Consider the following 57,671-nt stretch of genomic DNA (forward strand, 5'->3'; position numbering starts at 1 on the left):
GTTCCGGCACATCATGGTCGACGAGTACCAGGACACCAACCACGCCCAGTACGTGCTCATCCGCGAACTGGTCGGCGGCGAGACGGCCACCCAGCCCCGGCCGGCCAAGCCCGGCGAGCCGGAGCGGCCGCAGATCCCGATGGCCGAGCTCACCGTGGTGGGTGACGCCGACCAGTCGATCTACGCCTTCCGCGGCGCCTCGATCCGCAACATCATCGAGTTCGAGCTCGACTACCCGCAGGCCCGCACCATCATGCTGGAGCAGAACTACCGCTCCACCCAGACCATCCTGTCCGCGGCCAACGCGGTGATCGAGAACAACCCCGACCGCAAACCGAAGAAACTGTGGACGGCCGGGGCCGCCGGGGCGCAGATCACCGGTTACGTGGCCGACGACGAGCACGACGAGGCCGCCTTCGTGGCCGAGGAGATCGAGCGGCTGGGCAAGAGCGACAAGGTCCGCCCGGGCGACGTGGCGGTGTTCTACCGCACCAACGCACAGTCCCGGGCCTTGGAAGAGGTGCTGGTCCGGGCCGGTCTGCCCTACAAGGTGGTCGGCGGCACCCGGTTCTACGAGCGCCGCGAGATCAAGGACGCCCTGGCCTACCTGCGGGTGCTGGTGAACCCGTCCGACACGGTCAACCTGCGGCGCATCATCAACGTGCCCAAGCGCGGCATCGGCGACCGGGCCGAGGGCGCCCTGGTGGCGCTGGCCGACCGGGAGCGGATCTCGTTCGGCGACGCGCTGTTCCGCGCGCAGGAGGCGCCGGGCCTGGCCACCCGCTCGCTCACCGCCGTGAAGAAGTTCGCGCTCCTGCTCGACGAGCTGCGCACCCTGCTCGAGGGCGGCGCCGACCCGGCCATCGTGCTGCAGGCGGTGCTGGAGCAGACCGGCTACCTGGAAGAGCTGCAGAACAGCCACGACCCGCAGGACGAGACCCGGGTGGAGAACCTGGCCGAGCTGGTGGCCGTCACCCAGGAGTACGCCCGCACCACGCCCGACGGCAGCCTGCAGGACTTCCTCGAGCAGGTCTCGCTGGTGGCCGACGCCGACGAGATCCCCGACGAGGACGAGGACGAGGCCAAGCGCCGGGCCGACGAGGGGGTCATCACGCTGATGACCCTGCACACCGCCAAGGGCCTGGAGTTCCCGGTCGTCTTCCTCACCGGCATGGAGGACGGCGCGTTCCCGCACATGCGCTCGCTGCAGGAACCGAAGGAGCTCGCCGAGGAACGCCGCCTGGCCTACGTCGGCCTGACCCGGGCCGAAGAGCGGCTGTACATCACCCGCGCGGCCATCCGCAGCGCCTGGGGCCAGCCCAGCTACAACCCGCCCAGCCGGTTCCTCAACGAGGTCCCGCCCGGCCTCATCACCTGGCGGCGCAGCGAGTCCACCCAGATGCGGTCGCAGGCGAGCCCGGCCGTGGCCCGGCTCGCCGCCCGCCCGGGCGGCCGGGGGCCCGGCAACCGGCCGCTGATCAGCCTTTCCACCGGAGACCGGGTCACCCACGACGCGTTCGGCATGGGCAAGGTGGTCGAGGTGGTCGGCGAGGGTGACAAGACGGTGGCGCACATCGACTTCGGTGGTGAGGTGAAACGCCTGCTGCTGCGCTACGCCCCGGTCACCAAGCTCTAGTTCTAGGAGTCGCAGGTCATCAGGCCGGCCTGCAACTTCAGGGTCAGCACCCGGGTCGCGGAGGCCTCCACCTTGGCGGCGAACTCCTCGTCCTTGGCCGCCTTCGACGACAACGCCGTCATCATCGGGCGGGCCAGGTCCGCCTCCACGGTGAGCACCAGGTCACCCCCGGCCTCGACGAAGCGCACCGCGCGCTGGCCGGGGGCGACGTCGGCAACGGCCTTGGCCGCGCCCACGTCGTCGGTCATCACCACGCCCGAGAAGCCCATCTGCTCACGCAGCAGATCGGTGATCACCGCCGACGAGAACACCGCCCGGTTGTCCGGGTCGATCTGCTCGTAGGTGGCCGAGGACATCATCACCGCACCCGCCCCGGCGTTGATCCCGGCCCGGAAGGCCCCCAGGTACGGGTCGTCCACCGTGGTCTTCGTGTCCACCACGTCGCCGGAGAGGTCGGTGTTCAGCGGTACCCGCCCCAGCCCGGGGAAGTGCTTCACGGTTGCGACCACCCCCTGCGAGCGCAGGGCCTCGGTGACCGTCGCCACCGCCTTGGCGACCGTTGCGCTGTCGGTGCCGTACTCACGTCCGTACTTACCGATCGGGGGGTTGCGGTTCTCGGTGCCGCTGGGCACCACGTCGGCCACCGGCGCCAGGTTCATCGAGATCCCGGCCTGGGCAAGGTCTTCGGCCCAGCTCTCGGTCTCCTCGGTCAGACGGGCCGAGTCCCACTCGCCCTGCGCGCGGGCCCGGGGCAGGTCGCCCCACCGGGAACCGCGCAGCGACTGCACGGCCCCGCCCTCCTGGTCGATCGAGACCAGCGGCTCGATCTTCGCCCCGCCGGCCTCCATCGCCGGGATCCGGCCGATCTCCTTGAGCAGCCCGCCCGCGGAACGACCGCTGCGCCCGTGCAGGAACACCGAGCCCAGGTGATTGCGATTCACCACCGGCACCACTGCGTCCGCATCGGTCAGCGGGGTGCCGGCCATCACCAGCTGCCCGGCCTGCTCGGCGACGCTCATGGCCGACACCGCCGACTGCACGCAGGCGGTACCCGGATCGACGGTGGCCGTCGGCTGCGGGGATGCGGTGGGAGTGCTCGAAGCGGCGGGAAGGTCGCGGCTGTCGGCGGTGGGTGAGACACCGGGCTGCGCCTGCGGATCCTCCTCGCCGGCCGAGCAGCCGGACAGCACCAGACCGGTCGCCACCAGGCCGGCCAGTGCGCCTGCGCGCAGGAGAGGGTGCCGTCGTGGATGCCGGTAAGCCTCAGTCACCCCTGCAGCCTGTCATGTCCCTGGCCCCCCACTCCCGGTGAGGCGCCCCGCCACGGTGCCCACCCTCGTCCTCAAATTTCTGAACCATCACCGACGTGACGCGCTACACGGCCGCTTGGTCCGGCACACCAACCTGTCCGGACTAGGCTCGACGACACAACCGTCCCCGTCGTTGAGGACCCCACCCGTGGATCTTTACGAATACCAGGCTCGCGACCTGTTCGCGGCCCACGGCGTACCGGTGCTGGACGCCCTCGTGGCCGACACACCGGAACAGGCCGCCGAGGCCGCCAGCAAGCTTGAAGGCTCCGTAGTCGTCGTCAAGGCGCAGGTGAAGGCCGGTGGCCGGGGTAAGGCGGGCGGCGTCAAGCTCGCCAAGTCCCCCGAAGAGGCCGCCGAGCGCGCCAAGGACATTCTCGCGCTGACCATCAAGGACCTGCCGGTCCGCCGGGTCATGATCACCCAGGGCGCCGACATCGCCGAGGAGTACTACTTCTCGGTGCTGCTCGACCGGGCCAACCGTACCTACCTCGCCATGGCCTCCCGTGAGGGCGGCATGGAGATCGAGGAGCTTGCGGTCGAGCGCCCGGAGGCCCTGGCCCGCATCCCCGTCGACGCCATCACCGGCATCGACGCCGCGAAGGCTCAGGAGATCGTCGACGCCGCCGGGTTCGACGAGGCCGTCAAGCCGCAGATCGTCGAGGTCATCCAGAAGCTCTGGACCGTGTTCAAGTCCGAGGACGCGACCCTCGTCGAGGTCAACCCGCTGATCAAGAGCGGTGACGGCAAGATCGTCGCGCTCGACGGCAAGGTCTCGCTGGACGAGAACGCCGGCTTCCGCCACCCCGAGCACGAGGCCCTGGCCGACCAGGCCGCCGCCGACCCGCTCGAGGCGAAGGCCAAGGAGAAGAACCTCAACTACGTGAAGCTCGACGGCAACGTCGGCATCATCGGTAACGGCGCCGGGCTCGTGATGAGCACGCTCGACGTGGTCGCCTACGCCGGTGAGCAGTTCGGTGGCTCGCGTCCGGCCAACTTCCTCGACATCGGCGGTGGCGCCAGCGCCGAGGTGATGGCCAACGGCCTGGAGATCATCCTCTCCGACCCGCAGGTGAAGTCGGTGTTCGTCAACGTTTTCGGCGGCATCACCGCCTGCGACGCGGTGGCGAACGGCATCGTGCAGGCCTTCCAGCTGCTGGAGTCCCGGGGCGAGAGCGTGACCCGCCCGCTGGTCGTCCGCCTCGACGGCAACAACGCCGAGCTGGGCCGGCAGATCCTCACCGACGCCGGGCTCGCGGGCCTGGAGCAGGTGGACACGATGGACGGCGCCGCCTCCCGCGCGGCCGAGCTCGCAGCCAAGGGAGCCTGAGCGATGGCGATCTTCATCGACGAGAACAGCAAGGTCATCGTCCAGGGCCTGACCGGCTCCGAGGGCAAGAAGCACGCCCAGCTGATGCTGAAGTCGGGCACCCAGATCGTCGGCGGCGTGAACCCGCGCAAGGCCGGCACCACGGTCGAGTTCGAGGGTGGCGTGTCCGTGCCGGTGTTCGGCACGGTCGCCGAGGCGATCAAGGAGACCGGCGCCGACGTCAGCGTCATCTTCGTGCCCGCCGCCTTCACCAAGGCCGCGGCGTACGAGGCGATCGACGCGGGCATCCCGCTGGCCGTGGTGATCACCGAGGGCGTGCCGGTGCACGACACCGCCGACTTCTATCAGCACGCGGTCAACTCCGGCACCACCCGGCTGATCGGGCCGAACTGCCCGGGCCTGATCAGCCCCGGCAAGTCGAACGTCGGCATCATCCCGGCCAGCATCACCGGCCCGGGCCCGATCGGGCTGGTCAGCAAGAGCGGCACGCTGACCTACCAGATGATGTACGAGCTGCGGGACATCGGCTTCTCGTCCGGCGTGGGCATCGGTGGTGACCCGGTGATCGGGACCACCCACATCGACGCGCTCGCCGCGTTCGAGGCCGACCCGGAGACCAAGGCGATCGTGATGATCGGCGAGATCGGTGGCGACGCCGAGGAGCGGGCCGCGGCCTACATCAAGGAGCACGTGACCAAGCCGGTCGTCGGCTACGTCGCGGGTTTCACCGCCCCCGAGGGCAAGACGATGGGCCACGCGGGCGCGATCGTGTCCGGCTCGTCGGGCACCGCGCAGGCGAAGAAGGAGGCCCTCGAGGCCGCCGGGGTGAAGGTCGGCAAGACGCCGAGCGAAACCGCCCAGCTGATGCGGGAGATCGTCAGCGCTCTCTGACGCTTGCGGTTTTTGGCCGCAGGGCAGCCGATGGTGGGCTCCCTGCGGCCAAACCTTTTTAGGACGTTTGTGGGCCTGCTCGCGGGGAGCGGCGAGTTCGGGGGTGGCGGCTCGCGGGTCGAGCGGTACGCCCCAAAACTGTGACTCGTCACGGATCTGGCGACACCCCCGTGGAAGTCCCACGTCAGGGGCGTTTCCTCGACCAGCATGACGGGGATGAGCACCGTACGGGAACGCATCGGCCTCCGCCCCGGCACGCCCCCGGCTCCGGTGGTGGCCGGGCCGGGCCGGCGCCCGAACATGGTGCTCTACTCCGCCGTCGTGGCTGTTCAGGCGGCCCTGGCCTCACTCGTGGTGGTGATGGTGCCGGTGGTGCTGGCCTGGGCCACGGCCTCGTACAGCCGGGCCCCCTGGACCGACGTGGTCCAGCTGGGGATCGGCGCCTGGCTGCTCGGGCACCACGTCGGCATCGTGATCCCGGACGGGCACATCGGGCTGGTCCCGATCGGCCTGCTGCTGATCCCGGTGGTCAGCTGCTGGTTCGGCGGGGTTCGGCTGGCCCGGGGACTGGACCCGAACACCGACCAGATCCGCGAGGGAATCGGCCGGGCCCGCCCCCGGGCGCCCCGGCCGAAGGCGATGGCGGTGTTCGCGTTCAGCTATGCGGGCACGGTGACGGCGATGGCCACGCTGGTGACGACCTCGCAGGTCCGCCCCCTGCTGGGCCAGGCGTTCGCCGGCGCGATGGTGATCGTCTGCCTGGCCGGCGCGGCGGGGATGGCCGCCTGGGTGGGCGGGGGAGTGATCCCCGGGCTGCGCCTGCTGGTGGACAAGTCTCGCGCGCCCAAGGTGATCCGCCGCTGCTTCCGGCCAGTTCTGCTGGGGCTCGCGGTGCAGCTCGCCGCGGCTCTGGTGCTCTTCGTCGTGGCCACCGTGCTGGGCTGGGACCGGGTCACGCAGCTGCATTCAGCGCTCGCCCCGGGCGTGGTCGGCGGGATCGTGCTGACCCTGGGGCAGTTGCTCGTGGTGCCGAACCTGACGATCTGGTCCGGCTCCTATGCGGCGGGGGCAGGCTTCTCGGTGGGGGAGGGCACCACTGTGGCCCCCGGCCAGCTCGACGTCGGGGCGTTGCCGGCGCTGCCCGTCCTGGGCGCCCTGCCCTCCGCCCCCGGCCCGGAAACGCTCTGGTTGCTGATGGCGATCCCGGTGCTGGGCGGCCTGGTGACCGGTTACCGCGTGCTGCGGATGCCTCTCGGCCGCAACCTGATCCACATTGACGCCTCGCCCACCCGCCGGATGATCGAGCGGGTGCCCCATCATGTGCGCGTACCCCTGGTCCGCGCGGTCGTTGCCGGTCTGCTCATGGTTCTCGCCTGGACCCTGCTCGGCTGGCTTTCCGGTGGTGCGGCCGGGCCCGGCCGGCTCGACGTGATGGGGCCCGACGTCCCGACACTGGCTCTGTTCATGGCGGCCGAGGCTGGTGGCGCGATCGTGCTTACGGTGGCTGTCGGGCTCGTGGTGCGTCGTCTCATCGGGTCACGTAAGAGCGCTGCTGCTGACGTGCCGATGTCTGGTGGTACCCCGGGCCGCGGTATCCCGCGTCCGGCCCGGACTCCCGCCGAAGGGCTGCTCGTGTCCGGCATCGCTGATGCCCCGGGTGCCTCGGCCACGGCGGCGGGGACGGCCAAGAAGCCGGCCTCGCTGGCCGATGTGGGGGCGGACCCGCTGGCCTGGCTGGACCGGCCCGGGCCGGGCCCGCGCAAACGCACGGACCCGCCCCGCCACGCCTCCTGAGACTCAGCTCCCGGAGCGCTGGTTCAGGTCTTCCAGAATGCTGTCGAACCGGTCGTTCGTCTCGTCCAGGCAGGCCTTCTCGGCGGTGTCGGTGCTGGCCCGGCTCTGGCACTTCTCCAGGTCCGAGATCACCGGGTAGTAGACCGCCTGGGTGAGCAGGATCAGCAGGAGCAACCCGGTCACCCCCAGCCCGAACACGGTGAAGACCACGCCGCGGGCGGGCATTCCGGCGCGCCGCATCTCGGCCAGGCCGATCAGGACCCGGATGCCGACGAACGCCCCGGCCAGCCCGAGCGCGATCCCGGCCAGCCGGAAGGGCAGGGCCAGCGAGGTCACGATCAGCAGGCCGATCACCATGATGATGAACAGCCGGAGCCGGTCGCGGGTGCGCAGCGCCAGGGCCTTCAGTTCGTCGGGGCTCTTGCGCCTGCGGTCGGGCAGGTTCCAGCCCTGCTGCCCCGGTCCGCCCGGTCCGCCGGATTGGCCTGGCCCGCCCGGCTGACCGAACTGGCCGTACGGGCCGGGCTGATGGAACTGGCCCGGCTGGGCGTAGGGGCCGGCCTGGTTGTACGGGCCGGGCTGGCCGAACTGGTTGTAAGGGCCCGGCTGGCCGTACTGGTTGTAGGGACCCGGTTGTCCGTACGGGCCCGCCGGGCCGAACTGGCTTGCTTCGCCGAACTGGCCCGATTGACCGAACTGGCTTGCCTGGCCGGGCTGCCCGTACTGGCCGAGTTGGCCCGTTTGAGCGAACTGGTTCGGCTGGCTGAACTGGCCCGTTTGGTCCGTCGGGCCGAAATGGCCCGGCTGGCCGTACGGGGCGGGCTGGGTGTTCGGCGTGGGCTGACCGTACTGGCCGGGTGAGCCAGGCTGTCCCTGAGGCGTCGAGTCCTGGGACCAGGCCTCGCCGGGCCCCGGATACTGGCCGTAGGGAGCCTGGCCAGGCAGCGTCTGGCCGGATGAGGGGTGGTCGTTCTGCGGCTGCCCGGGAGTCGGCTGGCCGTGAGGAGCCTGAGCAGGGGATACCTGTCCGGGGGTGGCCTGGTTGGCCGGCGGCTGCCCGTAAGTAGCCTGGCTGGGCGGGGTTTGGCCTGCGGTGGTCTCCGTGGCGGTTTGGCTGTCCGAATTCCGCTCCTCGACCGTCTGACCCTGGGCCGCCTTCTCACTCACAGTGCTGCCGTCCGCCTCGCCCGGCCCGGTCTGATCAATGCCGACTTCGATCTTGTCCGGCCCTGGCTCCGTGCTCCGAGCCGGGTGGTCGTGGGTCTCGACCTCGCCACCACGGCCCGCAGCGCCCGTCAGTTCGCCGGTGGCCTTCACCTGGTTGGTCTCAGCCTCGTCGTCCAGGGGGGCCGGGCTCTCGGCGAGCGGCTCCTCCTGCAGCCAGGCGGCCGGGATCTGGCCGGGGGGCAGGGGCGGCCGGCGGGTGGCGCCGGTCTCGTGGGGCGGGATCGGGGACGAGCCCCCTTCTTCGGACGTGGCGCGGGGGCGGGGAGGGCTCAGGTCTTCCGGGCCGGAGCCCTGGGGCTCCGAGGCCTCCGTCTCTGAGCCTTCGGCCTTCGAGTTGGCCGGCTCCGATGGCCGGCCTGGGGCGTGTGGGCTCCCCGCGGGGGCGCCGGCCACCTCGGTGCGGCGGTCGTCGTCCTGCGGCACCGGGCTCTTCTCCGGTGCGTCGGGCCAGCTGTGGCCAGGCCCAGGGTTGGGGGTGCTCGGCACGGCTCCTCATCGTTGGCTCGGGGACCGCCGAGGCGGCCGGTCTTTCGAATGGTCTCAAATGCTGTTGTACCGGCAGTTCGGCCCGGCGCAGGTCTGCTGCGGTCACGGTTGCGGCCACAGTTGCCGGCGGACTTCGCCACCTCCGGCGCCCGGATGCCGTCCGGGCCTGGCTATCGTCTCCGTTCGTGACCGAGGATCCCCAGGTACCCGCAGCGGCCGCAGACGCCGGAACCCAGGGCGGGGCCGCGGCGTTGCCGCGGGTCGCCGTCATCGTGTCCGGCAGCGGCACACTGCTGCAGGCACTTCTGGACAACGCGCAGGGCTACACCATCAGTTCCGTGCTCTCCGACCGCGCCGACGCGCTCGGCCTGGAGCGGGCCCGCCGGGCCGGGGTGCCCACGGCGGTGGTCGAGGTGAAGGACTTCCCCGACCGGGCCGCCTGGGACCGGGGCCTGCTGCGCGCGGTCGAGGCGTTCGCGCCCGACCTGATCGTGCTGGCCGGTTTCATGCGGATCGTCGGCGAGCCCCTGCTGACCAGGTACGGCGGGCGGATCATCAACACCCACCCGGCCCTGCTGCCGGCCTTCCCCGGGGCGCACGGGGTGCGTGACGCGATGGCGCACGGGGTGAAGGTGACCGGCTGCTCGGTGATCCTGGTCGATGCGGGCACCGACACCGGGCCGATCATCGCCCAGCGGGCCACCGACGTCCTGGACGAGGACACCGAGGAGACGCTGCACGAGCGGATCAAGGTGCTGGAGCGGGACCTGCTGGTGGACGTGGTGGAGCGGATGAGCACCAAGGGCTGGAAGGTGGAGGGCCGCAAGGTCCGCCTCGGCTGAGCCGCCCCAGGGGGCCCCGGCGCGTTCTGCCGGGCGGGGCGATCGGGGAGTGCCCGGAGGCGTCCCCGGTAGCCACCCGGTGGTGTCCCGGAAACCGTCCCTGGAACCACCGGTACCGGGCCGCAGCCGGTGCAGAACTGTCACCGGTAACGGATATCGTCTGGTGCCGTGAGTGAAACCACTGCCACCCCCGTTCCCGCCGCTGCGGCCTCCCGGCTCCCGATCCGCCGGGCCCTGGTCTCCGTCTACGACAAGACCGGTCTCGAAGAGCTGGCCCGCGGCCTGCACGAGGCCGGGGTGGCCCTGGTCTCCACCGGTTCCACCGCCGGGCGGATCGCCGCCGCCGGGGTCCCGGTCACCAAGGTCGAAGACCTCACCGGCTTCCCCGAGTGCCTCGACGGCCGGGTGAAGACCCTGCACCCCAAGGTGCACGCCGGGCTGCTGGCCGACCGCCGCCTCGACTCGCACGTGCAGCAGCTGGGCGAGCTCGGCGTCGAGCCGTTCGACCTGCTGATCAGCAACCTCTACCCGTTCACGGCCACCGTGGCCTCCGGCGCCACCCCCGACGAGTGCGTCGAGCAGATCGACATCGGCGGCCCGAGCATGGTGCGCGGCGCCGCGAAGAACCACCCGTCGGTGGCCGTCGTGGTCGACCCGGCCCGCTACTCCGACGTCCTGGCCGCGGTCGCTGCCGGCGGCTTCACCCTGGCCGAGCGGCAGCAGCTGGCCGCCGCCGCGTTCCGCCACACCGCCGACTACGACGTGGCGGTCGCCTCCTGGATGGGCAACGTGCTCGCCCCCGCCGAAGACGGCTCCGGCTTCCCGGTCTGGGCCGGCGCCACCTACGAGCGCGAGACGGTGCTGCGCTACGGCGAGAACCCGCACCAGAAGGCCGCGCTGTACAAGAGCGGCCGGCCCGGCCTGGCGCACGCCGAGCAGCTGCACGGCAAGGAGATGTCGTACAACAACTACGTCGACACCGACGCCGCCTGGCGGGCCGCGCACGACCACGGCACCCTGCCCACGGTCGCCGTGATCAAGCACAACAACCCGTGCGGCATCGCGGTCGAGAGCGGGACCGACGGCGTCGCCGGGGCCCACCTGAAGGCGCACAACTGCGACCCGGTCTCGGCCTACGGCGGCGTGGTGGCCACCAACCAGACGGTCAGCGCGGCGATGGCCGAGCAGCTGTCCGAGATCTTCACCGAGGTGGTGGCCGCTCCCGACTTCGAGCCCGCCGCGCTCGAGGTGCTCACCCGGAAGAAGAACATCCGGCTGCTGAAGGTGCCGGCCGAGACGGCGCCCGCGGCGACCGAGACCCGCCCGATCAGCGGCGGTCTGCTGATCCAGAACGTCGACCGGATCGACGCCGGGGCCGGCGACGAGTCAACCACCGGTGGCGACGAGCCGTCCAAGTGGCGTCTGGTGGCCGGTGAGCCGGCCGACGAGGCCACCCTGGCCGACCTGGAGTTCGCCTGGCGGGCCATCCGCGCGGTGAAGTCCAACGCGATCCTGCTGGCCGACGGCGGGGCCAGCGTCGGTATCGGGATGGGCCAGGTCAACCGGGTCGACTCGTGCCGCCTGGCGGTCGAGCGGGCCGGGGCCGAGCGGGCCAAGGGGGCGGTCGCCGCCTCCGACGCGTTCTTCCCCTTCGCCGACGGGCTGCAGGTGCTGCTCGAGGCCGGGGTCCGGGCCGTGGTCCAGCCGGGCGGGTCGATCCGTGACGAGGAGGTCATCGCCGCCGCGCAGGCCGCCGGCGTCACGATGTACCTCACCGGCACCCGGCACTTCGCCCACTGAGGGCAGCGGGCACCGTGAGCACACCGACCACGAGTCACAGCAGGGGGCTGAGCGGGGTGGAGGGGCCGTCGCTACCGGTTCGCCGGACCGCGTTCTTCGTCGTGCTGCTGCTGGTCGCGGCCTCGCTGCCGCTGACCCTGCTGATCAACTTCCAGGTCGGCGGGTACGTGCTCGCGCTGGCCGCACTGGTCGGGGGCACCGCTCGCGCGGTGCTGCCCGACTACCTCTGCCTGGGGCTGCTCGTGCGGTCCCGGCAGCAGGACGTCCTGACCATGTACGTGCTGGGAGTCGCGGTTGCCCTGTTGGCCTGGAAAGTCCCCGGTGGGTGATCCGCCGGAAGGGTCCCAGCGCTTAGGCTGACCTGAGGGTGGGGGCCTCCCGGGGCGAGCATGCAACGTCGGCCCGGGGCAGAGCGTTGTGCAAGGTGCGGGCCCTCCTCGGCCCGCAGGAAGCCCTGATGCCTCACCGGTGTCCGGGGGGAACTGACGCGAAAGGGATCCGATGAGCGAGCCTACGAGCCCCGGCGGTCAGGCTGCTGCCAGCCGCCCGAGCCCCCTGCAGCCCCCTGCTCCGGCTGTGTCCTCGCTCACCCTGACCGCGCCGGAGCCACCGCCGGCGATCGCCCAGACCCAGGCGCCGGAGCTGGCCCCGGCCATCGACCCGGCGGCGCTGCCCGGGCTGGACGCCAAGGTGGACGACTACATCGGCTCGCTGATGTCGGCCGACCCCAAGTCGCCGGAGTTCGCCAGCCGCACCAACGACGTGCGCACGATGGGCGACACCGACATCCGGGAGGCCGCCGACAGTTCCAACCGGCTGCTCCAGGTGCCGGTGAAGGCGTTGAACGAGGGCGGTCTGGCCAAGGGGTCCAAGGTCGGCGCCACCCTGGTGGAGCTGCGGCGCACGGTCGAGGAGCTGGACCCCAAGGGGGCCACCGGCACCAAGAAGATCCTCGGGATGATCCCGTTCGGCAACAAGGTGCGCGACTACTTCCAGCGCTACCAGAGCGCGCAGGAGCAGCTCAACGCGATCATCCAGGCGCTCTACAACGGCCAGGACGAGCTGCGTCGCGACAACGCCTCGCTGAACCAGGAGAAGCAGCACCTCTGGACCACGATGGCCCGGCTGAACCAGTACATCTACGTGGCCGAGCGGCTGGACTCGCGCCTGTCGGCGCAGATCGCCGAGTTCGAGGCCTCCGACCCGCAGCGGGCCAAGGCCCTGCGCGAGGACGTCCTGTTCTACGTCCGGCAGAAGCACCAGGACCTGCTCACCCAGCTGGCCGTGTCGATCCAGGGCTACCTGGCGATGGACATCATCATCAAGAACAACCTGGAGCTGATCAAGGGCGTCGACCGGGCCACCACCACCACGGTCTCGGCCCTGCGCACCGCGGTGATCGTGGCCCAGGCGCTGTCCAACCAGCAGCTCGTGCTCGACCAGATCACCGCGCTGAACAGCACCACCTCGCGGATGATCGAGAGCACCTCGGAGATGCTGAAGGACAACTCGGCGCGGATCCAGGCCGGCGCCGCGTCGGCCGCGGTCGGCCTGCCCGAGCTGCAGCGGGCCTTCGCCAACATCTACGCCACGATGGACGCGATCGACACGTTCAAGGTGCAGGCGCTGGACACGATGGCGGCCACCATCGGCACGCTGGAGACCGAGACCACCAAGGCCCGCGGCTATCTCGACCGGGTGCACGCCAACGACCAGCGCACCGCGCAGGCCGAGCGGGGCGGTTCGCTCGACCTCGGCATGGGCCGCTGAGCAAGCGACGCTGACACGAGCGGGGAAGCAGAAGAGCTGAAGATGTGCGCAGAACGGGGCCGTCGTGTCCTTCGGTGACTGGCTCGGCCGGGTCTTCGGCCGGGAGCCCGAGCCGGAGCAGCCCCGGCTGGAGCTGCCCAAGGTGAAGACCAGCGCCGAGCTGCTGGACGAGCTGGCCGCCTTCGAGCAGGAGATCGCCGACCGGGTGCCCACGATGGTGCTGTCCCGGGTGGCCCGGGTGGCCTCGATCGTGCGCGACACGATCCCCCGGCTCGACCAGCTCGGGGCGGGCAGCTACCAGGCGCACACGGTGGTCGCCACCGCCACCAGCTACCTGCCCGAGGCGGTCGGCGGCTACCTGCGGCTGCCCCGCTCGTGGGCCGACACCCGGCCGATCGCCAACGGCAAGACGGCCCTGCTCCTGCTCTGCGACCAGCTCGACCTGCTGGCCTACAAGATGGACCAGATCCTCGACGCGGTGGTCCGGGCCGATGCCGCCGCCCTGATCGCCCACGGTCAGTTCCTCGCCGAGAAGTTCGGTGCGGGAACCGGTCTGGAGATCGGTCAGATCAACGCGCCACCGCAACCCGGCCAGGCGCCGCCGCCGTTGTCCGGGGTGCCGCCGCGCACCGCTCCGTCCGCCGACCAGCGCGCACCGAGCATCGAGCTGGAAGACGAGCCCACCGATCCGGGCCGGACCCCGCCGGTACGCCGGCTCGAACCACCGACGGGTGCGGCATGAGCGATCGCCACGAACTCCTTCCGGCCCTGGCGAAGCTTGCCGCCACGGGTGTCGCAGCCGGCCTCGACGAGGCCGAGGTGCGTTCCGAAGGTGCGGCTTTCGCGGCCGCCATCGCCGAGTCGGCCACCGGCGCCGCCCATCAGTGGGCCGCGGCCCAGGGCCGCACCGTGCAGGACTTCTTCGATGCGGCCAGCAGTGCGCGGCGCTGGCGCAACTCGCCCACGGCACTGCTCACCAGGCTGGCCCAGTCCGGCTCCCCCCAGTCCGAAGACTACGCAAAGGCCCTCACCGAGGTGGCTTCCGCGGCCTGCTCGCTGGGCGAACCGTCGATGCGGGTGGTAGCCAACGCCTCGGCCGCCTCCGCCGCTCAACTGGCGGGGGCAAATCTCCGCCCCCTGCCGCCACCCACCGAGCCGGCGCCGCAATCGTCCTATGTTCCAAGCACTCCCGTGATCCCCGCCCTGGCGCCCTTCGGGCCTCTGTCGGTGCAGGATCTGCCTGGGGGCTGGCGTTTCACCGGTGGTCCAGACCCGGCCCAGTCACAGAACACCGATCCCAACCCGGCCGCGGGCCTGACCTCCGCCCAACCGCAGCAGGCCTCACCCACGTCCTCAGTCGAAGCTCCGAAAGAACCCGAGCCGCCGGCCAGGTCGCTGGAAGAACTGCTCGCCGAGCTCGACGAGCTGATCGGCCTGACCACGGTGAAGAACGAGATCCACCGGCAGGCACAGCTTCTGCGGGTCGAGAAGCTGCGGGCCGAGGCCGGTCTGCGCAGCGTCACGATCACCCGGCACCTGGTGTTCAACGGCAACCCGGGCACCGGCAAGACCACCGTGGCCCGCCTGGTGGCGGGCATCTACCGTGCCCTCGGGCTGCTCAGCCAGGGGCACCTGGTCGAGGTCGACCGGTCGGAGCTGGTGGCCGGTTACCTGGGGCAGACCGCCCCGAAGACCGCCGAGGTGGTCAAGAGTGCCCTGGGCGGAGTGCTGTTCATCGACGAGGCCTACTCGCTCGCCGGTGACGACTACGGCACCGAGGCGATCGACACGCTGGTCAAGGAGATGGAGGACCACCGCGACGACCTGGTGGTCATCGTCGCCGGGTACCCGCTGCCGATGGCCGGTTTCATCGCCAGCAACCCGGGCCTGTCCAGCCGGTTCCGCACCACGATCGAGTTCGACGACTACACCGACGACGAGCTCGAGCAGATCTTCTCGATGCACGCCGGCAACGCCGACTACCTGGTGGGCGAGGCCACGCGCGAACGCTTCCGCGAGCTGCTGCCCGACGAGCGGCCGACCGGTTTCGGCAACGGGCGCTGGGCCCGCAACGTGCTCGAGGCCGCGATCGGGCACCAGGCCTGGCGGCTGAGAGACGTCGAGACCCCCACCGTGGAGCAGTTGCGTGAACTGCTGCCGAGCGACCTGGACGGCGAGGACGAAGTAGCCAGCGAGGACGAAGTAGCAAGCAACGAATCCCCCGAAGCAGACGTCAGCACGGATGTGAGCGCTCCGGACACCGACCCCGCTGGGCAGGAGAGTGCGTCATGAGTCAGACGGTTGTGCCCGCGCCCGTGTTCGTCCGGAGTGGTCCCGAGGCGGCGCCACCGCCCAACCGGATCCAGGCGGCCGGGCAGGCACTGCGGGCCTCGTTCGCCGGTAGTCCGGGGCGGCTGCGGCTGATTGCGCTCGGGGCTGTGTTGTCGGTGGTGATCTCTGCGCTGCTGGGTGGGTGGGCGCTGCAGATGCGTTCGTCGGCGCTGTCCCGGGCCGACGCGTCTTCCGAGCACCTGCTGCTGCTGCAGAACGTGCAGACCAAGTTGGTAGAGGCCGACGCGGCGGCCACCAACTCCTTCCTCGGCGACGGTCTGGAACCGCAGGATCAGCGGCTCGCCTACATCCGCGCGCTGAAGGAGGCTTCGCGCGACCTCGCCCTGGCCTCCCGGCACAGTGAGGCTGACGCTAGATCGCTGGGCCAGGCGAACGCTCTGCTCACCCGGTATGCCGGGTACATCTCCTCTGCACGGGCCAACAACCGGCAGGGCGACGCTGTCGGGGCCAGCTACTTGCAGTCGGCCAGCGCCCTGCTCCGGGGCGAAACAAGGGGCGACGAAGAGATCAAGGGCATCGACACGCTGCTGAACGAGCGGGCGGTCGCATCCGTCACGGCCCGGGACGACGCCTTTTCCCAGTCCGAGAACGCCCGCTGGCTGCTCCTTCTGGCCGGCGTGATCGGCGTCGGAGGTCTTGTCTACGCACAGCTCCTGATCACCCGGCACTCGCACCGTTACGTGAACATCCCGGCCGCTGCGTCCACCATCGGACTGGCCGCAGTGCTGGTGGGGGCGACCGTGGTGATGTCCTCGGCGCAGAGCGAGGCCAGCGACGTGCGCTTCGGCCCGCTCGAACGGGCTATCGAGCTCAGCAATTCACGGGTGGCGGCGTTCGACGCCAAAGCCCAGGAGAGCCTGACCCTGATCGACCGGGGCTCGGCCAGCCCGTCCGACGAGGTGTGGAACAACTCCTACACCGACGCTGTCGGCAGTCTCGACGGGCTCGATTACCCAGATGCCAAGGCCTCCCTCGAACAGTACGGCGAGGCTCACAAGAAGGTGAACGAGCTCGACCTGGGCGGCCAGTGGGACACCGCGGTCGACCAGGCGATCAGTTCGGGTGACGGCTCGGGCAACGCGTTCTTCGACCGCTACGACGACCAGACCCGGGCCGACCTGGAACAACAGAAGGAAGTAGCTCTGGATCGGCTCGGTACTGCGAACGACCCGCTGCTGCCGGTCGCCCTGCTCCTGCTCGTCGTCGGCGCGCTGTGTGCAGCCGGCGCCTGGTGGGGCGTCTCACTCCGACTCGACGAGTACCGGTGATGACGATGACGAAATCCACGCGCACCCTGCGGATCCTGGCGGCCACCGCGGCCGGGGCCCTGCTGTTGGCCGGTTGCTCCAGTGCCCGGGCCACGCACCAGGCGACTCCTGAGGCAATCCCGGCCCAGCCGGTGGTGGCTGCTGCCCTCAACGACAAGTGCGACGATGGTCTGCCTGCGGTGGCGTCGATAGATCCTCAGGGTGCCAGCCTGAATCCCTCGGCCTGGCCGGAGAAATCGACCATGGCCGAGGTTCGTGAGAGCGGAAAACTGATAGTCGGTGTGGCCGGGGACGTGACCCTCTGGGGGGCGCGTGAACCTGGCTCCAAGGATCTGCGGGGCTTCGACATCGACGTGGCCAATCACATCGCCGATGCGATCGGCCCCAAGGTCCAGGTCGAGTACGAAGTGATCAACTTCGCCGATCGGCTACCCCGGCTGAAGAACGGTGACGTGCAGTTGGTCGCCCACACAATGACGATGACCTGCGAGCGCTGGTTCGGCAGCAAGGCGAAGCCGGACGAGTTCATCAACTTCTCCACCGAGTACTACCGAGCCGGCCAGAAGGTGCTGGTACGCAGCGACTCCAAGGCTACCAAGCTGGCCGATCTGGAAGGTCAGACGGTCTGCGCGGCAACGGGTTCCACCAGTCTGGCCAGCCTTGAGGGCACTGGGGTCGTGCAGGTGGAGGTCGGGGACGTCGGCGAGTGCCTGGTCCGGTTCCAGGAGGGCGAGGCCACCGCCATCACCGGCGACGACACGGTGCTGGCCGGCTTCGTGGATCAGGACAAGTACGCCAAGGTGGTCGGCGCGCCGCTCACCGACGTGCCCTACGGCCTCGGTATCGCGCCGGACGACTACGACTTCACCCGCTTCGTCAACCTGGTGCTCGAGCAGATGCGGGCCGACGGCACGCTCGACGGTCTTTATGACAAGTGGATGAAGGGCAAGAGCACCAAGCAGCCGGTGCCCAAGGCGGTCTACGGACGCCAGCAGACAGCGCTGGAGAAGCGCGGCTGATGTTCCCCACACCCCCGAGGCAGCGCGAACGGCGGGCATCGTGGTCGAATTGCCCTCGATGACACGACCGGAACACGCCACGGCCCCCACCGCCCCGGGCCGTCTGGGCCAGGCGATCGGCGTGGACGAGTTGCGCACCTACCTCGGCGCGCTGGACACCTGGCGGGCCTCGCGCAAGCGGGAGCTCGACCAGATCGACGCCGCCGCCCTGCGCTCGGACGAGGCCGACAGCTACACCGCCGACCTGACCCTGGCGATGACCATGTGGCAGTCGGTCAGCGACCGCTGGGGCGAGCTCACCCGGATCTGGGACTCCGGCCGGGTCGGCCCGCAGCAGCAGGAGCAGATGTCCCGAGTGATCTGGGGCACCGGTGCGGGCGGTGGCTCAGCCGCGATGACCGGCACGATGATGGGTCTTTCGCTGGTCGAGGCCTGCCGGCTGTCCGACGCGCTCACCGCCACGCTGCGGGCCCGGCTGTCGTTCGATCCGATGGCGGCCGACGTGGCCGCCCGGATCCAGGCCACCCGGGCCACACTGGAACGCTGCGCCGAGCAACTGGCCGACAGCCGGGCCACCCGCCCGGCCTCGCTGCCCGACATCGACGCGCTCACCCGGCGACTCGACGAACTGGCGGCCCGGGCCCGACGCGGGTCGGACGTGAGCGGCCCGTTCGCCGCGATCGAGGCAGCCGCGGCCAAGGCCGAGCGCGACCTGATCGTGGCCGGCGCCGCGCATCGCGACCTGGGCCGCGACTACCGCGCCACCCTGGCCCGCCGTCGTGAACTCGAGGCCGAGGCCGAGGAGCTGTTCCGGCTCGTGGACCGTACCCGCGCAGCGGTGGTACCGACCCCCAAACTGGCGGTGCCGGACGTCTCCAGGCTCGGAAAGGTGCCGCAGACGCGCGAGGCCCTCGACGCGTTCCGGGCCCGGCTGGAACTGGTCGCCGCCGCGATGCGGCAGGTACGCGATACCTACACCCGGGCTCTCGGTGAGCCCGCCGTCCTGCTCGGTCTGCTCCAGGCGTTCGCCGCCAAGGCCAAGGCCAACGGCCGGGCGAACGATCCGCTCGTCGCACTCGTCAAAGAACAGGCAGAGGCCGCGCTCTCGGCCGTGCCCTGCCACATCCAGGACGCTCGCAACACAGTCGAGAACTACCAGCGGCTGATCGTCCCGGTCCCCGGGGGAGGAATCTGAAATGCCTTCGACTCCGCTCGCCTGCACCCAGCCGGGCTGCACCGGCACCATCGAAGACGGCTACTGCAACGTCTGCGGTTCGCCGGCCGGGGTCAGCGCGCCCGCCGCGGCCGGCGGCGGACCGGTGGAGGCCGACTCGGCGCGGGTGATGTCCAGCCGCACCGCGTCCTCCAACCGTCTGGCCAGCGCGCCCCTGGGCTCGGCCCGGGCGATGGGCGGCACCAACAACACCCGTCGGCTGGGCTCCACCTCGTCGCGCACCCGGGGTGCCCGGCTGGGCGCGGGCATCACCACGGTGCCCCCGGCCGCGGTCCCCGACCCGCTGGCCGCAGTCAAGGACGACCCGCAGGTACCGGAGAGCCGGCGCTACTGCCCGAACTGCGGCAACCCGGTGGGCCGCTCCCGGCAGGGGCGCGAGGGCCGGCCGGAGGGCTTCTGCCCGAACTGCCGCGCGCCGTTCTCCTTCACCCCCAAGCTGAAGAAGGGCGATCTGGTCGCCCACCAGTACGAGGTGGTCGGCGCGATCGCGCACGGCGGCCTGGGCTGGATCTACCTGGCCAAAGACAAGAACGTCTCCGACCGCTGGGTGGTGCTCAAGGGCCTGCTGAACTCCGGCGACCCGGACGCGCTGGCCGCGGCGATCGCCGAGCAGCGGTTCCTGGCCCAGGTCGAGCACCCGCTGATCGTCGAGATCTACAACTTCGTGACGCACGACAGCGCCGGTTACATCGTCATGGAGTACGTCGGCGGCAAGTCGCTGAAAGACCTGCTGAAGGACCGGCTCAAGGAGTCCGGCGGCACCTTCAGCCCGTTCCCGGTCGACCAGGCGATCGCCTACATCCTCGAGGTCCTGCCCGCCTTCCAGTACCTGCACGACACCGGCCTGCTCTACTGCGACTTCAAGCCGGACAACATCATTCAGGCCGGCGACTCGATCAAGCTGATCGACCTGGGTGGTGTGCGCCGGATCGACGACATGGACTCGGCGATCTACGGCACCGTCGGCTACCAGGCTCCCGAGGTGCCGGACGTCGGTCCCTCGATCGCCAGCGACATCTACACCGTCGGGCGCAGCCTGGTCTCGCTGGCGATGGAGTTCCGCGGCAACACCACCACCTACGCCACCACCCTGCCGAACGTGGCCGACACGCCGCTGTTCCAGCAGTACGACTCGCTCTACCGGCTGCTGGCCAAGTGCTGCGCGCCCAACCCGGGCGACCGCTTCGCCACCGCCGACGAGCTGCGCACCCAGTTGCTCGGCGTGCTGCGCGAGGTGGTCGCCGCCCACCGTGGTGAGCGGCCGGCCTCGCACTCCACCGCCTCGCTGCTGTTCGAGCCGCCGGTGGTCGAGGGCGACCGGCTGCAGTGGGACAACCTGCCCAAGCTCAAGGTCGACGACACCGACCCGCAGGCCGCCTGGCTGGCCTCGATCGACGTGGACGACCCGGTGGCCAAGCTCGACCTGCTGCTGAACGCGCTGAACCCCTCGATCGAGGTCCGGCTGGCCACCGCCTACACCGCGGTCGAGGCCGGCGACCTGGCCACCGCCGACCGCGTGGTCGGCGAGATCCTCAACGACGACCCCTGGGAGTGGCGGGCGATCTGGCTGGCCGGTCTGGCCGCGCTGGCCCGGCAGGACCCGACCAACGCCCAGGCCGCCTTCAACGCGGTCTACGGCCAGGTCCCCGGTGAGCTCGCGCCCAAGCTGGCGCTGGCGGTGGCCTGTGAAGAGGGCAACCAGCCGGACATCGCCGAGAGCCTGTACCTGACCTGCCTGCGCACCGACGCCAACTTCACCGCCGCGGCGGCGTTCGGCCTGGCCCGGATCCGCTCGCAGCGGCACACCGAGGGGCAGGGCGAGCTGGAGGCGGCGATCGCGGCGCTGGACATGGTCCCGACCACCAGCCGCAGCTTCGTCAGCGCGCGCCGCCAGAAGGCCGCGCTGCTGGTCGGCTCCGGAGCCGGGCTCGACGCACTGTCGGCCGCCCTGGAGAGCGTTTCCGCGGTGCGGCTGGACCCGCGTGACCGGGCCCAGCTACGGGTCGACGTGCTGTCCGCGGCCCTGTCCGACGTCAACTCCGGCGGAGAACGTCCCGATGTCACCGTCGGTGGCGTACCGGCTCAGGCCCCTGGGCTGCAGGACGAACTGGAGACGGCCTACCGGGAACTGGCCCAGCTGACCGAGCAGCGTGACGAGCGGGTACGGCTCGTCGACGAGGCCAATCGAGTCCGCCGCTGGACGTGGCGGTGATCATGGGTGAATCACCTGGCTATGAGGTTGATGTGAACGAGATTCCGCCGACCGGCGCGCATTCCGCGCCGGAATCGGCTGCGGGGCAGCAGATCGTCTGCCCCAACTGCGGCGTGGCCGCCGAGCCCGGCGACCTGTTCTGCGAGAACTGCGGGCAGGACCTGCCCGACGGCGTTTCGCCGATCCCGGCCGACGGGCTGAAACGGCCGGGAGGCATGGTCCACCCCGGGGCCACCACCCCGACCCGGCCCGCCGACATGAACGCGCTCAGCCCGGTGTGCCGCAACTGCGCAGGCACCACCTTCCTGGACGGCTACTGCGAAAATTGTGGGACGCCCGCGGTCAAGATCCGCGATCACTGGCAGGAACGTCCGGCGGCCTGGGTGGCAGCGGTCTCCGACCGCGGCGTCCGGCACCACCGCAACGAGGACGGGATGGCCGTGAGTGCCCGTCCCGAGCATGGTTCCCGCGCGGTCCTGGTGGTCTGCGACGGGGTCTCCTCCTCGGCCGACTCCGACATCGCCAGCCTGGCGGCCGCCCGCGCCGCCCGGGACGTGCTCGACCGCCAGCAGGCCGACCTGCCCTCGGTGGCCGGGCGGATCTCGGCCTGGACCGAGCGCCTGGCCCTGGCCGGTGACGAGGCCAACAAGCACGCGGTCGAGGCCGGCCGCGAGCCCAGCGGCCGGCCCGGTGAGCGCCTGGACAACCCGCCGTCGTGCACCTTCGCGGCCGCCGTCTTCGACTCCGGCGTGATCGTCGCGGGCTGGGTGGGGGACAGCCGGATCTACTGGATCCCGGACTCCGGCGAACCGGAACAGATGTCCAGGGACGACTCGTGGGCCACCGAGCAGATCCTCGCCGGGGTGCCCCGCGAGGAGGCGGAGAACGGGCCGCGCGCGCACGCCATCACCCGCTGGCTCGGCCCGGACAGCCCGGACACCGTCCCCACCCGCGACTCCCGTGTCGTCGACCGCCCGGGCTGGCTGCTGGTCTGCTCCGACGGCCTGTGGAACTACTGCTCCCCGGCGCACGACATGGCCGAGCTGGTGCGGGGTCTCGCGACCGAGGCCCAGGGCGATCCCGCGCTGCTGGCCAACCGCCTGGTCGACTGGGCCAACTCCCGCGGCGGCCAGGACAACATCACCGTGGCCCTGGCCCGCGTCGCACCGGTCCCACCGCAACGGGTTCCCGCGGGAGCCGCCGCGCAGACCTCGCCGCTGCCGCCGACCCAGCCCATGCCCGAGGCCTACCCGCCCGCCGACTACGGAAGCCCGCAGACCTGAACCACGTCCGGACATCCCGGACAAGAGCGCGACCAGCCTGTGAATCGGGCACGATGAACAGGGCCATCCGGCCGGTGGCCCGCGAACGATCGGAGAACCAGATGCCGTCCTTCAGTGCCGAGGTGTTCCAGAACGAGTTCATCTCGGAGGGCAGCACCGACGTACACGCCATCGTGTCGGTGACCTGCTCCGGCGCCGGTGAGGCCGGCCGTGGGGAAGGGGGTGACGCCGCCGAGATCATCATCGTCGACACCTCCGGCTCGATGCTCGACGCCAAGATCGTCGCCGCCCGGCAGGCGGCCGCGGTGGCGGTCGATCAGATCCTCGACGGCACCTGGTTCGCGATCATCTCCGGGACCCACGTGGCCACCCGCGCGTTCCCGTACCCGAACGCGCGGGTCTCGATGGTGCAGATGGAGCCGGGGGCGCGAGCGGCGGCCAAGGAGGCCATCTCCCGGCTGGAGGCCGACGGCGGCACGGCGATGGGGTCGTGGCTGAAGCTCGCGGGGCAGCTGTTCGACACGGTTCCGCAGGCCACCCAGCGCCACGCGATCCTGCTCACCGACGGCCAGAACCAGAGCGAGCAGCCGCACCAGTTCCAGAACGCCATCGACTCGGTCACCGGCCGGTTCCAGTGCGACTGCCGCGGTGTCGGCGCCGACTGGGACGTCGCGGAGCTGCGGCGGGTGTCCACCGCGCTGCTGGGCACGGTCGACCTGATCGCCGACCCGGCCTCGATGGCCGCCGACTTCGAGCAGCTGATGCAGAAGGCGATGGGCCGGGGCGTGGCCGAGGCCACGCTGCGGGTCTGGGCGCCGCAGGGCTCGCAGGTGCTGTGGGTACGCCAGGTCTCGCCCAACGTTGAGGACCTGAGCAGCCGCCGGGTCGACGTGAACCCGCTGACCTCGGCCTTCCCCACCGGCGCCTGGGGCGACGAGTCCCGTGACTACCACGTGGCCGTGCGGGTCCAGCCGCAGGCCGTGGGCCAGGAACGGCTCGCCGCCCGGGTCCAGCTCATGGTCCGCGACCAGGTGGTCTCGCAGGGGCTGGTGAAGGCCAAGTGGTCCGGCGACGACGCGCTCACCACCCGGATCGACCCGGCCGTGGCGCACTACACCGGCCAGGCCGAGCTGGCCTCCGCGATCCAGGAGGGACTGGCCGCCAAGGCCGCGGGCGACGAGGAGGCCGCCACCGCCAAGCTGGGACGTGCGGTCGCACTCGCGGCCGAGACCGGCAACGATGAGGCCACCAGCAAGCTTCGGAAGGTGGTCGACATCGACGATCCGGCGACCGGCACCGTGCGTCTGAAGCGGTCTGTCGACAAGCTCGACGAGATGGCACTCGACACCGCTTCGACGAAGACGACAAGGGTCAACAAGAGATGAGCGCACGCTGCCCGGACGGGCACGTCTCCGAATCGACGGACTACTGCGACGTCTGCGGTCAGCCGATGAATGCGGCGCCCGCACCGGCGCCCACGCCGTCGGTCAACCCCCTCGACCTCGCCCCGGCGCCCTCGTCGGGTGGTGCGTCGGCGTCGGGCGGGCCGAAAGACAAGGAGTGCCCGAACTGCCAGGCCGTCGTGCCGATCGACGACCTGTTCTGCGAGGTCTGCGGCTACGACTTCACCACTGGTGTGATGCCGGAGCCGGTTCCGGCCCCCGGCGACCAGGAGACCGAGGCCCCGGCTGAGGACGCGGTGATGATCAACGCGCCGACCACCCCGCAGCAAGTCACCCCGCCCGCCGCAGCAACCTCGCCCGAGCAGGCAACTCTCACCTGGGTGGCCGAGGTCTGGATCGACCCCGACTGGTACTCCACCCAGGAGAGCGACGAGCCCTGCCCGTCCGCCGGAATGCCCGCCGTAGTTCCGTTGTGGGACAAGAGCATCCTGGTCGGCCGCCGCTCCACCAGCCGCAACATCCACCCCCAGGTGGACTGCGGAACGGACCACGGGGTCTCGCGCCGGCACGCGCAACTGACCACCGACGGCCAGCGCTGGTTCGCCGAAGACCTGCAGTCGTCCAACGGCACCTACATCGCCCCCGCCGGGGCGCCCCTGCCCACCGACCCGATCCCGGCAGGCCAGCGCATCGAGTTCCGCGAGGGAGACCGGGTTTACGTAGGCGCCTGGACCAGGCTGGTCATCCGCCGCGCAACGCCCGACGAGCAGTAGCAAAGAGCGGCTTGAAGACGCACCTACTCGCCACGGCGGGTAGGTGCGCCTTCGGCGACCAACCGGTTCTCGGCGGCCACGACCTCCAACGTGCTCACCGGACTGGCCACCGTGGCCACCCCGTCGACCGGCAGCCAGGGCCCACCGTTCACTGAGTACTCGCCGCTGTAGACCGTGGTCAGCGCAACCCGCCGCTCCCCGGCCTGCCGATAGACGTGGGCAGTACGAAGCTCGGGGTACGGCGCCCCCGCATCCTCCGTAGCCAGAGACTCGCCGTCCCCGTAGGACCACCGAAACTCCTGCGGCGTAGCCCGAACCTGCACCGGCTGCCCCAGAATCGTGGTCGGCAACGTCACCGTCTCAGCGTCCGCGTAGAGGTTGGTCGGCACATTCACCAGGGTTCGAAGGTTGGCGGGCTGGACCACAATGGGCGAGGCCGGCAACGGCAACCGCTGAAAGTCTGCCCCGGTGAGCACCGGCACCACCAAAGGCGGCTCACCCGGCTCAGTCTCGCCGAGGCAGAAGTACTCACCCGTCGAACTCCAGCTCTCGGCGGTAGTGGCCCCCGCTGGAGCACTCCACACCCAGAACCCGATGTCGTTCGGATCCGGGGTGGCCTGGCACATGAGGGTCGCGTTCTGGCAGAGCGTGGCACTGCTCCTCTGCGGCCAGTTCTCGGTACAGGCGGGGAGATAGGTGCGGACTGTCTTCGGTTGTGCGGAAACAGGATTGGCTTCGGTTCCGGAGGTTTTGCCGCCGTCGGATCGAGCCCAGGCTTTGAGGGTGACTTCGTCATCGTCTGCGAGTGAGTCAATGCTTCCAGGTGTGGGGGAATCCGCTGCGGCATGACCGCATAGCAGCGATGCGCAGCTTGCTATGAGTAGAATGCTCAGGTATCGAACAAGGAAGGCCATTAGTTGGCCTCAAGATTGATGCCATGGACAATCCATGAGCCATCGTTCCACTCAAGAGCCACTGCGGCGCGAGCATTTTCAATCTCGGGTATATCTAGAACCGAGCCGGTGCTCGAAATAGTTTGCCCTGCCGCCTGATTGATTATGGCGATGACAATCAGCCGTTGCGGATCCTCAACGGGCGGAGATGTTACCGCCACGATGGATACGCCTGCGCCTTGCTTGCGTGTTGATGCGGATCGAAAGCTTTTTATTTCGGAGATGGCGGAAGAGCAGAACTTACATTCGGATTGACTTACTTGATCGAGTGGTTTCTCGTCAAGTATCAAATAGCTGTAGTCGTAGACATCCCAAAAATACCGAACAAACGCCTCAGCCCCCTCCGCACTCTTCTCCGCCTCAGGCGCCACCGGCGCCTCAATACTTGGCGTGGCCTCCACTGTCCCCACCGTTGTTGATGTTTCGCTGGTGGCCGGAGTTCTCTCCGTATCCGAATCAGACTTCGAGCCCGAACACCCGGCCACCAGTAGAAGCGCACCAGCAAGCAGTGCCGCGAAAAAACGTCCCCCGTTCATGAGAAAGAGAGTAACCAGCCCCCACCCCAAAAGTCCGGGTCGCGCGAAAACTGTGGATAACTCAGCCGAAGACCACGGTCTTGTTACCGTTGATCATCACCCGGTTCTCCGCGTGCCAGGTCACCGCCCGCGCGAGTACCCGGCACTCCACGTCCCGGCCGGCGGCGGCCATCTGGTCCGCAGTGGTCGCGTGCTTCACGCGTTCCACGTCCTGCTCGATGATCGGGCCCTCGTCCAGGTCACTCGTCACGTAGTGGGCCGTCGCTCCGATGATCTTCACGCCGCGGGCGTGGGCCTGCTGGTAGGGCCGGGCACCCTTGAAACTCGGCAGGAACGAGTGGTGGATGTTGATCGCGCGGCCGTCCAGGGCCTGGCAGAGCTCCGGTGAGAGCACCTGCATGTACCGGGCCAGCACCACCAGGTCGATCTGCTCGCGGTCGACGATCTCCAGCAGCTGCTTCTCCGCCTCGGGCTTGGTCTCCTTCGTCACCGGCACGTAGATGAACGGGATGCCGTGCGACTCCACCAGGTCCTGGAAGTCCCGGTGGTTGCTGACCACCGCCGGGATGTCGATGCCCAGGGCCCCGATGCGGTGCCTGAACAACAGGTCGTTCAGGCAGTGGCCGAACTTCGAGACCAGGATCAGCGTGCGGCAGCGGGTGGCCGCGTCGACCAGGCGCCACTGCATCCGGAACGAGTCGGCCACGGCCAGGAAGCCCGCGCGCAGGCGCTCCAGGGTCTCCATCGGGTCGAGGGCACTGAACTGCACCCGCATGAAGAAGGTGCCGGTGCTCCCGTCGCCGGCGTCGGCGTCGTACTGCTCGCTCTGCAGGATGTTGCAGCCGTGCTGGATCAGGAAGCTGGCGACGGCGTAGACGATGCCCGGCCGGTCCTCGCACGCGAGGGTGAGGATGTACTGCTTGCGGTCGGCGGGGGCGGAACCACCGGCACCGAGGGGGACAGGTGCGGATGTCGCCGTGGGATCGGCGCCGGCTGTTGCGAAGGACGAGGCATCGGTCACTTCCGCAGCGTGCTGGGACGGGCACCGAACGGTCAAGAGCGGCGCCCCGGTAACGGTTGCGCGTCACCTTCGGGACACCCGGAGTGCGGGAGTCATAGCACAGCGCGATGGCAGTCAATGCCGCCTAGGAGCGCCACGCTAAGTGAATGTTATGGAAGCGGCAAAGATATGCCGCACGGCGGCCACGGAGAATCCGTAGTCGTCTGATCGCCCACTGTCAGGCGCCCAGCTCACATGATCATTCCGGCCCTTCCAACACGCCGTGATGACCTGCGCGAGGGCTGTTCTGGAGGCTTGTCGATCAGCTGCTCCAGGCAACCGCTGAGACCGCCCTGAGAATTGGTCGTCTGTTTTGAATGCCCTCTGACCAGCACTGGTATGGTCTGGCCCACATTAGACGGTTGGGAACGGGGTCCCTTAGCATCACGATTCGATCTCGGTTGAGCTGATTGACCGGGATGCGTCCGTATCAACCGGCCGATGGCGGCCAGACGCTGATCAGTGGCCGGCGACCATGGGAGCAGAGAACCACCGTGACGAGCAGACGCAGGGCTCAGGCCGAAAGCGATCGGCAGGCACGAACGGCTGCGGAGCGTGAGGGGCACCAGTCCTCCGCTCGTGGTGGCGAGGTGCTTGATTCGTCCAACGGCCGGGCCGCCCGCAACAGCTACAGCCCCTCCCAGTACGCCCCGTCGGACCAGCACGACCAGTACGCAGACCCCGCCCAGGCCCGCCGTAAGCGCCGTGCCGCCACCGGCGCGCGCGTCGGCGCCGCCGAAAGTGCTTCCTTCTTCGCCGACGGCGAGGCTCCCCGTGTGCGGGTCGAGCCGGCCCGTCGCGAACCGCAGCTGAGCCGGGCCGATCTGCGCGCCCGCCGCGAGCGGATGGAGAAGCGCCGTAAGCGTCGCGCCCTGCAGCGTCAGCTGACCTTCGGCCTGATGGGCCGGGAGACCGACCCGCACGCCGCCACCGTGGCCATCCCCGAGCTCGACGAGACGAGCACCGGGAGCATCCGGGTCCGCTCCGGCCGCACCGGTGCGATCCCCACGCGTACCGGCATGATGCCGCCGCCCCCCACCGGCTCGATCACGCTGCCCGCGGCCTCCGCCGACATCATCGAGGCCGACGTCACGGTCGACGACCCGACGCCCACCGGCGAGCTGTCGTCGCGTCGTGACCTGCGCGGCAAGCGCCCCAAGACGGGCCGTCGCTCCAACCGCGGCCCGATCGGCCGGGCGGCCAGCAACAAGCGCGCCTGGCTCAGCGCCGTGGCGATCGCCCTGGTCGTGGCCGTGCCCGCCTCGCAGTTCATGAACCGCGAGAGCGACGAGAAGATCGAGGACGCGGCGCTCACCACCGACAGCCTCGAGATGCCGCCGATCACCCAGACGCGGCCGCCGTCACCCACCACCGAGCAGCTGAAGAAGAACCAGGAACGCCTGAGCAAGGCCATCTCAACGGCCCGCAAGACCAGCGAGAAGGCGACCAAGAGCAAGGCGCCGAGCAAGTCGCCGACCGGTAGCAAGACCAGCGACTCCGGCGGCGGCGACGACACCCCCTCGTCGAAGGCTCCCCGCGCCGGCGGCACCACCCAGGTCGGCCTGGCCAACCTCAGCGACAAGAACTCCGGTCTGGGCTGGGCCTCGGGCATGTACATGCCGGGCAGCCTGGCCAGCAACGCCGAGGCCTTCGGCGACTGGCGCGGCCGGGCCCTCGACGTGGTCGTCGACTGGCCGGCCCGCGCCAACTGGGACGACCTGGTGAACCCGGACTGGCTGTACCGCAGCTGGAAGGACACCTCCTACACCAAGGTCTTCGGCTTCCCGCCGTTCCCGGAAGACGGCAGCACGCTGCAGCAGTGCGCCACCGGGGCCTACAACGACAAGTGGGAGCAGATCGCCAAGGGCATCAAGAACGCCGGTATCTCCGACAGCACGGTGATCCGGCTGGGCTGGGAGTTCAACGGCGACTGGTACGCCTGGCAGGCCAGCGACACCGACGCCTTCAAGGAGTGCTGGCGTCAGGTGGTCGGCGCGGCCGAGTCCGTGGCCCCCGCCCTGACCTGGGACTGGACGGTCAACCGGGGCGTCAGCGCCGGTCTGTCCGACCCGACCAAGGCCTACCCGGGCGACGAGTACGTCGACATCGTCGGCCTCGACTCCTACGACATGTGGCCGGGTGCGGTCGACGAGAAGTCGTGGAACGTGCACCTCAACGGCAAGCAGGGCCTGAACTACTGGGCGAACTGGGCCAAGAACCGGGGCAAGAAGATCAGCGTCCCCGAGTGGGGCGTCTACCCGGGCACGGCCAACGCCGGTAACAACGGCGGCGACAACCCGTACTACATCGCCAAGATGAAGAACTGGTTCGAGAGCCTGGGCAGCCAGCTCGCCTACGAGGCCTACTTCAACGAGGACGCCGGCTACTACGCGGGCTCGATCTACGGCAGCGGGCAGAACCCGAACGCCGCCGCGAAGTACAAAGAGGTCTACGGCAACTAGCTCCAGCCACGAGAACGGCCCTCGGGAGAATGCTCCCGGGGGCCGTTTTCTCAATTGAAGACGTCGGTGGGCACCGATGGCCCGAAGGTGGCGGCTCCCGGTGGGGAGCCGAAGGCGTCCGTTACAGGATGGCGTCCTCGATCTGCTCCACGATCACGCACCAGTACAGATCCTTGGCAATGGCCTCGGTGTCCACTGCGTTCAGCTGTTTCTTCAGCAGCCGCAGTCGCTTACGGCGAGGGACCAGCGGCTCCTCGCCCGAGTCGGGAGCGGGCTCGCCGGCGTAGAACTCGTCGAACGCCTTCAGGAAGCCGCGGAAGGCATCCATCGTGGTGTTCAGCAGACTCGGCGTGCTCGGCGTGGGGTCCAGCAGGAAGAGCCGGCCCTCGGCGTCCACCCCGATCTCCTGGTACGACGACACCGCGCCGATCACCGTGAAGTCGCGCCCGCCCATCTCCTGGACGCGGGCCGGGCGGTCGTCGAGGGTGATGCCGAAGCGCAGCTCTTCCATGTCCCGGATCCTAAAGCCGTGGGCAAACCGCCGGATCACTGCTGATTGCGGACGTGGTGCGGTCGCGGGCCGTCTCGACCGGCACCCGGGGTGCGTTGGTAGCATGTGTGTGCCGCAACTGGCGTTCGGGTGGGTCACCACCGGGAAGCGGTGGAGTCGTCGTCTTCGGGTCGTTCGCCTGGGCCCGGGGCCAATGGGGAACCACCCTGCCCACCCGACGACCGCTACCGCTTGGAGCCGACCGCATGACCGACGCCGTCAACAGCCGTGCGATCACCCAGAAGTCCCTGGCCGACGCCGACCCGGAGCTCGCCGCCGTCCTCGGCCAAGAGCTCGGCCGCCAGCGGGGCACGCTGGAGATGATCGCAAGCGAGAACTTCGCCCCCCGAGCCGTGCTCGAGGCGCAGGGTTCGGTGCTCACCAACAAGTACGCCGAGGGCTACCCCGGCAAGCGCTACTACGGTGGCTGCGAGTACGTGGACATCGCCGAGGAACTGGCCATCAGCCGGGTCAAGTCGCTGTTCGGGGCCGCCTACGCCAACGTGCAGCCGCACTCCGGCGCGCAGGCCAACGCGGCCGCCATGCACGCCCTGATCCGCCACGGTGACGGCATCCTGGGCCTCGAGCTGGCCCACGGTGGCCACCTGACCCACGGCATGAAGATCAACTTCTCCGGCCGGCTGTACGACGTGGCCGCCTACGGGGTCGACCCCAAGACGTTCCTGGTCGACATGGACGTGGTGCGCGAGAAGGCCCTGGAGCACCGGCCGAAGCTGATCATCGCCGGCTGGTCCGCCTACCCCCGCCAGCTCGACTTCGCCGCCTTCCGCTCGATCGCCGACGAGGTCGGCGCGATGCTGATGGTCGACATGGCGCACTTCGCCGGTCTGGTCGCGGCCGGTCTGCACCCCAGCCCGGTCCCGCACGCCCACGTCGTCACCAGCACCACGCACAAGACGCTGGCCGGCCCGCGCGGCGGCATCATCCTGGCCAACAGCGACGAGCACGCCAAGAAGTTCCAGTCCGCGGTGTTCCCGGGCCAGCAGGGCGGCCCGCTGATGCACGTGATCGCCGGCAAGGCGGCCGCGTTCAAGATCGCCCACGGCGAGGAGTTCAAGGACCGCCAGGAGCGCACGCTGCGCGGCGCCAAGATCCTGGCCGAGCGCCTCACCGCCGAGGACGCCACCAAGGCGGGCGTCTCCGTGCTCACCGGCGGCACCGACGTGCACCTGATCCTGGTCGACCTGCGCGAGTCCACGCTCGACGGCAAGCAGGCCGAGGACCGGCTGCACGAGATCGGCATCACGGTGAACCGCAACGCCGTGCCATTCGACCCGCGCCCGCCGATGGTCACCTCCGGCCTGCGGATCGGCACGCCCGCGCTGGCCACCCGGGGCTTCGGCGACGAGGAGTTCACCGAGGTCGCCGACGTGATCGCCGCCGCCCTGCAGCCCACCTGCGACGTGGACGCGCTGCGCAAGCGGGTGGACAGGCTGGCCGCCGACTTCCCGCTCTACGACGGTCTGGAGACCTGGTGACCGCCAAGCTCCTCGACGGCAAGGCGGCCGCGGCCGCGATCCGGCTCGAGCTCAAGGAGCGGGTCGCCGCGCTGAAGGCCAAGGGCATCGTTCCCGGGCTGGGCACGGTTCTGGTCGGGGAAGACCCGGGCAGCGCCAAGTACGTGGCGATGAAGCACGCCGACTGCCTCGAGGTCGGCATCAACAGCATCCGCGAGGACCTGCCCGCCGACGCCACCCAGCAGCAGGTGGAGGACGCGATCAGGCGGCTGAACGACGACCCGGCCTGCACCGGCTACATCGTCCAGCTGCCGTTGCCCAAGGGCCTGGACTCCGACCGGGTGCTCGAGCTGATCGACCCGGACAAGGACGCCGACGGTCTGCACCCGACCAACCTCGGCCGGCTGGTGCTCAACGTCAATGCGCCGATGACGTCGCCGATCCCGTGCACCCCGCACGGCATCGTCGACCTGTTGCTGCGCAACGACATCGACCTCAAGGGCAAGGAGGTCTGCGTGGTCGGCCGCGGCGTCACCGTCGGCCGTCCGCTGGGCCTGCTGCTCACCCGGCGCGAGCTGAATGCCACGGTCACGTTGTGCCACACCGGTACTCGGGACACGGCCGAGCACGTGCGCCGGGCCGACGTGGTGGTCGCCGCCGCGGGCGTGGCCAACATGATCACCGCCGACATGGTCAAGCCGGGTGCGGTGGTGCTCGACGTCGGGGTCAGCCGCACCGAGCCCGACCCGGTCACCGGAAAGTCCAAGCTGGCCGGCGATGTCGCGCTGAGCGTGCGCGAGGTGGCGGGCTGGGTGGCGCCCAACCCCGGTGGTGTGGGCCCGATGACCCGGGCCATGCTGCTGGCCAACGTCGTGGAAGCGGCTGAGCGCCAGTAGGTTCCAGAACAAATTGGGGACGTTTGTGCGCGACTGGCGCACAAACGTCCCCAATTCAGTTGTTGGGTTTCATCGATTCAACTGCCGCAGAGCCAGTTCGGCGTAGAGCGCGGCGCCGTCGGGCAACACTGCATCGTCGAACGCGGCGTGCGGGGAGTGATTGCTCGGCGCCATCTCCGGATCCCGTCCTTCTGGGCAGGCGCCGATCAGAACCATTGCGCCGGGCACTCGTTCGAGAACCCGCGAGAAGTCCTCGGTGCCGGTGAGAGGCCGGGGGAGTGCAAACGTCCTCTGTTCACCAAACAGCTCCGAAGCCGTCTGGAACGCGAAATCGGTTGCACTGACGTCGTTCATGGTGACCGGGCATTCTTCGAGGTACTCGATGCTCACCTCGACCCCGTGCGCGTCGGCGATGCCGTGGCACACCTGGTGCACCACGTCGCGCACCTTGCGGCGCACGCCCCGGTCGAAAGTGCGCACGGTGGCCTCGAACCCGGCCGTGTCGGGGATGACCGTGTGCTTGGTGCCCGCCTTGAGCTTGCCCACGGTGAGCACCGCGGCCTCGAAAGCATCGATCCGGCGGGTGATCGCGGTCTGCAACGCCATCACCATCTCGCAGATGGCAGGCACCGGGTCGTGGGCCAGGTGAGGCGAGGCGGCGTGCCCACCGAGGCCTCGAGCCGTGACGAAAAGCCCATCAGCGGCGGCCATCACGGCGCCAGAGCGACTGGCTACCGTGCCCCGCGAAACCTGGTTGGGCAGCACATGCAGGGCGAATGCCTTGTCCGCCGCGCGCCCGGCTGCCCCCAGCACCCCGCCGTCGATCATCTTGGCTGCGCCCTGATACCCCTCTTCACCCGGCTGGAACATCAGCACCACATCGCCGCCGAGCTGATCCCGCCGGTCGCTCAGCAGCCGGGCCGCCCCCACCAGCATCGCCGTGTGCAGATCATGGCCGCAGGCGTGCATCGCCCCGTCGACCGTGGAGCGGAACGCAACGTCCACCTCCTCGTGCACCGGCAGTGCATCCATGTCGGCCCGGAGCAGCACCACCGGTGCATTCTCCGGATCCGCCGCACCCTCGCCCCGCAGCACCGCGGTGACCGAGCCGATGTCCGAGCCGGCCGTGATCTCCAGGTCCAGCCCGTCCAGGGCCTCCAGCACCGCCTGCTGGGTGCGTTGCACCTTCAGCCCGATCTCGGGGCGCCGGTGCAGCCGGTGCCGCAGATCGGCAAGATCAGCACTGATCCCGGCCGCGTCGTCCAGAAGGGTCATGACAAGTTGTCTACCCTCTTCCGCGCCGGTGTGACAGGGGTTTCACACAAAGCCACCGGCGAACGTGCGCCGAAACGCCCCTCCGGTCACGCCCGAACCCGGAATCCGCCCCTGACCGGCCAGTAACCAGGTATGACGCGCAGCCTGTCCGGGGGACACGCGCGGATGGGAGAAGATGGCCCGATGAGGATCGCCACCGCCAACGTCAACGGCATCCGTGCCGCCGAGCGCCGGGGCATGCCCGCCTGGCTGGCCGAGCGGCAGCCCGACATCCTCTGCCTCCAAGAGGTCCGCGCCGACGACCCCACGCTCTACAAAATCATGGGCGAGGGCTGGCACGGCGTGCACGAGGAGTCCTCCTCGGCCAAGGGGCGGGCCGGCGTGGCCGTGCTGTCCCGCACCGAGCCGGTGGCCACCCGCTCCGGCCTGGGCTCCTTCCTCGGCGCCGGCCGCTGGGTCGAGGCCGACTTCGCCCTGGCCGACGGCGGCCTGCTCACGGTGGTCTCGGTCTACGTGCACACCGGCGAGGCGGAGACCCCGAAGCAGGACGAGAAGCACCGCTTCCTGAACGAGATGCGCGAGCGGATGAACAAACTCGCCGCCGACGGACGTCATCTGCTGGTCTGCGGCGACCTCAACATCTGCCACCGCGAGGTCGACCTGAAGAACTGGAAGGGCAACCTGAAGAAGGCCGGCTTCCTGCCGGCCGAAAGGGCCTGGATGGACGCGCTCTTCGACGAGGACGGCTTCGTGGACGTGCACCGGAAGCTGGCGGGGGAGGGGCCCGGACCGTACACGTGGTTCTCGTGGCGGGGGAAGGCGTGGGACACCGGGGCGGGGTGGCGGATCGACTACGCCATCGCTTCGCCGGGTCTGGCTGCTCTGGTCACTGCGGCTGAAGTTGATCTGGCGCCGTCGTACGCGGAGCGGTGGAGCGACCACTCTCCCGTCGTCGTGGACCTGGCCCTTTAGATTTGGATCAGTTCCGAGACTACCCATGGTAGTAACACAATCCTATACGCTCGTATAGAATTGTGTACGTGGCGTTGATAGACGTGGCCGAAGCCGCTCGGCGACTGGGCGTCGGTGTAGCGCGCGTGCATCAGCGAATCGCCGACGGTTCGTTGCCGGCCCAGCGGATCGGCTCGCGATGGGCGATCGACGAATCATCACTTTCACTGGTCGCTGAGCGCCATCGCGCCGGGCGCCCGCTTTCGGAGCGCTCGGCCTGGGCTCTGATAGCGGTCGGCCGAGGCGATTCCCAGGCCCTCTCCAAAGTGGCTGCTGCGGAGCGAAGCCGAGCCGAAAAGCGGGTGTCGAGCCTTCTCGCGCGGTTCTCGATGCATGCGGTGCTGTCTGAAGCCGAAGTGCAGGAGTCCGCCGGCATTCTGAGATCGCTGTTGCGGAACCGCGCACAGCGCCAGCTCTGGCGGGCATCCGTGCGTGATCTGGTAGATCTACGCGAAGATCGACGCATTGCCTTGTCAGGACTCAGCGACCCGCGCAGCGGTATTGCATCGGGTGACCTGGTCGAGGGGTATGTCGCCGTAGGTCAGGTCGAGGCGGTTGCCCAGGACTATCTCCTCGTCCAAGAGAGGGCCGAGGCCAAGGCCAATGTCGTCCTGCATGTCGGCTCACTCGGCCCGGCTGGCGGCGAGGATCGCGGTCTGCTCCTGCTGGCTGCAGATCTGGCTGAGTATCGACGCCCTCGTGAGGAGGCCAGGGCGGCCGAGTTGTTGTACGAACTCGCGAAGTCGCGGGTGAAGCAAGGAAAATCGGGGGATTCATCATGATTGTTCTACCCGCAATGTCCAGCCCCCAAGCTGCCTCCTGGCACGGGGTCATGGACCTTCACGAGAAGCTGGGGGACGGCTGGACTCTTGTGGGCGGGCAGATGGTTCATCTGCATTGCGCTGAGGCCAGCCATGCGCCTACTCGTCCGACGAACGATATCGACACGGTGATCGACGTCAGAGCTCGCCCCAACATGCTTCAGATATTTACGCAGGTCCTGGTGGGCCTTGGGTTCAGGGCATCAGGTATCTCGGCCGAAGGGATCCAGCATCGTTGGGTGCGTGGCCAGGCGACGATCGACGTGCTGCTGCCCGATGGCGTGGGAGAGAAGGCGGCCCTGAGGACCGGTGTCACCGCCAGCCCGACCCTCCCGACGCCAGACGGTACCCAGGCGCTTGATCGCAGCGAGTCGGTCTTGGTGTCCGTCGAGGGCGCGAAGGTTCAGTTCGCCGTCCAACGCTGGTGGGAGCACTGGTCATGAAGGCGGCGGCTCACAGCGCTGTCGGCGATCCGGCGAAGGGCCGCCACCGAAGCGACTTCCTGACTCTCGCATCGCTCATCGCTGCTCGTGACTTCCGCGAGGTCGAGCTGACGAAGAAGGATCGTCGGCGGTTGGCGGACATGATCGCCGCGGTCCGGGCAGACGCCCAACTCATGACTGGCGCCGAGGACTCGGCCAACACGCTGAGCAGGCTTGAACGCGCATCTGCTTGATCTGGTGGATTGACGACGGCCCTTGGACACCGGGGCGGGGTGGCGGATCGACTACGCCATCGCTTCGCCGGGTCTGGCCGCTCTGGTCACTGCGGCTGAAGTTGATCTGGCGCCGTCGTACGCGGAGCGGCGGAGCGACCTGGCAGCGGAGCTTGCCGGTCAGGGGACGAGACTCTGCACGATCACGCACTGGCCGTCGTTGAGGGTCACCTCCGCGAGTGCACCGTTGACCAGGGGCATCTGTGGGGGCTGGTGGCCGGTGTCGAAGTCGAGGACCACGGGGAGGCCGAGGTCGCCCAGGGCCCGCTGGACGGCCTGCTCCTGCGTCAGTTCGGGGGTGTCCGGGGCGCTGGTGCGGCCGATCAGGATGCCGGAGGCGTGGTCGAACCAGCCGGCCAGGCGCAGCGACCAGAGCATCCGGAGCACCGTGACCGGGTCGGAGCCGGAGACCTCCAGGTAGACGATCACGCCCTCGGGAGCGTGACGTCGGGCGAAGCCGGGGACGTCGCCGTAACGCGTGCCCGCCAGCAGAGAGACGGTCTCCAGGCAGCCACCGATGAGTCGGCCGCGCATGGTGAGCCGTGGTCGGCCGTCCAATGGACGCCAGTGGGTGGGGGCTTCGTAGGCTGACGCGCGATCGAGCGGTTCGTCCTTCCAGTCGACCCAGGGGCGCGAGCGCCGGAAAGGCGCCGACTGCTGCTCGAAGGAGGCACCTTCGTCCCGGCCGGCGACCTCGGTCCACCGGGAGAACTGGGTGGGTAGCTCCCACGGTTCGTCCATCAGGTTGGCGCCGTGCAGGGTGGCCAGGCCGGTGACGACGGTCAGCGGCATGAGCAGGGTGGAGATGTCGGACCAGCCGACGAACCAGGTACGCGATCGGGCGATGGCCTCCCAGTCGATCTGCTCCACCAGTTCGATCGCGAGTTCCCCACCCCAGGGCGGCAGTACGGCTCCGGCGTCGCTGAAGGCAGCGTGCAGGGCCTGAGCTCGTTCGGTGGCCGGGGCCGGGGTGAGCCCGCCGATCCGGGTGTGGTCGTGCAGAGCGACATCGAATCCGCTGCGCTGCAGAGATGCTGCCGCGTCGGCAAGGCGGCCCAGCAATGGGCCGGGAACACCCATGGAGGGAGCGGGAACCTCGATCCGGTCGCCGGCTCGCAGGGGCTTGGGATACAGCACATCGACCATGAGGCGAAGGTAGTACGGCCGGATCAGTCGTCGTCCCGCCGCACCACGCTGCCCACCGACTTCACCGCGCCCACGGCAGTGCGTGCGGCCACCAGGCCGGCGGCGCCCAGCACGGCACCCGCCACCACCGAAACGCGGTCTGCGGCGCGGGGGCTGACCACGGGGGTGTAGGGGACGGGCTGGACCGGGACGGCGGTGCGGACGCCGGCGGCGGCCGGGTTGGTCGAGGCGGCGGGGCGCGCGGAGGTGGCCAGGCCGGCGCGGGCGCGTTCCACAGTGACCGTGTGCTCGGGCAGGGCGACGGTGTCGGCCAGATGGCCACGGTCGATGGCCTGGGTGGCGCCCCAGGCGGCGGCGACCAGGGTGAGGCGGCAGACCAGGTTGAGCCAGACCAGCAGGATCAGGGCGACCCCGGCGGTGGCCAGGAACTTGTTGTTGGAGGCGCCGTTGAGCAGCACGCCGGACAGCAGCTTCAGGATGCCCAGGCCGATGCCGCCGAACAGGGCCGCGTCCCACAGGTCGTGGTTGGGCAGCTGAACACCGGACAGCAGGCGGAACAGCAGCATGAAGATCAGGATGTCGACGCCGAGGACGAGCAGGGTGCCGGCGCAGCCGAGGACCACCCGGCCCAGGCTCGAGCCCTCGTCCACGCCGATCCAGCCCAGGATCACGCCGGTGGAGGCGCTGACGAAGATGCCGGAGACCGCCGAGAGCAGCATCACCAGGCCGATACTCACCAGCACGCCCAGGTCGCGGGCCTTGGCCAGGGCGAAGTTGGCCTCCTGGGTGGGCCGGCCGAACATCGCCCGGATGCCCTCGCGCATCGCGTCCAGCCAGCCCAGGCCGGTGAACAGGAAACCGACCAGACCGATGATGCCGGCGATGGTGAGCTGGTCGCCGCCGGTCAGCGTGTCGATCGAGACGATGCCCCCGGTCTCACCGATCGGGCTGATCACCACCGTGCCCACGCCGTCGTTGACCGCCTCGATCACGCGTTTCTGCATCGCCCGGTCGTCGCCCACGACCAGGCCGAACACGGTGAAGCCGACGGCCAGGGCCGGGAAGATCGAGAAGAACGCCGCGTACGCCATGCCCCCGGCCAGCACCCCGCCCCGGGCCTTGCCGTAGCGCTGCCAGGCGCGCCAGGCGACGGTGCGCTGGGCGCGGGCCAGCAGACGGGCCGGGGACTTGGACGCTGACGCTGTCGTCTCGCTCACGGGGCATAGTGTCCAGCAAACCCGGCGATGTGCGCGATCAGCCCCCGGCGGCGCGGAACCCGAAGCGCCGGCGCAGCTGCCAGACCCCGTCGCCGTCGTGCTCGTAGAAGTTCAGCCCGGTGGCCTCGAACTCGGCCTGGTAGCCCAGGAGCTCGGCCTCCGCCCGGTCCATCGCGGCGTCGTCCAGGTGGTGGGCGACCGTGACGTGCGGGTGGTAGTCGAACTCGAGGGTGCGCTTGAGCGGGCCGGTGCGCAGCAGACGCTGCAGGTCGGCGCAGTGCTCGGCGCCCTCGGCGAGCTTGACGAACACCACCGGCGAGATCGGCCGGAACGACCCGGTGCCGGCCAGGGCGATCCGGAACGGGGCAGTGACGGCGGCGACCGCGGCCAGGTGGTCCTGGATCGCCTGGTCCTCGTCCTCCGGCACCGGGGTGGGCGGAAGCAGGGTGATGTGCGGCGGGATCTCGGCGGCGAGCGGGTCGCCGAAGGCGGCCCGGCGCTGCCGCAGGAACTCGCCGTGCGGCTGGGGGATGTCCAGGACCACGCCGATGGTGACGATGTCGTCGGCCTGTTCCGGGGCGGGCCGCAGCACCGCCATGCTCATGGTCGGCGGTGCTTCCCGGGGGGTGGGCATGCCGGTCAACGCTTCGGAGGCAGGAACCCGACCCGGTCGTAGACCTCGGCGAGCACCCGCGCGGTCGTCTCCTGGGCCCTCGCCGCCCCGTCGGCGAGGATGTCGTCGAGCGTGCCCGGGTCGGCGAGCAGCGCGTTGGCCTTCTCGGCGACCGGACCGGCGAACTCCTCGTACGCCGCGGCGACCTCCTTCTTCAGGTCGCCGTAGCCGGCCCCGGCGAACTTCTGCTCCAGCGTCTCGACCGGGGCCTTGGTGAGCACCGAGAGGATGGTGAGCAGGTTGGAGACGCCGGGCTTGTTCTCCGGGTCGAAGACGATGTCGCGACCGGTGTCGGTGACCGCCGAACGGATCTTCTTGGCCGACACCTTCGGGTCGTCGAGCAGCCACAGGCACCCCGGACCGCCGACGCTGCCGCTCATCTTCTTGTCGGGGTGCTGCAGGTCGAGGATCTTCGCGGTGGCCTTCACGATGTGCGCCTCGGGCACCCGGAAGGTCTTGCCGAAGCGCTTGTTGAACCGCTGCGCCAGGTCGCGGGTGAGCTCCAGGTGCTGCCGCTGGTCCTCGCCGACCGGGACCAGGGCGGGCCGGTAGAGCAGGATGTCGGCCGCCTGCAGGATCGGGTAGGTGAACAGCCCGACGGTGGCACCCTCGGTGCCGTCCTTCTGCGACTTGTCCTTGAACTGGGTCATCCGGCCGGCCTCGCCGAACCCGGTCAGGCACTCCAGCACCCAGGACAGGCGCGGGTGCTCGGGGACGTGGCTCTGCGCGAACAGCACCGACTTCGCCGGGTCGATGCCCGCGGCCAGGTACTGCGCGATGTAGCGGTGCGAGCGCGTGCGCAGGGCCTTCGGGTCGTGCCCCATCGTGATGGTGTGCAGGTCGGCGATGAAGAAGTAAGCCTCGAACTGCTCCTGCAGCTCGACCCAGTTGGCCAGCGCGCCGATGTAGTTCCCCAGGTGCAGGGAATCGGAGGTCGGCTGCATTCCGGACAGCAGCCGGGGCCGCGCGCTACCACTCTCAGGCATGCCCATCATTCTGGCACCTTCTCGCCGCCGGGCCCGCGTCGGCATCCCCGGGCCGGTCCGGACCGAGTTCGGGAGCGACGCACCGGGAAGCTCCTGAGCAGGCAGATCGGAGCCGAATCACATACGGTCGGCTGGTCACATCCGGTCAGCGTGGGCGAGACAGAGGGCAGGGACGGGGCATGCCGGTCGAACAGGGCGAGGTGCAGATGGTGCAGCTGATCGACGGGCCCGCCCTGGCGGTGGCCCGGATCGAGGCCCCCTTACGCCCGTTCCTGCTGGTGCACGGCGAGTCGTCGGACTCCTCGGTGTGGGGTCAGGTGGCGGAACGGCTGGTCGAGTCCGGCCACGAGATCGCCGCCGTCGACCTGCGCGGGCACGGCCGCTCGGCCTCGCCCGGGTCCGGCTACGACACCGACACCTGCGCCGACGACCTGGCCACGCTGCTCGACCAGCTCGGCTACACCGGCGCCCGCTCGCCGATCGTGGCCGGGCACGGGTGGGGCGCCAACGTGGCGCTGTCGCTGGCCGCCCGGCGCGACGGGCTGACCGGCCTGTGCTGCATCGACGGCGGCTGGACCCGCCCGGCCTGGCGCTACCCCTCGTTCGAGCGCTTCTGGAACACCGAGAACCCCGACACCCCGATGGACGACTCGGACGCGGCGGTCGCGTCCGACCCGATCGTCACCCGGCGCCGGGAGGTGGCCCGCTCGATCTTCCTCGGCGAGCCCCGGGCCTGGTACCCGCTGATCGGGGTGCCGACGGTGCTCTGCCCGGTGGTGCCGCCGGACGGTGTGTCCGACCCGGAGGGGGGCGGCACGGCCACCCGGACCGGCATCGCCGAGGCCCTCGGCGGACTGGCCCGGGCCCGGGTGAGCTGGTACTACGGCGACGGCGCACGGGTGCTGACCACCGAGCCGGGCCGGATCGCCGACGACCTCCTCGCTCTGGCCGCCGACGCGGAACCGGACGCGGGCTGACCAGGTGCCCACCCGCGTCTTCAGGCTCTGAAACGACTCTGGAATGACGCAGAGTGACCAGTTGTGCGGGAAGCTGTTGCCGGTCGGGTGACATCAGCCCGAACATCAGGCGGGATCGGCCCTTTCGGACGGAACCGGTCAGGCGTCCCGGTATGGTGACGCGCATGACGGCCTGGACCGCTGAAACTTCGGCAAACGAGCAGCCCCTGACCGCAGTTCCGGCGGTGACCGCGATGCGGAACTCGATCCGGGACTACGACTGGGGTTCCACCTCGGCGCTCGCCCTGCTGCAGAGCCGTACGCCCAGCGGCGGGCCGGAGGCCGAGCTGTGGATGGGCACGCACCCGTCGGCGCCGTCGGTGCTGGTGCTGCCCGACGGTCGTGAGCTGCCGCTGCCCGAGGCGATCGAGCGCTTCGGCGAGCAGGTGCTGGGCAGCGAGACGCTGGAGCGCTTCGGCCCGCGGCTGCCCTACCTGTTCAAGATCCTGGCGATTGCGCGGCCGCTGTCGGTGCAGGTCCACCCGACCTCCGAGCGCGCCCGCGAGAAGTACACGACGGGTCCGGAGTCGCCGTACGTCGACCCGTTCCACAAGCCGGAGATGCTCTACGCGCTGGAGCCGATCGAGGCGCTGTACGGCTTCCGCCCGCCGGCCCAGGTGGCGATGCTGCTCGGCCGGCTGCGCTCGCCGCGGCTGGAGCCGCTGATCGCCGCCCTGGACGAGAGCGGCCAGGACGAGGCGGCCCGGCTCCGGGCCGGCCTGGAACTGCTGATCACCTGGCCGGTGGAGGACCGGGCGGCGCTGGTCGCCGAGGTGGCGGCGGGCAGCAGCCGGCTCACCGCCGAGGGCAGCCCCGACTACCCCGAGGTGTTCGGCTGGCTCGACCGGCTGATCGGCCTGCACCCGGCCGACCCGATGGTGCTCGCGCCGCTGCTGCTCGACCTGGTCCGGATGACTCCGGGGCAGACCGTGTTCGTGGACGCCGGGGTGCCGCACGCCTACCTCAGCGGTCTCGGCGTGGAGATCATGGCCGGTTCCGACAACGTCCTGCGCTGCGGCCTGACCAGCAAGGAGATCAACGTCGGGGAGCTTCTCGACGTGGTCGAGACGCAGCCGCTGGCCTCCGGTGACAGCAACCTGACCCCGCTGGCCGACGAGGAGCTGGCCTGGCGTCCCCCGGTGGAGGACTTCCAGCTCAGCCGGGTGGTGGTGAGCGGTCAGAGCCGCGGTACCGACGCCTCGGTCGGTGGCCCGCAGATCGTGCTCTGCACCAAGGGCTCGGTCACGGTGACCGCCGACGGTGTCTCGGTGACGCTGGAGAGTGGGCACTCGGCCTTCGTCACGGCCACCGCGGGTCCGCTGACCCTGAGCGGTGAGGGCGAGGTCTTCCGCGCCGCTCCCGGGCTACGTCGCTGACGGAAGCCAGGTCTCCAGCGAACCGGTGAACGCACCGATCCGCACCGACACCGGGATGGACGAGCGGTCCAGGTAGCGCACGCCGCTACGGGCGCAGAACAGGATGCGCCAGGCCGTCTCGTCCGGTTCGGGGGAGAGGCTCTCGAGCAGTTCCAGGTGCCAGTTCACGTAGTACCGCGAGCTCTCACCGGCCCACACCGGGGTGGTTGCGCACCGGCACTGCAGATCACGTTCGTCCCGCCGCCGGCGCCAGGCGCCGTAGCGGCGGGTCATCGACTGGGCGAACGAGTGCCGCTGGAAACGGGCGGCCTCGAGCGCCTGAACGGCCACGTCGTAGCCGTGGGTCTTCAGTAGCTCGACGGTCTTGCGGCGCGGATCGTCGCCCACGCCGTTCTCGCCGGCTTCAAGCAGTTTCTGGGCGCCCTGAGCATCGCCGCCGACCGCCCGGGCCGCGGCCAGCACGGCCAGGACAGCAGGCCCGGTCTGCTCGGTGACCATGGCCGCGGCCCGCGCCGCGGCGTGCAGATCGTGCGGCGCCGCACTCACCGCGAAGGCCGCCCAGTCCTGGCTGCGGGCCTTCATCTGCGCCAGCACCTGCTCGGTGCCGGCCAGGTTCTCGTCGTGTCCCGAGACCAGCGCGATGCAACCGCGCACCAGGTCCACCTCACCCGCGCGGGCGTTCTGCGCCATCATCCGCCGCCCCAGGAACTTGGCCGCGGCCTGCGGGTCGCCGGCCAGGAGCGAGCTGAGCATGCCCAGCTCGGCGTCCACCGGCTCGTCGATACTGAGCAGGCCTTGCGCCTCGTGGTACAGACCGAGGCCGATGAGGCGGGCGACCGCCTCGTGGCGGGCCTGCTCGGGCAGGCTGGGTCTCGGTCTCACGCCACCACTGATCGGTCGGCGACGGCGGCTCATGAGCAGGCTGCTGCGGTTCGCTCTTTCGGCGGTGGGCCGGACGGGTAGCGGCCCGGAAACTCAGAAGAGCGTGGCGGGTTCGGTCGGCTCGGGCTCCGGCAACGGTTCCAGACCGGGGACGAGGGTGCGCACCTCTTCGTGGAAGCGCCGGGCCAGCGTGGGGGCATCGTTGTTGTCGGGCGTGTGCAGGAAGAAGGTTGGGGAGCGCCCCTCGCGCAGCCATCCGGCCACGATCTCGACCCAGGGCTGCCAGCCGGCCACGGTCGCGCGCTCGTCGTCACGGCCGAGATAGCGAACGGTAGGCCGCTCGGTCAGCGCGACCGAGCGGCGGGGCAGGCGGGGCTTGCGTTCCCAGGCCTCGCGTTCCGCATCACTGGTGGGTGGCTCGTCGAAGAACACGGTGGTGTCGAACGAGATCCATTCGGCGCCCACGGTGGCGCAGACCTGCTCCAGGCGCCGGGCCTCGGCCGGATCGTCGAAGAACCGCGGGTGCCGCACCTCGACCGCGCAACGGTGCTGCTGCGGAAGGCTTTTCAGCAGTCTCTCGAGTGAGGACAGGTCGGCCGGCGCGAACGAGCCCGGGAGCTGTACCCAGAGCGGGTCCAGGCGGGGCCCCAGGGGTTCGATCACGTGGAGGAAGGTTCGCAGGTCGGCGCCGTTGAGCTGGCGGCCGTGGGTGACGGTGCGCGGCAGCTTGGCGGCGAAGCGGAAGTGCTCGGGGGTCTGTGACGCCCACGACTCGACGGTGGCCCGGCTCGGGGTGGCATAGAACGTGGTGTTGCCCTCGACGGCATTGCACCAGCCCGCGTAGTGGCGCAGCCGTTCCTGCGCGTCGGCGGTGCGGGGGGCGACCCGTCCGACCCAGGCCTTGTGCGTCCACATCGCGCACCCGACGTGCAGTCTCACGGACCTCAGTACCCGTGCCGGGAACGCCGCTGCCGGTTGCGCATCCGGCGGGTACGCCGGCTGTTCGCCAGAACCGGCCGTAGGCCGAAAGCCGCTACCGCCAGCAGGAGCAGGCTGATCGCGGCCACCGGCCAGAACTTCAGCACCGGGTTCTGCGGGTCGGCGGTGGCCGTGGCCGGCAGGGCGGCACCGGCCAGAGCATCGACTGAGGACGGCTGAGGAGACGGGGGTGCCTCGGCGGCGGACAGGCTGTTGTTCTGTTCGGTCACCTCGGGAACGTCCGGGCCGGTCATCGCGGTCAGCTCACCGGGCTTGACCAGAGTGCCCACCGGCCGGGCCTTCTGCCCGTACTTGAAGGCCCACTCCAGCAGTTCGCCGGTGGGGGTGAAGACCGCACCCTCGGCCCGCATCACCACAGCGATGTACGAGTGCCCCTTGTACGTGGCACTGGCCACGTTGGAGGCCAGGGCCTTGCTGGTGTAGCCGTTCTTGATGCCGGTGACGCCCGGGAGGTAGCCGAGCAGCCGGTTGTGGTTCTGGGTCTGGTAACGCTTGCGCTTGGCGCCCAGCGACTTTCCCTGCGCCGGGAACGCGTAGGCGGGGGTGACCATGATCTTGGCCAGTTGCTCGTCGTCGAGCGCGGCCGAACCGGCCAGCGCCAGGTCGTAGGCGCTGCTCACCTGGCCCTTGGCGTCGAGGCCGCTGGTGTTGCGGATCACCGTGTCGAACGCGCCCAGCTCCACCGCCTTGGCCCGCATCAGGCCGACCGCGGCGGAATTGCCGCCGACCAGTTCGCCGAGGGCGTGGGCGGTGTCGTTGCCGCTGCTCATCAGCAGACCGTGCAGCAGGTCGTCGACCGTGTAACGGGAGCCCGCGACGATGCCCACCCGGGTGCCGTCGATGTTCGCGTCCTCGAAGGTGCCGGTGTAGACCTGCTCGCGGTCGAGCTCGGGGGCCAGCGCCAGCGAGGTGAACACCTTGAGGGTGGAGGCCGGGGCGAGCGGTACGTGCACGTTGCGGGCGGCGACGATCTCGCGGGTGTCCAGGTCGGCGACGAGCCAGGAGGTGGCCTTGGGCGCGGGCGGGGCGGGCACGCCGGCGGGCAGGTCGGTGAGGGTCTTCGTGCTGATCAGGTCTTCGCCGCCGACCCAGGAGACGGCCTTGGGCGGCACGAACTTCTTCTTCGGCGCGGGGGCGGCCTCGGCCGGAAGGCCGGTGCCCAGAGTCAGACCGGTGACCACGGCCACGGCGCCGAGGAACCGGAACACGCGCCGGGAACGGTAGGAACTGGACATCGTGAGACCGAGCGTACCTGGGGAATCCGGCCGACGACGGTTGAACCTGAATGCTGCAGGGACCAGACGGTCAGGTGTGACGGCCGGATTCCCGCCGTCACACCTGACCTGTCCGAGCTCAGCCGTCCTGGGGCATCCGCACCGCCACGGTGTAGGCGCCGTAGCCCTCTACCGCCACCACGCGGACCCGGAACTGGGCGAGGTTGTCGCCGACGGCGGTGTACGACAACCGCTCGGTCGAGCCCGCGCCGCGGGAGGCGGCGACCACCACGTAGTCGCGGACCGTGGAGTCCCAGTAAAGGAGTTCGATGTCGTAGTTGGTGCCGGCCGCACCGTCCAGGCAGACCTCGTACACGCCCTCGGCCGGCATCAGGTAGTTCCAGGGGTAGAACTCGCGTACCTCAGGCGTGCTGACGGGGTTGGCCGAGGGGCGGAAGTTGCCGGTCGCCGGGTGCGGGTAGCTGGAGCAGGCCTCGGCCGCGTCGGACGCGCCGGCCGCTGAGGCACCGGCGGCGCCGGTGGCCAGCGCCACCGGCACCAGCAGGGCGGACGAGGCGAGCAGGGAGAGCTTGCGCCGGAGATTCATCGGCAGACCCTTTCGTGAAGCCATGCTTGACCGTTCAAGCTTCACAACTGGGCCCGGCCGGTACGCCAAGTGGCGGATAAGTCCGTTCTAAATGCTTTTGCACAGAAATCCGGGCTAGGAAGCCACCTCGACCCCGGCGCCGAGCACGCTGCGGTAGTGCCCGAGCAGCTCGTCGCCGAGCATTTCCCAGGTGTTGCGCTGCACCCCTACCCGGCCGGCCGCGCCCATCCAGCGGCGCTGTTCCGGGTCGTCGGCCAGGGTCTGCACGCAGTGGCGCAGGTCGTCGTCGTCCTCCGGGCGGTACAGCAGGCCGTTGGTGCCCGGGGTGACCAGGTCGAGCGGTCCGCCGGCGGCCGGGGCGACCACCGGCACGCCGCTGGCCATCGCCTCCTGCAGGGTCTGCCCGAAGGTCTCGGAGGTGCCGGTGTGCACGAAAAGGTCCAGCGCGGCGAAGGTGTCGGCCAGACCGTCACCGTCCTGCCAGCCGAGGAACGTGGCGTTCTTCAGAGTGCGCTCGAGCACCTTGCGGTGCGGCCCGTCGCCGGCGACGACCAGGCGCACGTTGGGCAGGCCGGCCAGCGCGACCAGCCGGTCGACCCGCTTCTCGGTGGCCAGCCGGCCGACGTAGCCGACCAGCACCTCGCCGTTCGGGGCGAGCCGGGCCCGCAGCGCCTGCACGTCCGGGGTCTCGCGACGGTCGGGATGGAAGCGCTCGCTGTCGACCCCGCGCTGCCAGAGGGCGAGCCGCGGCACCGCGTGCTCGCGCAGTTCCTCCAGGGCCGAGCTGGACGGGGCGAGTGTCAGATCCGCCTGGGAGTGGATCCGGCGTACCCAGCGCCAGGCCGTGCTGGCCAGCGCGCCCATGTGGTGGCGCTGGGCGAAGGCCGGGACGTCGGTCTGGAACACGGCCACCGTCGGTACGCCCAGCTGTCCGGCCGCGGTCACTCCGACGGCGCCCAGGACGAAGGGGGAAGCGAGGTGGACGATGTCCGGCCGGAACCCGGAGAGCGTGCGCAGGACCTTGGAGCTGGGCATGCCGACCGGGAACTGGCGGTAGCTGAACGAGGGCACGCCGACCACCCGGAACCCGGCGAAGCTCTCGGGAGCCGGGCCGGGGCAGATGACGACGGCCTCATGGCCGCGCCGGGCCAGGTGCTCCAGCACCCGGCAGACGCTGTTCGTCACGCCGTTGCCGGTGGGCAGGAACGACTCGGCGACGATCGCGACCCGCAGCCGCCCCGCTCCGGGACCGACTGCGGCAGAAGGAGGCACGACCACGGAGGACGATCCGGCCGAGGGCAACAGGCTCAGCTCGGCCGAGGTCACCACAGACTCTCGCTGCATGAGCGAAAGCTTCGGCCGACGGGGTGATCGGCAGGGAAGCGGACGAGGTGGCCGAGGTGAACAGCTACCGGCGAGGCGTGTTCACCTTCGGGACGAGCGGTCGTCGCGGACCGTCGATCCCCGGGCGCCGGCCGTGACGGCCGGTGGGTGAAGTCGGGCTCATCGGGTGCTGTTCCGCCGAGTTCGTCACAGAGAGGCAGGCCGTGGCCCTACGGTTGGGCGGGTGACTGACCAAGCGCGTGAATCGTCTGCCGCTCTGCCCGGGTTCTATGCCATCGTGCCCGCCGGCGGGGCCGGCACCCGGTTATGGCCGCTCTCCCGCCAGGCCAGGCCCAAGTTCCTGCTGGACCTCACCGGCTCCGGCCGCACCCTGCTGCAGCAGACCTGGGACCGGCTGGTCCCGCTGGCCGGTCCGGGCGGGATCACCGTGGTCACCGGTACCGCCCACGCCGAGGCGGTCACCGGCCAGCTGCCCGGTCTGCAGGCGGCCAACCTGCTCACCGAGCCCACCCCGCGCGACTCCGCAGCGGCCATCTGCCTGGCCACCGCGGTGATCGCGCAGCGCGACCCGGAGGCGGTGATCGGCTCGTTCGCGGCCGACCACGTGATCCGTAACTCCACCGGGTTCGAGGGTGCGGTGGCCGAGGCGGTGGCGGTGGCCCGCGACGGGCGGATCGTCACCCTGGGCATCGAGCCCGACCACGCCTCCACCGCGTTCGGCTACATCCAGGTCGGGGAGTCGCTCGGGCTGGCCGAGGCGCCCTCCGCGTGCAAGGTCGAGTGCTTCGTGGAGAAGCCCGACGCCGACACCGCCACCCGTTACCTCGAGGAGGGCGGGTACCGCTGGAACGCCGGGATGTTCGTGGCCCGGGCCGACGTGCTGCTGGCCGAGCTGGAGCGCAACCGCCCGGAGCTGTACGCCGGGGTGATCCGGATCGCCGAGGCGTGGGACACCCCCGAGCGCGACACGGTGGTCGACCGGCTGTGGCCGCAGCTCGAGAAGGTGGCGATCGACTACGCGATCGCCGAGCCCGCCGCCGCGGCCGGCCGGGTGGCCGTGGTGCCGGCCGCACTGGGCTGGGACGACATCGGCGACTGGGCCTCGCTGGCCGCCCTGCTGCCCGGCGACGCGGCCCTGAAGGTGGTCGGCGACGCCGCGCAGGTGCTCGACGTGGACTCCTCCGGGATCGCGGTGCCGGCCGGTGAGCGGCTGGTGGCGGTGCTCGGGCTGAAGGACGTGGTGGTCATCGACACCCCGTCCGCGGTGCTGGTGACCACCCGGGAGTGGGCCCAGGACGTCAAGAAGGTGGTCGAGACACTGACCGAGCTGGGCCGGCACGATCTCCGCTGACGCATTTAGTAATGCCCGATCGGGTCTGTCGTGAGTCAATTCCTAGGTGATGCGGTAATCGACACCTAGGAGCGGCATGTCGTCACGCGTGGGGCAGCGGGTCCGGAACGACCCGGCTCAGTACGACGACCTCACCGACGAGTGGTGGCCTCCGCACGGAAGGTTCGCGGCGCTGCACTGGCTGGCCCGGGCGCGGGCCGGGCTGATCCCGGCCCCGCCCCGGCCGGGGGCACCGCTGCTCGACGTGGCCTGCGGTGCCGGGTTGCTGCAGCCGCACCTCACCGGGCCGCTGTCCGGATGGGCCCACGTCGGGGTGGACCTGTCGCGCCCGGCGCTGCACCAGGCCCGCGCCCACGGGGTGGGGGTGGCGGCCGCCGATGTCCTCCGGCTGCCCTTCGCCGACTCGTCGTTCGCCTGCGTGGTGGCCGGCGAGGTGCTCGAGCACCTGCCCGACCTGCCCTCGGCGGTGGCCGAGATCAGCCGGGTGCTGGCCCCGGGCGGCACCCTCGTCGTCGACACCCTCAACGACACCTGGCTGTGCCGGATCGCGATGGTGCGGATCGCCGAGCGACTGCCCGGAGGCCCGCCACCCGGCGTCCACGACCCGCGGCTCCTGGTCTCCCCGGTCGTCCTCAAAGACCTGCTGGCCCGGCACGGCGTGCGGATGCACCCGCCGGTCGGCCTGCGCCCGGACATCGGCCAGTACCTGGCCTGGCTGGCCCGCCGGCGCAGCGACGTGACGATGCGGCCGACCGGGTCGGTGGCGATGGTCTATCAGGCGACCGCAAGCAAGGACGCCGCGTGAGCGGCACCCAGGACGGACGTCCTCTGGTCGGTGGTCACCGGGCGATGATCACCGGGCACGGTCAGGCCGTACCGGAACCGGTTGCGCAGAAGGAGATCTGGGAAGACGCCTTCGCCGGGCAGCTGAACGGTGACCGGGTGGCCCGGCAGATCTTCCTGCGGGCCGGCATCACCACCCGGCACGCCGTGGTCGACCCGCGCGAGACCGACGTCAGCGGCTGGAGCACCGGCGACCGGATGCGTCGCTACGTCACCGAGGGCCGCAAGCTGGGCGGGGCGGCGGTGACGGCGGCCCTGGCCGACGCCGGGCGGACAGCGGACGAGATCGGGCTCTTCGTGGTGGTCTCCTGCACCGGCTACGCCACCCCCGGGCTGGACATCAAGATCGCCGAGGACCTGGGGATGGATCCGGGTGTGCGCCGGCTGATCGTCGGCCACATGGGTTGCTACGCAGCGATTCCCGGCCTCAACGCGGCCGCCGACTTCGTGCGCGCCCAGGGCCTGCCCGCGGTGATGCTCTGCGTGGAGCTGACCAGCCTGCACCGTCAGCCCTCGAACGACCCCTCGGACCTGCAGACGGTGGTCTCGCACGCGCTGTTCGCCGACGCCGCGGCCGCCGTGGTGCTCGAGCCCGACGCTCCCGGGCTGGAACTGCTGCACACCACCGCGGCCACCGTGCCCGGCACGGAAGAGCTGATGACGTGGGACGTAACTGCCCACGGGTTCCGGATGGGGCTCTCGCCCAAGGTGCCGGACGTGCTGGCCGGGCAGGTCGAGGAGGCCACCGCCGAGCTGATCACGCCGTTCGGTTACTCGGTGGGCGACGTGGCCGGCTGGGCGGTGCACCCGGGTGGCCGGCGGATCGTGGAGGTGGTCGCCGAACGGCTCAAGCTCAGCGACGACCAGGCCGCCGCCAGCCGGGAGATCCTCGACCGGTACGGGAACTGCTCTTCGGCGACGGTTCTGATGGTGCTCGCCCGGATCCGCGAGCAACGCCGGCTGCAGGCCGGGGAGCCGGTGGTGGCCATGGCTTTCGGGCCCGGGCTGACCCTGTGCAGTGCACTTCTGCGAACGGCTCGTTAAATAGTTGCCGTACTCCGTCCGGGTGCAAGAAATCACACCGTGCAGGTCTATGCTCGCGGGATCGTGAACATTCCCGAAGTCGCTCCCCTGGTAGCGGCGTATGCCGAAGAGCTCATCGACGTGCGCCGGGACATCCACACGCATCCGGAGCTCGGTTTCCAGGAGATGCGAACCACCGGGCTGGTGTTCGACCGGCTCGCCAAGGCCGGGCTCGACCCGCAACGGCTCCCGGGTGGCACCGGGCTGTGGTGCGACATCGGTGGCCCGGGTCGCACGGTCGCCCTGCGCGCCGACCTCGACGCATTGCCGATGAAAGATGCCTGTGGACGTCCGTGGGCCTCGGTGAACGAGGGTGCCACTCACGCCTGTGGTCACGACGTGCACACCACGGCTGCGCTGGGCGCCGCGCTCGCGCTGGCCGACCTGCACGAGCGCCGGCCGCTGCCCGGCCGGGTACGCATGGTGTTCCAGCCGGCCGAGGAGAAGATGCCCGGCGGAGCGCTGAAGGTGCTCGGCGACGGGATCTTCGACGAGGTCACCCGGGCCTACGCACTGCACTGCGACCCGCACACCGACGTGGGCTTCGTCGGCTCCCGGGTGGGCCCGATCACCGCGGCCGCCGACCACATCAGCGTCCAGCTGACCGGGCAGGGCGGGCACACCTCACGCCCGCACCTCACCCAGGACGTGGTGTTCGCCCTGGCCGAGGTGGTCCGCGGCGTGCCGGCAGCGCTGTCGCGGCGGCTCGACCCGCGCGCCGGCGCCTCGATGGTCTGGGGCCGGATCAGCGCGGGCGTGGCGATGAACGCGATCCCCAGCAGCGGCGAGGTGGCGGGCACGTTCCGCTGCCTCGACAGTGCGGTCTGGACGGTGGCCGGCTCGATCATCACCGACACGATCCAGCAGGTGGTGCAGCCCTACGGGGTCAAGGCCGAGGTCAGCTACCAGCGCGGGGTGCCGCCCACGGTGAACGACGCCGAGGCGGTGGCCATCGCCGAGGCCGCGGTGAAGGCCGAGCTCGGCGAGGACGCACTGGTCCTCACCCCGCAGAGCCTGGGTGGGGAGGACTTCGCCTGGATCCTCGAGAAGGTGCCCGGCGCGATGGTCCGGCTCGGCACCCGGGTGCCCGGCGGGCCCACCTACGACCTGCACCGGCCCGACTTCGACGTGGACGAGCGGGCGATCGGGGTGGGGGCCACGTTCCTCGCCGGCGCTGCGGTGCGGGACCTGTTCTCGGTCTGATCGTGCTCTACCTATGAACGAAGTGTCGCTCTTGGGCAGTTTGTTCATGTGTAGCACCGACTGCCCGATTCTGGCCCGCGGCCGTCATCCTTTCGGCCGCGCGGGTCAATGACGATCAGATTTCCGTGGTCACGATCCGGCCACCGAACGGTGCTCGGTCGTAAAACCGCTCTGATGAGGGGCTATGGTCGCCGTGACACCGGCCCGACAGGGCCGGGACCGGCGCAGTTGTCCTGGCAGTCATGTCCCGGCAACTCCCGGTTCGACCCAGTAGTGATCCCATGAAGGAGGCACCTGTGCGCCGGGTGACCAAACTGGTCGCGGTGGCAGCGGCCGCGACTTTCGCCCTCGCCGCCTGCGGTGACAGCGACTCTGACACCGACACCGACGCGGGTGGTGGCGGCGGCGCCACGTCCGACGTCAAGGTGGGTCTGGCCTACGACGTGGGTGGCCGGGGTGACCAGTCCTTCAACGACTCGGCCGCGACGGGCCTGGACAAGGCCAAGGACGAGTTCGGTGTCGAGGTCAAGGAGCTCGAGGCCACCAACGGTGAGACCGACGCGGCCCGCGAGGAGCGCCTGCGCCTGCTCGCCGACGGTGGGTTCAACCCGGTGATCGGTGTCGGCTTCGCCTACGCCACCTCGATGGCCAAGGTCGCCGAGGAGTTCCCGGACACCCAGTTCGCGATCATCGACGACGAGACCCTGAAGGACGTCCCGAACGTCACCTCGCTGGTCTTCGCCGAGGAGCAGGGCTCCTACCTGGTCGGCGCGATCGCCGCCGAGGCCTCGAAGAAGGGCAACGTCGGCTTCGTCGGCGGCGTGAACACCCCGCTGCTGCAGAAGTTCGAGGCCGGTTTCAAGCAGGGCGCCGCGGCCGTGAACAAGGACATCGAGGTCCAGGTCAAGTACCTGAGCCAGCCGCCGGACTTCAGCGGTTTCGCCGCGCCCGACAAGGGTGAGACCACGGCCCAGGGCATGCTCGACGCCGGTGCGGACGTCATCTACGCGGCTGCCGGTGGTTCCGGTGGCGGTGTGTTCAAGGCGGTCAAGGCCGCCGGCGAGGGCAACTGGGCCATCGGGGTCGACTCCGACCAGTACCTCACCGCCGAGGCCGACGTGAAGGACGTCATCCTCACGTCGATGCTCAAGCGGGTCGACACCGCGGTCTACGACTTCGTGAAGTCCTCGGTCGACGGCAGCGTGCTCACCGGCGTGCAGCGGTTCGACCTCTCGGACGAGGGCGTGGCCTACTCGGTGTCCAACGAGGCCGCGATCGAGCCGTTCACCGCCAAGGCGGACGAGCTCAAGGAGCAGATCATCAGCGGCGACGTCAAGGTCTCGGCCAAGCCGTAACCTCTGCCCTGGTACTAACCTGGCCGCCGTTCCACCCGTCCGACGGGTGGAACGGCGGTCCGGTGTCTCAACTGGAAACGGAAGTCCAGCAGTGGGTGAAGAAGGTGTGCCGTTGAAGCCCGAGTCGCAGTCCGGCGGTGTCCCCGCGGTCGAACTCACGGGGATCACCAAGCGGTTCCCCGGGGTGGTCGCCAACCGCGACGTGAACCTGCGGGTCATGCCCGGCACGGTGCACGCGGTGGTCGGTGAGAACGGCGCCGGCAAGTCCACGCTGATGAAGACCCTGTACGGCATGCACAAGCCGGACGAGGGCACGATCGCGCTGAACGGCGAGCAGGTCGTCCTGCACAGCCCGTCCGACGCGATCGCCCGCGGCGTGGGCATGGTGCACCAGCACTTCATGCTGGCCGACAACCTCACCGTGCTGGAGAACATCGTCCTCGGTGCCGAGCCTAAGCGCTGGGGCGGCTTCGGCCTGAACCGCGCGGCCGCCCGGGCGAAGATCCGCGAGATCGGTGAGCAGTACGGCCTCCAGGTCGACCCGGACGTGCTGGTCGAGCGCCTCGGCGTGGGCGACCGGCAGCGGGTCGAGATCATCAAGGTGCTCTACCGCGGGGCCCGCGTGCTGGTGCTCGACGAGCCCACCGCCGTGCTGGTGCCGCAGGAGGTCGAGGCGCTCTTCGAGGCCCTGCAGGTGCTCAAGGGCCAGGGCCTGTCGATCATCTTCATCTCGCACAAGCTCGACGAGGTGCGTTCGGTCGCCGACGACATCACCGTCATCCGGCGCGGCACCACGGTGGCCACCGCCGACCCGAAGACGGTCAGCTCCCGGCAGCTCGCCGAGCTGATGGTCGGCAGCGAACTTCCCTCTCCGCAGACCAGCGAGTCCACGGTCACCGACCGCGCGGTGCTGGAGATGAAGAACGTCGAGCTCCTGGACGAGGGGCGCCACCTCCTGCGCGACGTGACCCTCACGATCCACGCCGGCGAGGTCCTGGGTCTGGCCGGGGTCGAGGGCAACGGGCAGGCCGAGCTGGTCGAGTCGATCATGGGCATGCGCACCGTCGACGGCGGCACGATCACCCTGGCCGCCGAGGACATCACCCGCTGGCCCACCCGGCGCCGCCGCGAGGCCGGGATCGGCTACATCCCCGAGGACCGGCACCGGCACGGACTGATCCTGGAGGCCCCGCTCTGGGAGAACCGGATCCTGGGCCACCAGACCCGCCACCCCAACACCAGCGGACCGCTGGTCAACCGGTCCGGAGCGCGAGCCGACACCGAACGGATCGTCGGCGAGTACGACGTCCGTACGCCCTCGATCGACGTCCTGGCCTCCTCGCTGTCCGGCGGCAACCAGCAGAAGCTGATCGTCGGGCGCGAGATGAGCGGCAACCCCAAGCTGCTGATCGCGGCGCACCCCACCCGCGGCGTCGACGTCGGTGCCCAGGCCGCGATCTGGGACCTGCTGCGCAACGCCCGGGCCGAGGGTCTGGCGGTGCTGCTGATCAGTGCCGACCTGGACGAGCTGATCGGCCTGTCCGACAGCCTCACGGTGATCCTGCGCGGAGAACTGGTCGCCCAGGTCGACCCCTCGACCGTCACCCCCGAACAACTCGGCTCCGCCATGACGGGTGCCGGTGAGGCCGCGTGAACACCTTGAACGCCGACACCGCCCGCCGGATCGGGCTGTCCCTGGCCGCCCCGGTGCTGGCCATCGCCCTCTCGGTGGTGATCACCTCGATCGTGCTGGCCTCGGCGGGCAACGACCCGGTCGAGACCTTCACCCAGATGATCGAGTACGCGCAGCAGCCGCGGACCACCACGCTGATCATCAACGCGGCGGTCACCTACTACTTCGCCGCGCTCGCCGTCGCCTTCGGCTTCCGGATGAACCTGTTCAACATCGGGGTCGACGGCCAGTACCGGCTGGCCGCCCTGCTGGCCGCCTCGGTCGGTGGCGCGGTCAACCTGCCGCCGGTGCTCCACGTCGGGCTGATCCTGCTGGTCGCCGTGCTGGTGGGTGGTCTGTGGGCGGCCGTCGCCGGTCTGCTCAAGGTGTACCGCGGGATCAGCGAGGTGATCACCACGATCATGCTGAACTCGATCACCACCGCGCTGATCGCCTACCTGCTCACCGGCGACAAGCTGGCCGAGGTGGTGGAGGGCTCGAACAACATCGGCACCCCGCCGATCCCGGCCAGCGGCCAGGTGCCCGGCATCAGCCTCGTGCCGGACTCCAAGCTGCAGGTCTACGGCCTGATCGTGCTGGCCGCGGTGGTCGGCTTCCTCTACTGGTTCGTGATCGAGCGCAGCCGCTTCGGTTTCGACCTGCGCGCCACCGGCCGCAACGAGGAGGCCGCGGTCGCCAGCGGGGTCAACGTCAAGCGCATGGTGCTGATCAGCATGGCGATCTCGGGCGGCATCGCCGGTCTGGTCGGCATGCCCCAGCTGCTCGGCGCCTCGTACACCTACTCGCTCGACTTCCCGGCCGGCATCGGCTTCACCGGGATCGCGATCGCCCTGCTGGGGCGCAACACCGCGATCGGCGTGGCGATCGGCGCCCTGCTGTTCGGCTTCCTCGACACCTCCTCGCAGATCCTCGACCTGGAGGGCGTGCCGAAGGAGATCGTGCTGATCACCCAGGGCGTGATCGTGCTGTCCGTGGTCATCGCCTACGAGCTGGTGCGGCGCTACCGGATCGTCGCGCAGCAGCGTGAGGTCGGGCGCCGGCTGAGTGAACCGTCCTCTGAGGGCACCGGCAACAAGCCGCAGGGAGCGCAGGCATGAGCACCACGCTGGAAGAAGCTTCGGTGGAGAAGAAGGCCCCGCTGCTGGGGCTGAGCAAGCCCTGGCGGATGGCCCTGTACGCGTTCGCGGGCCTGGTCGTGCTGAGCCTGATCCGGGTGATCACCGGCGCGGACGACCTCACGTCGGCGGGCACGATCAACGCGGCCGTGATGCTGGCGGTGCCGATCGGCCTGGCCGGTCTGGGCGGGCTGTGGTCCGAGCGGGCCGGCGTGGTCAACATCGGTCTCGAGGGCATGATGATCCTCGGCTCCTTCGGGGCCGGCTGGATCGGCTGGCAGCACGGGGCCTGGGCCGGGGTGCTGATGGCGATCGCCTTCGGTGTGCTCGGCGGTCTGGTGCACGCGCTGGCCACCGTCACCTTCGGGGTCGACCACGTGGTCTCCGGTGTGGCGATCAACATCCTGGGGCTGGGCGCCACCCAGTACCTGGCCGGTGAACTGCTGGCCGACTCGCCCGGCGGCGGCGAGTCGCAGTCCCCGCCGAACTCCGGGCTGCCCAAGCCCTCGGTGCCCGGTCTGTCCGGCCTGCTGGAACCGGTCGAGGAACACCACTGGTTCCTGATCTCCGACATCGCCGGCATCCTGCGGGGCCTGCTCACCAACGTCTCGCTGCTGACCATCGTCGCGGTGCTGCTGGTGCTGGCCACGTACCTGATCCTCTGGCAGACCCCGTTCGGCCTGCGGCTGCGCTCGGTCGGCGAGGACCCGCACGCCGCCGAGTCGCTGGGCGTGAAGGTGCGGCTGTACAAGTACTACGCGGTCGCGATCTCCGGCGGCCTGGCCGGCCTGGCCGGTGGCTTCCTGGCGATCGTGGCCTCGAACCTCTACCGCGAGGGTCAGACCGGTGGCCGGGGCTACATCGGCCTGGCCGCGATGATCTTCGGCAACTGGCGTCCGGGTGGCCTGATGATGGGCGCCGGGCTGTTCGGCTACACCGACGCGATGCAGCTGCGTAACGCCGCCGCCGTGCACGCCCTGCTGCTGGTGGTCTTCGCCCTGCTGGTCGTGGTCACCGCGCTGAACATCTACCGGCGCCGGTGGATCACCGCCGGGGTCGGCGTGGTCTTCGCCGTGCTGTCGTTGCTGTGGTACCTCAGCTCCGACGAGCTCCCGGGCCCGATCACCGCGATGACGCCGTACGTCACCACCCTGCTGGTGCTGGCGCTGGCGGCCCAGCAC

The 57,671-nt window shown here is 70.1% G+C and carries 50 protein-coding genes, 1 pseudogene and 1 riboswitch (2 of these 52 running past the window's edge); of the genes and pseudogenes, 35 read left to right on the forward strand and 16 right to left on the reverse strand.

Annotated elements, in window-relative coordinates:
* Positions 1 to 1,636, forward strand: the 3' portion of a protein-coding gene (gene pcrA / locus LWF15_RS14615) for a DNA helicase PcrA (protein WP_232811341.1). Its footprint begins 1,064 nt before the window's first position; 1,636 of the gene's 2,700 nt are visible here — the last part of the coding sequence; its start codon lies off the left edge, out of view; its stop codon occupies positions 1,634 to 1,636.
* A 2-nt stretch (positions 1,637 to 1,638) separates the two neighbouring features.
* Here pcrA and LWF15_RS14620 read toward each other — a convergent pair whose 3' ends face one another.
* Positions 1,639 to 2,907, reverse strand: a complete 1,269-nt coding sequence (locus LWF15_RS14620; RefSeq protein WP_232811342.1) for a glycoside hydrolase family 3 N-terminal domain-containing protein — start codon at positions 2,905 to 2,907, stop codon at positions 1,639 to 1,641.
* Between the two features lie 187 nt (positions 2,908 to 3,094).
* On the opposite strand from LWF15_RS14620, the gene sucC reads away from it, so the two are divergent.
* The 3 genes from sucC to LWF15_RS14635 all read left to right on the forward strand — a co-directional run bounded on the left by sucC (position 3,095) and on the right by LWF15_RS14635 (position 6,961).
* Positions 3,095 to 4,276: an ADP-forming succinate--CoA ligase subunit beta gene (sucC, locus tag LWF15_RS14625; protein WP_232811343.1), complete on the forward strand. Its 1,182-nt coding sequence runs from the start codon at positions 3,095 to 3,097 to the stop codon at positions 4,274 to 4,276.
* Positions 4,277 to 4,279: 3 nt separating this feature from the next.
* Positions 4,280 to 5,167 carry a succinate--CoA ligase subunit alpha gene (sucD, locus tag LWF15_RS14630; RefSeq protein WP_232811344.1) on the forward strand — a complete coding sequence of 296 codons (888 nt, stop codon included), beginning with the start codon at positions 4,280 to 4,282 and terminating at the stop codon, positions 5,165 to 5,167.
* Between the two features lie 216 nt (positions 5,168 to 5,383).
* A complete protein-coding gene (locus tag LWF15_RS14635) occupies positions 5,384 to 6,961 on the forward strand; it encodes a cell division protein PerM (protein ID WP_232811345.1) in 1,578 nt (525 codons plus the stop codon).
* Positions 6,962 to 6,964: 3 nt separating this feature from the next.
* On the opposite strand, the gene LWF15_RS14640 is transcribed toward LWF15_RS14635, so the two are convergent.
* On the reverse strand, positions 6,965 to 8,674 hold the full coding sequence (locus tag LWF15_RS14640; protein ID WP_232811346.1) for a hypothetical protein: 1,710 nt from the start codon (positions 8,672 to 8,674) through the stop codon (positions 6,965 to 6,967).
* 185 nt (positions 8,675 to 8,859) lie between these two features.
* On the opposite strand from LWF15_RS14640, the gene purN reads away from it, so the two are divergent.
* The 13 genes from purN to LWF15_RS14705 all read left to right on the forward strand — a co-directional run bounded on the left by purN (position 8,860) and on the right by LWF15_RS14705 (position 24,630).
* Complete coding sequence (gene purN, locus LWF15_RS14645; protein ID WP_232811347.1) at positions 8,860 to 9,516, forward strand: phosphoribosylglycinamide formyltransferase; 657 nt, start codon at positions 8,860 to 8,862, stop codon at positions 9,514 to 9,516.
* Between the two features lie 168 nt (positions 9,517 to 9,684).
* On the forward strand, positions 9,685 to 11,316 hold the full coding sequence (purH, locus tag LWF15_RS14650; protein ID WP_232811348.1) for a bifunctional phosphoribosylaminoimidazolecarboxamide formyltransferase/IMP cyclohydrolase: 1,632 nt from the start codon (positions 9,685 to 9,687) through the stop codon (positions 11,314 to 11,316).
* 14 nt (positions 11,317 to 11,330) lie between these two features.
* Positions 11,331 to 11,645, forward strand: a complete 315-nt coding sequence (locus tag LWF15_RS14655; RefSeq protein ID WP_232811349.1) for a DUF3017 domain-containing protein — start codon at positions 11,331 to 11,333, stop codon at positions 11,643 to 11,645.
* Between the two features lie 172 nt (positions 11,646 to 11,817).
* Complete coding sequence (locus tag LWF15_RS14660) at positions 11,818 to 13,086, forward strand: toxic anion resistance protein (RefSeq protein ID WP_232811350.1); 1,269 nt, start codon at positions 11,818 to 11,820, stop codon at positions 13,084 to 13,086.
* Positions 13,087 to 13,150: 64 nt separating this feature from the next.
* The gene (locus tag LWF15_RS14665) at positions 13,151 to 13,828 is read left to right on the forward strand and encodes a hypothetical protein (protein ID WP_232811351.1); all 678 of its coding nucleotides are present in this window, start codon (positions 13,151 to 13,153) and stop codon (positions 13,826 to 13,828) included.
* On the forward strand, positions 13,825 to 15,378 hold the full coding sequence (locus LWF15_RS14670) for an AAA family ATPase (RefSeq protein ID WP_232811352.1): 1,554 nt from the start codon (positions 13,825 to 13,827) through the stop codon (positions 15,376 to 15,378). Before LWF15_RS14665 ends, LWF15_RS14670 begins: the two co-directional genes overlap by 4 nt.
* Positions 15,375 to 16,706 carry a hypothetical protein gene (locus LWF15_RS14675; RefSeq protein WP_232811353.1) on the forward strand — a complete coding sequence of 444 codons (1,332 nt, stop codon included), beginning with the start codon at positions 15,375 to 15,377 and terminating at the stop codon, positions 16,704 to 16,706. Before LWF15_RS14670 ends, LWF15_RS14675 begins: the two co-directional genes overlap by 4 nt.
* A gap of 5 nt (positions 16,707 to 16,711) precedes the next feature.
* The gene (locus LWF15_RS14680; protein ID WP_232811354.1) at positions 16,712 to 17,725 is read left to right on the forward strand and encodes a glutamate ABC transporter substrate-binding protein; all 1,014 of its coding nucleotides are present in this window, start codon (positions 16,712 to 16,714) and stop codon (positions 17,723 to 17,725) included.
* Positions 17,726 to 17,783: 58 nt separating this feature from the next.
* On the forward strand, positions 17,784 to 18,920 hold the full coding sequence (locus LWF15_RS14685; RefSeq protein WP_232811355.1) for a hypothetical protein: 1,137 nt from the start codon (positions 17,784 to 17,786) through the stop codon (positions 18,918 to 18,920).
* Between the two features lies 1 nt (position 18,921).
* Positions 18,922 to 21,171, forward strand: a complete 2,250-nt coding sequence (locus LWF15_RS14690; protein ID WP_232811356.1) for a serine/threonine-protein kinase — start codon at positions 18,922 to 18,924, stop codon at positions 21,169 to 21,171.
* Between the two features lie 32 nt (positions 21,172 to 21,203).
* Positions 21,204 to 22,454, forward strand: a complete 1,251-nt coding sequence (locus LWF15_RS14695) for a protein phosphatase 2C domain-containing protein (protein ID WP_232811357.1) — start codon at positions 21,204 to 21,206, stop codon at positions 22,452 to 22,454.
* Between the two features lie 101 nt (positions 22,455 to 22,555).
* Positions 22,556 to 23,839, forward strand: coding sequence for a vWA domain-containing protein (locus LWF15_RS14700; RefSeq protein ID WP_232811358.1), 1,284 nt, complete (start codon positions 22,556 to 22,558; stop codon positions 23,837 to 23,839).
* The gene (locus LWF15_RS14705; RefSeq protein WP_232811359.1) at positions 23,836 to 24,630 is read left to right on the forward strand and encodes an FHA domain-containing protein; all 795 of its coding nucleotides are present in this window, start codon (positions 23,836 to 23,838) and stop codon (positions 24,628 to 24,630) included. Before LWF15_RS14700 ends, LWF15_RS14705 begins: the two co-directional genes overlap by 4 nt.
* A gap of 23 nt (positions 24,631 to 24,653) precedes the next feature.
* Here LWF15_RS14705 and LWF15_RS14710 read toward each other — a convergent pair whose 3' ends face one another.
* From LWF15_RS14710 to purU, 3 genes are all read right to left on the reverse strand, one after another.
* Positions 24,654 to 25,256 carry a hypothetical protein gene (locus LWF15_RS14710; RefSeq protein WP_232811360.1) on the reverse strand — a complete coding sequence of 201 codons (603 nt, stop codon included), beginning with the start codon at positions 25,254 to 25,256 and terminating at the stop codon, positions 24,654 to 24,656.
* A gap of 287 nt (positions 25,257 to 25,543) precedes the next feature.
* On the reverse strand, positions 25,544 to 26,119 hold the full coding sequence (locus LWF15_RS14715; RefSeq protein ID WP_232811361.1) for a DUF6318 family protein: 576 nt from the start codon (positions 26,117 to 26,119) through the stop codon (positions 25,544 to 25,546).
* Between the two features lie 61 nt (positions 26,120 to 26,180).
* The gene (gene purU, locus LWF15_RS14720; RefSeq protein ID WP_232811362.1) at positions 26,181 to 27,140 is read right to left on the reverse strand and encodes a formyltetrahydrofolate deformylase; all 960 of its coding nucleotides are present in this window, start codon (positions 27,138 to 27,140) and stop codon (positions 26,181 to 26,183) included.
* Between the two features lie 629 nt (positions 27,141 to 27,769).
* Between purU and LWF15_RS37520 the strand changes: the two genes are divergently transcribed.
* Complete coding sequence (locus LWF15_RS37520) at positions 27,770 to 29,641, forward strand: glycoside hydrolase family 26 protein (RefSeq protein ID WP_232811363.1); 1,872 nt, start codon at positions 27,770 to 27,772, stop codon at positions 29,639 to 29,641.
* Between the two features lie 121 nt (positions 29,642 to 29,762).
* Here LWF15_RS37520 and LWF15_RS14730 read toward each other — a convergent pair whose 3' ends face one another.
* Positions 29,763 to 30,152 (reverse strand): hypothetical protein, encoded by a 390-nt coding sequence (locus LWF15_RS14730; protein WP_232811364.1) that lies wholly within the window; start codon positions 30,150 to 30,152, stop codon positions 29,763 to 29,765.
* 104 nt (positions 30,153 to 30,256) lie between these two features.
* Positions 30,257 to 30,343, forward strand: a riboswitch (ZMP/ZTP riboswitch).
* Positions 30,344 to 30,397: 54 nt separating this feature from the next.
* On the opposite strand from LWF15_RS14730, the gene glyA reads away from it, so the two are divergent.
* Together glyA and LWF15_RS14740 are read left to right on the forward strand one after the other, a co-directional pair.
* Positions 30,398 to 31,690, forward strand: a complete 1,293-nt coding sequence (glyA, locus tag LWF15_RS14735) for a serine hydroxymethyltransferase (protein WP_232811365.1) — start codon at positions 30,398 to 30,400, stop codon at positions 31,688 to 31,690.
* Positions 31,687 to 32,565, forward strand: a complete 879-nt coding sequence (locus tag LWF15_RS14740; RefSeq protein ID WP_232811366.1) for a bifunctional methylenetetrahydrofolate dehydrogenase/methenyltetrahydrofolate cyclohydrolase — start codon at positions 31,687 to 31,689, stop codon at positions 32,563 to 32,565. The genes glyA and LWF15_RS14740 overlap by 4 nt, the downstream gene beginning before the upstream one ends.
* Positions 32,566 to 32,634: 69 nt before the next feature.
* Here LWF15_RS14740 and LWF15_RS14745 read toward each other — a convergent pair whose 3' ends face one another.
* Positions 32,635 to 33,840 (reverse strand): M20 metallopeptidase family protein, encoded by a 1,206-nt coding sequence (locus tag LWF15_RS14745; RefSeq protein ID WP_232811367.1) that lies wholly within the window; start codon positions 33,838 to 33,840, stop codon positions 32,635 to 32,637.
* A 183-nt stretch (positions 33,841 to 34,023) separates the two neighbouring features.
* On the opposite strand from LWF15_RS14745, the gene LWF15_RS14750 reads away from it, so the two are divergent.
* The 5 genes and pseudogenes from LWF15_RS14750 to LWF15_RS38140 all read left to right on the forward strand — a co-directional run.
* Entirely contained in the window at positions 34,024 to 34,812 is a 789-nt protein-coding gene (locus LWF15_RS14750) for an exodeoxyribonuclease III (protein ID WP_232811368.1), read from the forward strand.
* Between the two features lie 68 nt (positions 34,813 to 34,880).
* Positions 34,881 to 35,633 carry a helix-turn-helix domain-containing protein gene (locus LWF15_RS14755; RefSeq protein WP_232811369.1) on the forward strand — a complete coding sequence of 251 codons (753 nt, stop codon included), beginning with the start codon at positions 34,881 to 34,883 and terminating at the stop codon, positions 35,631 to 35,633.
* A gap of 50 nt (positions 35,634 to 35,683) precedes the next feature.
* Positions 35,684 to 36,115 carry a hypothetical protein gene (locus tag LWF15_RS14760; RefSeq protein WP_232811370.1) on the forward strand — a complete coding sequence of 144 codons (432 nt, stop codon included), beginning with the start codon at positions 35,684 to 35,686 and terminating at the stop codon, positions 36,113 to 36,115.
* Positions 36,112 to 36,348, forward strand: coding sequence for a hypothetical protein (locus LWF15_RS14765; RefSeq protein WP_232811371.1), 237 nt, complete (start codon positions 36,112 to 36,114; stop codon positions 36,346 to 36,348). Before LWF15_RS14760 ends, LWF15_RS14765 begins: the two co-directional genes overlap by 4 nt.
* A gap of 34 nt (positions 36,349 to 36,382) precedes the next feature.
* Positions 36,383 to 36,496 (forward strand): annotated as a pseudogene (locus tag LWF15_RS38140) (exodeoxyribonuclease III); the annotation flags it as partial.
* Between the two features lie 11 nt (positions 36,497 to 36,507).
* Here LWF15_RS38140 and LWF15_RS14770 read toward each other — a convergent pair.
* Genes LWF15_RS14770 through trpS form a run of 4 tightly spaced genes read right to left on the reverse strand, consistent with a single transcriptional unit; the run spans position 36,508 to position 40,409 of the window.
* Positions 36,508 to 37,533: a S66 family peptidase gene (locus tag LWF15_RS14770; protein ID WP_232811372.1), complete on the reverse strand. Its 1,026-nt coding sequence runs from the start codon at positions 37,531 to 37,533 to the stop codon at positions 36,508 to 36,510.
* 23 nt (positions 37,534 to 37,556) lie between these two features.
* On the reverse strand, positions 37,557 to 38,750 hold the full coding sequence (locus LWF15_RS14775; RefSeq protein ID WP_232811373.1) for a YihY/virulence factor BrkB family protein: 1,194 nt from the start codon (positions 38,748 to 38,750) through the stop codon (positions 37,557 to 37,559).
* Positions 38,751 to 38,787: 37 nt separating this feature from the next.
* Complete coding sequence (locus tag LWF15_RS14780; protein ID WP_232811374.1) at positions 38,788 to 39,384, reverse strand: 2'-5' RNA ligase family protein; 597 nt, start codon at positions 39,382 to 39,384, stop codon at positions 38,788 to 38,790.
* 5 nt (positions 39,385 to 39,389) lie between these two features.
* Entirely contained in the window at positions 39,390 to 40,409 is a 1,020-nt protein-coding gene (trpS, locus tag LWF15_RS14785) for a tryptophan--tRNA ligase (RefSeq protein ID WP_232811375.1), read from the reverse strand.
* 179 nt (positions 40,410 to 40,588) lie between these two features.
* On the opposite strand from trpS, the gene LWF15_RS14790 reads away from it, so the two are divergent.
* Together LWF15_RS14790 and manA are read left to right on the forward strand one after the other, a co-directional pair.
* Positions 40,589 to 41,386, forward strand: coding sequence for an alpha/beta fold hydrolase (locus LWF15_RS14790; protein WP_232811376.1), 798 nt, complete (start codon positions 40,589 to 40,591; stop codon positions 41,384 to 41,386).
* Positions 41,387 to 41,550: 164 nt separating this feature from the next.
* Entirely contained in the window at positions 41,551 to 42,801 is a 1,251-nt protein-coding gene (manA, locus tag LWF15_RS14795) for a mannose-6-phosphate isomerase, class I (protein WP_232811377.1), read from the forward strand.
* On the opposite strand, the gene LWF15_RS14800 is transcribed toward manA, so the two are convergent.
* The 5 genes from LWF15_RS14800 to LWF15_RS14820 all read right to left on the reverse strand — a co-directional run bounded on the left by LWF15_RS14800 (position 42,790) and on the right by LWF15_RS14820 (position 47,847).
* On the reverse strand, positions 42,790 to 43,683 hold the full coding sequence (locus LWF15_RS14800) for a hypothetical protein (protein WP_232811378.1): 894 nt from the start codon (positions 43,681 to 43,683) through the stop codon (positions 42,790 to 42,792). The genes manA and LWF15_RS14800 overlap by 12 nt on opposite strands.
* 93 nt (positions 43,684 to 43,776) lie before the next feature.
* The gene (locus tag LWF15_RS14805) at positions 43,777 to 44,622 is read right to left on the reverse strand and encodes a DUF72 domain-containing protein (RefSeq protein WP_232811379.1); all 846 of its coding nucleotides are present in this window, start codon (positions 44,620 to 44,622) and stop codon (positions 43,777 to 43,779) included.
* A 5-nt stretch (positions 44,623 to 44,627) separates the two neighbouring features.
* On the reverse strand, positions 44,628 to 45,917 hold the full coding sequence (locus tag LWF15_RS14810; protein ID WP_232811380.1) for a D-alanyl-D-alanine carboxypeptidase family protein: 1,290 nt from the start codon (positions 45,915 to 45,917) through the stop codon (positions 44,628 to 44,630).
* Positions 45,918 to 46,035: 118 nt separating this feature from the next.
* On the reverse strand, positions 46,036 to 46,503 hold the full coding sequence (locus LWF15_RS14815) for a hypothetical protein (protein ID WP_232811381.1): 468 nt from the start codon (positions 46,501 to 46,503) through the stop codon (positions 46,036 to 46,038).
* A gap of 114 nt (positions 46,504 to 46,617) precedes the next feature.
* Positions 46,618 to 47,847 carry a glycosyltransferase family 4 protein gene (locus LWF15_RS14820; RefSeq protein WP_232811382.1) on the reverse strand — a complete coding sequence of 410 codons (1,230 nt, stop codon included), beginning with the start codon at positions 47,845 to 47,847 and terminating at the stop codon, positions 46,618 to 46,620.
* Between the two features lie 223 nt (positions 47,848 to 48,070).
* Here LWF15_RS14820 and LWF15_RS14825 point away from each other — a divergent pair, with 223 nt between their 5' ends.
* From LWF15_RS14825 to LWF15_RS14860, 8 genes are all read left to right on the forward strand, one after another.
* Positions 48,071 to 49,198, forward strand: coding sequence for a mannose-1-phosphate guanylyltransferase (locus LWF15_RS14825; protein WP_232811383.1), 1,128 nt, complete (start codon positions 48,071 to 48,073; stop codon positions 49,196 to 49,198).
* 76 nt (positions 49,199 to 49,274) lie between these two features.
* Positions 49,275 to 50,003 (forward strand): methyltransferase domain-containing protein, encoded by a 729-nt coding sequence (locus tag LWF15_RS14830; protein ID WP_232811384.1) that lies wholly within the window; start codon positions 49,275 to 49,277, stop codon positions 50,001 to 50,003.
* The gene (locus LWF15_RS14835; protein WP_232811385.1) at positions 50,000 to 51,085 is read left to right on the forward strand and encodes a type III polyketide synthase; all 1,086 of its coding nucleotides are present in this window, start codon (positions 50,000 to 50,002) and stop codon (positions 51,083 to 51,085) included. The genes LWF15_RS14830 and LWF15_RS14835 overlap by 4 nt, the downstream gene beginning before the upstream one ends.
* Positions 51,086 to 51,148: 63 nt before the next feature.
* Positions 51,149 to 52,327: an amidohydrolase gene (locus LWF15_RS14840; protein WP_232811386.1), complete on the forward strand. Its 1,179-nt coding sequence runs from the start codon at positions 51,149 to 51,151 to the stop codon at positions 52,325 to 52,327.
* A 281-nt stretch (positions 52,328 to 52,608) separates the two neighbouring features.
* A complete protein-coding gene (locus LWF15_RS14845; RefSeq protein ID WP_232811387.1) occupies positions 52,609 to 53,682 on the forward strand; it encodes a BMP family lipoprotein in 1,074 nt (357 codons plus the stop codon).
* A 91-nt stretch (positions 53,683 to 53,773) separates the two neighbouring features.
* Positions 53,774 to 55,336, forward strand: coding sequence for an ABC transporter ATP-binding protein (locus tag LWF15_RS14850; protein ID WP_408623264.1), 1,563 nt, complete (start codon positions 53,774 to 53,776; stop codon positions 55,334 to 55,336).
* Positions 55,333 to 56,472 carry an ABC transporter permease gene (locus LWF15_RS14855; protein ID WP_232811389.1) on the forward strand — a complete coding sequence of 380 codons (1,140 nt, stop codon included), beginning with the start codon at positions 55,333 to 55,335 and terminating at the stop codon, positions 56,470 to 56,472. The genes LWF15_RS14850 and LWF15_RS14855 overlap by 4 nt, the downstream gene beginning before the upstream one ends.
* Positions 56,469 to 57,671, forward strand: partial view of an ABC transporter permease gene (locus LWF15_RS14860; RefSeq protein ID WP_232811390.1) — the 5' portion only. The gene runs 51 nt beyond the window's last position; only the first 1,203 of its 1,254 coding nucleotides appear in the window; its start codon is at positions 56,469 to 56,471; the stop codon falls past the right edge of the window. Before LWF15_RS14855 ends, LWF15_RS14860 begins: the two co-directional genes overlap by 4 nt.

The sequence above is a fragment of the Kineosporia rhizophila genome (assembly GCF_021277265.1).
In the GTDB taxonomy this organism is placed as follows: Bacteria; Actinomycetota; Actinomycetes; order Actinomycetales; family Kineosporiaceae; genus Kineosporia; species Kineosporia rhizophila.

Coding starts and splice junctions, on each gene's coding strand:
- sucD (WP_232811344.1), top strand. CDS start 4,280: ATGGCGATCTTCATCGACGAGAACAGCAAGGTCATCGTCCAGGGCCTG.
- LWF15_RS14635 (WP_232811345.1), top strand. CDS start 5,384: ATGAGCACCGTACGGGAACGCATCGGCCTCCGCCCCGGCACGCCCCCG.
- LWF15_RS14660 (WP_232811350.1), top strand. CDS start 11,818: ATGAGCGAGCCTACGAGCCCCGGCGGTCAGGCTGCTGCCAGCCGCCCG.
- LWF15_RS14670 (WP_232811352.1), top strand. CDS start 13,825: ATGAGCGATCGCCACGAACTCCTTCCGGCCCTGGCGAAGCTTGCCGCC.
- LWF15_RS14675 (WP_232811353.1), top strand. CDS start 15,375: ATGAGTCAGACGGTTGTGCCCGCGCCCGTGTTCGTCCGGAGTGGTCCC.
- LWF15_RS14680 (WP_232811354.1), top strand. CDS start 16,712: ATGACGAAATCCACGCGCACCCTGCGGATCCTGGCGGCCACCGCGGCC.
- LWF15_RS14685 (WP_232811355.1), top strand. CDS start 17,784: ATGACACGACCGGAACACGCCACGGCCCCCACCGCCCCGGGCCGTCTG.
- LWF15_RS14690 (WP_232811356.1), top strand. CDS start 18,922: ATGCCTTCGACTCCGCTCGCCTGCACCCAGCCGGGCTGCACCGGCACC.
- LWF15_RS14700 (WP_232811358.1), top strand. CDS start 22,556: ATGCCGTCCTTCAGTGCCGAGGTGTTCCAGAACGAGTTCATCTCGGAG.
- LWF15_RS14705 (WP_232811359.1), top strand. CDS start 23,836: ATGAGCGCACGCTGCCCGGACGGGCACGTCTCCGAATCGACGGACTAC.
- LWF15_RS14710 (WP_232811360.1), bottom strand. CDS start 25,256: ATGTGCCAGGCCACCCCGGATCCGAACGACATCGGGTTCTGGGTGTGG.
- LWF15_RS14715 (WP_232811361.1), bottom strand. CDS start 26,119: ATGAACGGGGGACGTTTTTTCGCGGCACTGCTTGCTGGTGCGCTTCTA.
- LWF15_RS14730 (WP_232811364.1), bottom strand. CDS start 30,152: ATGGAAGAGCTGCGCTTCGGCATCACCCTCGACGACCGCCCGGCCCGC.
- glyA (WP_232811365.1), top strand. CDS start 30,398: ATGACCGACGCCGTCAACAGCCGTGCGATCACCCAGAAGTCCCTGGCC.
- LWF15_RS14745 (WP_232811367.1), bottom strand. CDS start 33,840: ATGACCCTTCTGGACGACGCGGCCGGGATCAGTGCTGATCTTGCCGAT.
- LWF15_RS14750 (WP_232811368.1), top strand. CDS start 34,024: ATGAGGATCGCCACCGCCAACGTCAACGGCATCCGTGCCGCCGAGCGC.
- LWF15_RS14760 (WP_232811370.1), top strand. CDS start 35,684: ATGGACCTTCACGAGAAGCTGGGGGACGGCTGGACTCTTGTGGGCGGG.
- LWF15_RS14765 (WP_232811371.1), top strand. CDS start 36,112: ATGAAGGCGGCGGCTCACAGCGCTGTCGGCGATCCGGCGAAGGGCCGC.
- LWF15_RS14770 (WP_232811372.1), bottom strand. CDS start 37,533: ATGGTCGATGTGCTGTATCCCAAGCCCCTGCGAGCCGGCGACCGGATC.
- LWF15_RS14780 (WP_232811374.1), bottom strand. CDS start 39,384: ATGCCCACCCCCCGGGAAGCACCGCCGACCATGAGCATGGCGGTGCTG.
- trpS (WP_232811375.1), bottom strand. CDS start 40,409: ATGCCTGAGAGTGGTAGCGCGCGGCCCCGGCTGCTGTCCGGAATGCAG.
- LWF15_RS14790 (WP_232811376.1), top strand. CDS start 40,589: ATGCCGGTCGAACAGGGCGAGGTGCAGATGGTGCAGCTGATCGACGGG.
- manA (WP_232811377.1), top strand. CDS start 41,551: ATGACGGCCTGGACCGCTGAAACTTCGGCAAACGAGCAGCCCCTGACC.
- LWF15_RS14810 (WP_232811380.1), bottom strand. CDS start 45,917: ATGTCCAGTTCCTACCGTTCCCGGCGCGTGTTCCGGTTCCTCGGCGCC.
- LWF15_RS14815 (WP_232811381.1), bottom strand. CDS start 46,503: ATGAATCTCCGGCGCAAGCTCTCCCTGCTCGCCTCGTCCGCCCTGCTG.
- LWF15_RS14820 (WP_232811382.1), bottom strand. CDS start 47,847: ATGCAGCGAGAGTCTGTGGTGACCTCGGCCGAGCTGAGCCTGTTGCCC.
- LWF15_RS14830 (WP_232811384.1), top strand. CDS start 49,275: ATGTCGTCACGCGTGGGGCAGCGGGTCCGGAACGACCCGGCTCAGTAC.
- LWF15_RS14845 (WP_232811387.1), top strand. CDS start 52,609: ATGAAGGAGGCACCTGTGCGCCGGGTGACCAAACTGGTCGCGGTGGCA.